General features: G+C 61.2%; 54 protein-coding genes and 5 pseudogenes (1 of these 59 cut by a window edge). 25 read left to right on the top strand and 34 right to left on the bottom strand.

What is annotated here, in order from left to right:
- The 6 genes from A3AC_RS0117010 to A3AC_RS0116985 form a co-directional block, all read right to left on the bottom strand.
- Nucleotides 1-164, bottom strand: partial view of a porin gene (locus A3AC_RS0117010; RefSeq protein WP_025600299.1) — the beginning only. The gene continues 916 nt to the left of window position 1, outside the view; 164 of the gene's 1080 nt are visible here — the first part of the coding sequence; the start codon lies at nt 162-164; its stop codon lies beyond the left edge, outside the window.
- Between the two features lie 124 nt (nt 165-288).
- On the bottom strand, nt 289-738 hold the full coding sequence (locus A3AC_RS0117005; protein ID WP_025600298.1) for a nuclear transport factor 2 family protein: 450 nt from the start codon (nt 736-738) through the stop codon (nt 289-291).
- An 81-nt stretch (nt 739-819) separates the two neighbouring features.
- Nucleotides 820-1767, bottom strand: a complete 948-nt coding sequence (locus A3AC_RS0117000) for a VOC family protein (protein ID WP_025600297.1) — start codon at nt 1765-1767, stop codon at nt 820-822.
- Nucleotides 1768-1815: 48 nt separating this feature from the next.
- Complete coding sequence (locus tag A3AC_RS0116995; protein ID WP_025600296.1) at nt 1816-3603, bottom strand: FAD-dependent monooxygenase; 1788 nt, start codon at nt 3601-3603, stop codon at nt 1816-1818.
- A gap of 36 nt (nt 3604-3639) precedes the next feature.
- Nucleotides 3640-5154: an AMP-binding protein gene (locus tag A3AC_RS0116990; RefSeq protein WP_025600295.1), complete on the bottom strand. Its 1515-nt coding sequence runs from the start codon at nt 5152-5154 to the stop codon at nt 3640-3642.
- Nucleotides 5151-6317, bottom strand: a complete 1167-nt coding sequence (locus tag A3AC_RS0116985) for an acetyl-CoA acetyltransferase (protein ID WP_025600294.1) — start codon at nt 6315-6317, stop codon at nt 5151-5153. Before A3AC_RS0116985 ends, A3AC_RS0116990 begins: the two co-directional genes overlap by 4 nt.
- A gap of 150 nt (nt 6318-6467) precedes the next feature.
- On the opposite strand from A3AC_RS0116985, the gene A3AC_RS0116980 reads away from it, so the two are divergent.
- A complete protein-coding gene (locus A3AC_RS0116980; RefSeq protein WP_025600292.1) occupies nt 6468-7601 on the top strand; it encodes a LuxR C-terminal-related transcriptional regulator in 1134 nt (377 codons plus the stop codon).
- 471 nt (nt 7602-8072) lie between these two features.
- Here the strand turns inward: A3AC_RS0116980 and pdxR are convergent, their stop codons facing one another.
- A complete protein-coding gene (pdxR, locus tag A3AC_RS0116975) occupies nt 8073-9485 on the bottom strand; it encodes a MocR-like pyridoxine biosynthesis transcription factor PdxR (protein WP_025600291.1) in 1413 nt (470 codons plus the stop codon).
- A 187-nt stretch (nt 9486-9672) separates the two neighbouring features.
- Here pdxR and A3AC_RS0116970 point away from each other — a divergent pair, with 187 nt between their 5' ends.
- From A3AC_RS0116970 to A3AC_RS0116915, 13 genes are all read left to right on the top strand, one after another.
- Nucleotides 9673-10290, top strand: a complete 618-nt coding sequence (locus A3AC_RS0116970) for a nitroreductase family protein (protein WP_025600290.1) — start codon at nt 9673-9675, stop codon at nt 10288-10290.
- 79 nt (nt 10291-10369) lie between these two features.
- Nucleotides 10370-11002, top strand: coding sequence for an FMN-dependent NADH-azoreductase (locus A3AC_RS0116965; protein WP_025600288.1), 633 nt, complete (start codon nt 10370-10372; stop codon nt 11000-11002).
- Between the two features lie 39 nt (nt 11003-11041).
- On the top strand, nt 11042-11305 hold the full coding sequence (locus A3AC_RS30070) for a DUF3331 domain-containing protein (RefSeq protein ID WP_442856510.1): 264 nt from the start codon (nt 11042-11044) through the stop codon (nt 11303-11305).
- 13 nt (nt 11306-11318) lie between these two features.
- A complete protein-coding gene (locus A3AC_RS0116960) occupies nt 11319-12029 on the top strand; it encodes an SDR family NAD(P)-dependent oxidoreductase (protein ID WP_025600286.1) in 711 nt (236 codons plus the stop codon).
- Between the two features lie 37 nt (nt 12030-12066).
- The gene (locus A3AC_RS0116955) at nt 12067-13023 is read left to right on the top strand and encodes an AraC family transcriptional regulator (RefSeq protein WP_025600285.1); all 957 of its coding nucleotides are present in this window, start codon (nt 12067-12069) and stop codon (nt 13021-13023) included.
- Nucleotides 13024-13205: 182 nt separating this feature from the next.
- On the top strand, nt 13206-13970 hold the full coding sequence (locus A3AC_RS0116950; protein ID WP_025600284.1) for an alpha/beta hydrolase family protein: 765 nt from the start codon (nt 13206-13208) through the stop codon (nt 13968-13970).
- 83 nt (nt 13971-14053) lie between these two features.
- Nucleotides 14054-14689, top strand: a complete 636-nt coding sequence (locus A3AC_RS0116945; RefSeq protein ID WP_025600282.1) for a nitroreductase family protein — start codon at nt 14054-14056, stop codon at nt 14687-14689.
- Between the two features lie 139 nt (nt 14690-14828).
- On the top strand, nt 14829-15374 hold the full coding sequence (locus A3AC_RS0116940; protein ID WP_025600281.1) for a carboxymuconolactone decarboxylase family protein: 546 nt from the start codon (nt 14829-14831) through the stop codon (nt 15372-15374).
- Between the two features lie 94 nt (nt 15375-15468).
- Nucleotides 15469-16164, top strand: coding sequence for a glutathione S-transferase N-terminal domain-containing protein (locus A3AC_RS0116935; protein WP_025600280.1), 696 nt, complete (start codon nt 15469-15471; stop codon nt 16162-16164).
- Between the two features lie 73 nt (nt 16165-16237).
- Entirely contained in the window at nt 16238-16708 is a 471-nt protein-coding gene (locus tag A3AC_RS0116930; protein ID WP_025600279.1) for a pyridoxamine 5'-phosphate oxidase family protein, read from the top strand.
- Between the two features lie 33 nt (nt 16709-16741).
- Nucleotides 16742-17191: a GNAT family N-acetyltransferase gene (locus A3AC_RS0116925; RefSeq protein WP_025600278.1), complete on the top strand. Its 450-nt coding sequence runs from the start codon at nt 16742-16744 to the stop codon at nt 17189-17191.
- Nucleotides 17192-17364: 173 nt separating this feature from the next.
- The gene (locus tag A3AC_RS0116920) at nt 17365-17871 is read left to right on the top strand and encodes a YkgB family protein (RefSeq protein ID WP_025600276.1); all 507 of its coding nucleotides are present in this window, start codon (nt 17365-17367) and stop codon (nt 17869-17871) included.
- A gap of 54 nt (nt 17872-17925) precedes the next feature.
- Nucleotides 17926-18405 (top strand): DUF3788 domain-containing protein, encoded by a 480-nt coding sequence (locus A3AC_RS0116915; protein WP_232231955.1) that lies wholly within the window; start codon nt 17926-17928, stop codon nt 18403-18405.
- Between the two features lie 244 nt (nt 18406-18649).
- Here A3AC_RS0116915 and yfcF read toward each other — a convergent pair whose 3' ends face one another.
- From yfcF to A3AC_RS0116870, 9 genes are all read right to left on the bottom strand, one after another.
- The gene (yfcF, locus tag A3AC_RS0116910) at nt 18650-19282 is read right to left on the bottom strand and encodes a glutathione transferase (protein ID WP_025600273.1); all 633 of its coding nucleotides are present in this window, start codon (nt 19280-19282) and stop codon (nt 18650-18652) included.
- Nucleotides 19283-19716: 434 nt separating this feature from the next.
- On the bottom strand, nt 19717-20280 hold the full coding sequence (locus tag A3AC_RS0116905) for a hypothetical protein (protein ID WP_156924631.1): 564 nt from the start codon (nt 20278-20280) through the stop codon (nt 19717-19719).
- 491 nt (nt 20281-20771) lie between these two features.
- Nucleotides 20772-21215 carry an arsenic resistance N-acetyltransferase ArsN2 gene (gene arsN2 / locus A3AC_RS0116900; protein ID WP_025600271.1) on the bottom strand — a complete coding sequence of 148 codons (444 nt, stop codon included), beginning with the start codon at nt 21213-21215 and terminating at the stop codon, nt 20772-20774.
- 154 nt (nt 21216-21369) lie between these two features.
- The gene (locus A3AC_RS0116895; protein ID WP_232231957.1) at nt 21370-22164 is read right to left on the bottom strand and encodes a transporter substrate-binding domain-containing protein; all 795 of its coding nucleotides are present in this window, start codon (nt 22162-22164) and stop codon (nt 21370-21372) included.
- Between the two features lie 137 nt (nt 22165-22301).
- Nucleotides 22302-22625, bottom strand: a complete 324-nt coding sequence (locus tag A3AC_RS0116890; RefSeq protein WP_025600269.1) for a hypothetical protein — start codon at nt 22623-22625, stop codon at nt 22302-22304.
- Nucleotides 22626-23015: 390 nt separating this feature from the next.
- Nucleotides 23016-23510: a MarR family transcriptional regulator gene (locus tag A3AC_RS0116885; protein ID WP_025600268.1), complete on the bottom strand. Its 495-nt coding sequence runs from the start codon at nt 23508-23510 to the stop codon at nt 23016-23018.
- A 74-nt stretch (nt 23511-23584) separates the two neighbouring features.
- Nucleotides 23585-25483, bottom strand: a complete 1899-nt coding sequence (locus A3AC_RS0116880; protein ID WP_025600266.1) for a feruloyl-CoA synthase — start codon at nt 25481-25483, stop codon at nt 23585-23587.
- Nucleotides 25484-25595: 112 nt separating this feature from the next.
- Entirely contained in the window at nt 25596-27047 is a 1452-nt protein-coding gene (locus A3AC_RS0116875; protein ID WP_025600264.1) for an aldehyde dehydrogenase, read from the bottom strand.
- Nucleotides 27048-27069: 22 nt separating this feature from the next.
- Nucleotides 27070-27909: a p-hydroxycinnamoyl CoA hydratase/lyase gene (locus tag A3AC_RS0116870; RefSeq protein WP_025600263.1), complete on the bottom strand. Its 840-nt coding sequence runs from the start codon at nt 27907-27909 to the stop codon at nt 27070-27072.
- A gap of 387 nt (nt 27910-28296) precedes the next feature.
- On the opposite strand from A3AC_RS0116870, the gene mhpT reads away from it, so the two are divergent.
- The 4 genes and pseudogenes from mhpT to A3AC_RS31055 all read left to right on the top strand — a co-directional run.
- Nucleotides 28297-29505, top strand: a complete 1209-nt coding sequence (mhpT, locus tag A3AC_RS0116865) for a 3-(3-hydroxy-phenyl)propionate transporter MhpT (RefSeq protein WP_051361642.1) — start codon at nt 28297-28299, stop codon at nt 29503-29505.
- Between the two features lie 46 nt (nt 29506-29551).
- Nucleotides 29552-30694, top strand: a complete 1143-nt coding sequence (locus tag A3AC_RS0116860; RefSeq protein ID WP_025600261.1) for a porin — start codon at nt 29552-29554, stop codon at nt 30692-30694.
- A gap of 11 nt (nt 30695-30705) precedes the next feature.
- On the top strand, nt 30706-32415 hold the full coding sequence (locus A3AC_RS0116855; protein WP_025600259.1) for a tannase/feruloyl esterase family alpha/beta hydrolase: 1710 nt from the start codon (nt 30706-30708) through the stop codon (nt 32413-32415).
- A 427-nt stretch (nt 32416-32842) separates the two neighbouring features.
- Nucleotides 32843-33154 (top strand): annotated as a pseudogene (locus A3AC_RS31055) (MFS transporter); the annotation flags it as partial.
- Between the two features lie 11 nt (nt 33155-33165).
- Here A3AC_RS31055 and A3AC_RS0116845 read toward each other — a convergent pair.
- Nucleotides 33166-35520 carry a two-partner secretion domain-containing protein gene (locus A3AC_RS0116845; protein ID WP_025600256.1) on the bottom strand — a complete coding sequence of 785 codons (2355 nt, stop codon included), beginning with the start codon at nt 35518-35520 and terminating at the stop codon, nt 33166-33168.
- Between the two features lie 603 nt (nt 35521-36123).
- A complete protein-coding gene (locus A3AC_RS0116840) occupies nt 36124-36720 on the bottom strand; it encodes a hypothetical protein (protein ID WP_025600255.1) in 597 nt (198 codons plus the stop codon).
- A gap of 109 nt (nt 36721-36829) precedes the next feature.
- Between A3AC_RS0116840 and A3AC_RS31310 the strand changes: the two are divergent.
- The 3 genes and pseudogenes from A3AC_RS31310 to A3AC_RS0116830 form a co-directional block, all read left to right on the top strand.
- Nucleotides 36830-37015 (top strand): annotated as a pseudogene (locus tag A3AC_RS31310) (Arm DNA-binding domain-containing protein); the annotation flags it as partial.
- A gap of 171 nt (nt 37016-37186) precedes the next feature.
- The gene (locus A3AC_RS0116835; RefSeq protein WP_025600254.1) at nt 37187-38023 is read left to right on the top strand and encodes a helix-turn-helix domain-containing protein; all 837 of its coding nucleotides are present in this window, start codon (nt 37187-37189) and stop codon (nt 38021-38023) included.
- A 119-nt stretch (nt 38024-38142) separates the two neighbouring features.
- Complete coding sequence (locus A3AC_RS0116830) at nt 38143-38691, top strand: carboxymuconolactone decarboxylase family protein (RefSeq protein ID WP_025600253.1); 549 nt, start codon at nt 38143-38145, stop codon at nt 38689-38691.
- 205 nt (nt 38692-38896) lie between these two features.
- On the opposite strand, the gene A3AC_RS0116825 is transcribed toward A3AC_RS0116830, so the two are convergent.
- The 5 genes from A3AC_RS0116825 to A3AC_RS0116805 all read right to left on the bottom strand — a co-directional run bounded on the left by A3AC_RS0116825 (nt 38897) and on the right by A3AC_RS0116805 (nt 43812).
- A complete protein-coding gene (locus tag A3AC_RS0116825; RefSeq protein WP_269664816.1) occupies nt 38897-39646 on the bottom strand; it encodes a YkgJ family cysteine cluster protein in 750 nt (249 codons plus the stop codon).
- A 426-nt stretch (nt 39647-40072) separates the two neighbouring features.
- Nucleotides 40073-41095 carry an aldo/keto reductase gene (locus A3AC_RS0116820; RefSeq protein ID WP_025600250.1) on the bottom strand — a complete coding sequence of 341 codons (1023 nt, stop codon included), beginning with the start codon at nt 41093-41095 and terminating at the stop codon, nt 40073-40075.
- 90 nt (nt 41096-41185) lie between these two features.
- A complete protein-coding gene (locus A3AC_RS0116815) occupies nt 41186-42052 on the bottom strand; it encodes an NmrA family NAD(P)-binding protein (RefSeq protein ID WP_025600249.1) in 867 nt (288 codons plus the stop codon).
- Between the two features lie 68 nt (nt 42053-42120).
- The gene (locus A3AC_RS0116810) at nt 42121-43434 is read right to left on the bottom strand and encodes a serine hydrolase domain-containing protein (protein WP_025600248.1); all 1314 of its coding nucleotides are present in this window, start codon (nt 43432-43434) and stop codon (nt 42121-42123) included.
- A gap of 51 nt (nt 43435-43485) precedes the next feature.
- A complete protein-coding gene (locus A3AC_RS0116805; RefSeq protein ID WP_025600246.1) occupies nt 43486-43812 on the bottom strand; it encodes a DUF4148 domain-containing protein in 327 nt (108 codons plus the stop codon).
- A 202-nt stretch (nt 43813-44014) separates the two neighbouring features.
- Here A3AC_RS0116805 and A3AC_RS0116800 point away from each other — a divergent pair, with 202 nt between their 5' ends.
- The gene (locus A3AC_RS0116800) at nt 44015-44932 is read left to right on the top strand and encodes a LysR family transcriptional regulator (RefSeq protein ID WP_025600244.1); all 918 of its coding nucleotides are present in this window, start codon (nt 44015-44017) and stop codon (nt 44930-44932) included.
- Nucleotides 44933-45156: 224 nt separating this feature from the next.
- Here the strand turns inward: A3AC_RS0116800 and A3AC_RS0116795 are convergent, their stop codons facing one another.
- Nucleotides 45157-45444: a DUF1330 domain-containing protein gene (locus A3AC_RS0116795; protein ID WP_025600243.1), complete on the bottom strand. Its 288-nt coding sequence runs from the start codon at nt 45442-45444 to the stop codon at nt 45157-45159.
- Nucleotides 45445-45506: 62 nt separating this feature from the next.
- On the bottom strand, nt 45507-46904 hold the full coding sequence (locus tag A3AC_RS0116790) for an MFS transporter (RefSeq protein ID WP_025600241.1): 1398 nt from the start codon (nt 46902-46904) through the stop codon (nt 45507-45509).
- 126 nt (nt 46905-47030) lie between these two features.
- Between A3AC_RS0116790 and A3AC_RS0116785 the strand changes: the two genes are divergently transcribed.
- A complete protein-coding gene (locus A3AC_RS0116785; protein WP_025600240.1) occupies nt 47031-47966 on the top strand; it encodes a LysR family transcriptional regulator in 936 nt (311 codons plus the stop codon).
- A gap of 16 nt (nt 47967-47982) precedes the next feature.
- Here A3AC_RS0116785 and A3AC_RS31050 read toward each other — a convergent pair.
- Nucleotides 47983-48182: pseudogene (locus A3AC_RS31050) on the bottom strand (LysR family transcriptional regulator); the annotation flags it as partial.
- Nucleotides 48181-48282, bottom strand: a pseudogene (locus tag A3AC_RS31230) (oxidoreductase); the annotation flags it as partial. The pseudogenes A3AC_RS31230 and A3AC_RS31050, both read right to left, overlap by 2 nt.
- A gap of 328 nt (nt 48283-48610) precedes the next feature.
- On the opposite strand from A3AC_RS31230, the gene madL reads away from it, so the two are divergent.
- Nucleotides 48611-49006: a malonate transporter subunit MadL gene (gene madL, locus A3AC_RS0116775; protein ID WP_025600239.1), complete on the top strand. Its 396-nt coding sequence runs from the start codon at nt 48611-48613 to the stop codon at nt 49004-49006.
- 14 nt (nt 49007-49020) lie between these two features.
- On the top strand, nt 49021-49788 hold the full coding sequence (gene madM, locus A3AC_RS0116770) for a malonate transporter subunit MadM (protein WP_025600238.1): 768 nt from the start codon (nt 49021-49023) through the stop codon (nt 49786-49788).
- A 164-nt stretch (nt 49789-49952) separates the two neighbouring features.
- Here the strand turns inward: madM and A3AC_RS0116765 are convergent, their stop codons facing one another.
- From A3AC_RS0116765 to A3AC_RS29280, 7 genes and pseudogenes are all read right to left on the bottom strand, one after another.
- Complete coding sequence (locus A3AC_RS0116765; protein WP_025600236.1) at nt 49953-50867, bottom strand: LysR family transcriptional regulator; 915 nt, start codon at nt 50865-50867, stop codon at nt 49953-49955.
- Between the two features lie 111 nt (nt 50868-50978).
- Nucleotides 50979-51152, bottom strand: coding sequence for a hypothetical protein (locus A3AC_RS30705; RefSeq protein WP_198018001.1), 174 nt, complete (start codon nt 51150-51152; stop codon nt 50979-50981).
- A 59-nt stretch (nt 51153-51211) separates the two neighbouring features.
- The gene (locus A3AC_RS0116755) at nt 51212-51409 is read right to left on the bottom strand and encodes a hypothetical protein (RefSeq protein ID WP_025600235.1); all 198 of its coding nucleotides are present in this window, start codon (nt 51407-51409) and stop codon (nt 51212-51214) included.
- Nucleotides 51410-52222: 813 nt separating this feature from the next.
- Nucleotides 52223-55078 carry a nitrate reductase gene (locus tag A3AC_RS0116745; RefSeq protein WP_025600232.1) on the bottom strand — a complete coding sequence of 952 codons (2856 nt, stop codon included), beginning with the start codon at nt 55076-55078 and terminating at the stop codon, nt 52223-52225.
- 13 nt (nt 55079-55091) lie between these two features.
- A complete protein-coding gene (locus tag A3AC_RS0116740; protein WP_051361641.1) occupies nt 55092-56363 on the bottom strand; it encodes an NAD(P)/FAD-dependent oxidoreductase in 1272 nt (423 codons plus the stop codon).
- Nucleotides 56360-56707 carry a nitrite reductase small subunit NirD gene (gene nirD, locus A3AC_RS0116735; protein WP_025600229.1) on the bottom strand — a complete coding sequence of 116 codons (348 nt, stop codon included), beginning with the start codon at nt 56705-56707 and terminating at the stop codon, nt 56360-56362. Before nirD ends, A3AC_RS0116740 begins: the two co-directional genes overlap by 4 nt.
- 33 nt (nt 56708-56740) lie before the next feature.
- Nucleotides 56741-57268, bottom strand: a pseudogene (locus A3AC_RS29280) (nitrite reductase (NAD(P)H)); the annotation flags it as partial.

Below are 57268 nucleotides of genomic sequence, written 5' to 3'. Positions count from 1 at the left end.
GCGTTCCGTCCGGTTGTCGGATCGAGCGTCTTGTTCGTGTATAGCAACGCGCCATCCATGACGCCGAACAGCGTGACGCTGCTTTGCGCCTGCGCGGCACAGTTAATTAGTATGCCTAATCCAAATACCGAGACTCCTTTTGCAGCTCTCCATTTCCCGCTCACTTTCGTCTCCTTGACCCGCTGTCTCTACAGCGGTAATGCTTTTGTATTTTTCACTTGATCCGCTCCGGTCCGATCGACGCCACTATCGGACAGCGAACAAGGTCTTGCATCTGCTGGATCGGCTTTAGTAGTTGATTTGTCGCGCAGTATCGAGCCACGGATAACGAGCGGTATCTGCTCCCGCGTAATCGGGATCCAGATACACGTGGCAACGGTGAATCTTGAAGTCGCGAATTTCGAAAACGTCGCACCAGCGACCCGCAAACGTGGTGCCGGCACGCCATTGCGCGCCATTTTTCAGCTTTCCGCTCGACAGTCCTTCGACGCACACTCGGTCGCCCTGCTGGATGACGTTCATATACGACTTGTCATGCATGACGCCGGCCAGGATCGTCATCAGATCGCCAAACAGCTGCTCGATCTCCTGCTTGCCGCGCGCGACTCCCCACTTCGGGAAATACATCTCGGCGTGTTCGTCGAACAGCTCGATCAGATTTCCACCGCGGTCCAGGCGCTTGAAATACTCGAGTGCCACGGCCTTTCGCTGCTCGTCCGTCATCACTTTGATTTCCATCAGGTCACCCTTTTTTGATGCATTCGAGATTTACCGCTGCCGAGACTACCGGGCAGCCCGATATTCGCAGTGAGGCGAATTCTATTTACTGACGCGTCTGAGGAATTTCTCCGGGGGATGCTCGCCCCATTGCGATACAAATCCCTCCTCGGCGGAACAATGGCGGCTCTCATACTCCGCATTGACGCGATCGCTATCCGCCCAGTGTTCGTGGATTCGCCCCCACGGGTCGGCCCAGTAGTCGAACACCTGGCTGCCGAGGTAATGACGCCCCGGTCCCCACATATGTTCGTATTCGCCCTTATCCTTCAGCCAGTGATGGTCGGCGAAGACCGAATCGATGTCGTTCATTTCGAACGACACGTGATTCAACCCGCTTTCGTCGCCCTTGAAACACATGAACACGTGGTGATCGACATACTCGGGGCCTTGATCGAGACGGCTGAACGTCGCAATCACGTTCGATGGCTCTGCGGCGTAGATGGCATCGGTCGTCACGAGCCCCAGGTTTTCGTGGAACCAGCGAGTGGTTTCCGTCCACTTCGTCGAGGCCAGAACGCAGTGCCCGATACGCTTGATCCGGGTCGGACTGGCGGGCACCCTTTGCAGGACGCCGGCCCGTCGTTTCGGCTCCCCGCCGGTGTTATAGACCGTGCGGTCGACGGGAACCGACGGCAGGCGCAGGATCCCATGCACGAGCTCGATTTGATAACCGTTCGGCTCAGTGACAATTACCCGGCGGCCGCCCCCCGGTTCATCGATTTCGTGAACGCCGGACGCCCCTTCAATCAGCGTTGCGCGCTCGAGATCGGCTTCGCTTGCGACCTCGAACGCAAACCCCACCACCTTCGCCTCGCCCTTCTCGGTCACGTGGACATGATGAGCCGGGTCGGTGCCACGCATATACAGCGCATTCGCGGTTCGTGCGGACCGCGACAATCCAAAGTCAGTCAGAAACTGCTCCGCCATATCCAGGTCAGGCGACCTCAGCCTCACATAGGCCAACTCTCGCACCACGATTTTGCTCATTTCATCCTCGACTCTTCATATGACCTTGGGCGGTTGCCCGGCCCGGTGTCACTCAATTGCTAACAGCGGCCGCAAACTCGTCAGCTGCTGCCCGACGATGTGCTCCATAGCGGACGACAGATCCTCAAAGGGCCGGTCGGACATCGCCATCGCACGGAATGCAATGTGCATGTCGGGGCGGACCAGCAAGCACCCGTTCTCCTCGATTTCCCGCAAGGAACACCACTGTCCGTAGACGTCTTCGGCATCGAGGTCCGCACCGATGGCCACATGACGCAGCGGCAAGCCGAACTCGGCAGCAAGACGCTCAGCTGCTTCGCACCAGCGCTGCCCGCCGATCCCAGTCACTACGGTGAAGCTGTTCTTGCCGGCGAGATCCAAGGTGGAGACCAATTTCTCGCCCTTCTGCACCCAAGCGTGCGGCAAATGAGCGCCTGGACGGGTGGTCGGCGTCACATAAAGCTCGGGATCGCGCTCGGGTTTGAACTCGGGACTACCGTCGTCCACGATCGCGCCGGAGGTGTAATACTGGCCAAGCTCGACGCCGTGGGCGTTGAAATGGTGCTGCAGCCCATTTAGCGCCCGCGCGAGTTCCTTGCGGCGCTCACGGCCTCGCGGGCTATCCCCGCGGAGCTCTGCGATCGACTCCCAGCCGGCCTCGGTGCTCTGGCCATGACTGAATCCGAATGCGGCGGACATTGGCTGCATCAGCTCGACCGATTTATTCGCGCGTTCGACCACTCGCTTGGCCACCGGCTGCCGTTCAGCGGAATAGCTGTCCAGAAGCGACTCATTGGCGTGGCCCTTCAACACCATGGCGAGCTTCCAGGCGAGATTGAAACTGTCCTGAATCGACGTGTTGGAACCCAGCCCGTTCGCCGGCGGATGGCGATGCGCGGCATCGCCGGCAATAAACGCGCGCCCTTTGCGCATCTCCTTGGCAAACATGTGGTTGATTGCCCAGGTGGAGACCGATTTGACCTTGACGTCGATATGGGGGTCCCCGATCGTCGACCTTGCATAATCGACGACCGACGGTTCGCTGAGATCCGGCGTGCCATCGGCCGACCGGAAGGCAAAGAGCAACACCCATTCCGACCAGGGCTTCACGCAAATCCATACGCCGCTTCCGATCCAGAAAGCGTTTCCTGGCTGCGAGATGACGTAGAGAGAACTGGGGCGATGGGCCACGAACTTCGACAAGTCGACCTCAACCCAGCAGTTGACCTGCTCCGCGATGCCCCGGTGCCCTTCCATCTCGAAACCGAGCTCGCTCGCCACCAGGCTGTTGGCGCCGTCCGCCCCAATCACATACTCCGACTCGACCTCGAATTTCTCGCCGGTCACTCGATCGACCAGGGTGGAATAGACCGCGTCTTTCGTCTGCCGGATGGCGACCAGAGTCGTGTCAAATTGCACGCGTGCCCCCGCAGCCCTGGCGGCATCCAGCAGGGCGGGCTCGAGGATATGTTGCGGCAGATTGCACATGGAACTCGGGCTGGCACGCTCGTAGTCCGTGCGCCGGTCGATCCCGGTTCCCCACGACGGCAGGCGAGCCAGTTCGAGACCGGTAAAGCTCGTCATCCACGTCGTGTTGCCCATCAAGCGATTTGGCGTCGACAAGGCCACCATTTGCTCCTCGATACCGAGGTCCCGGAACACTTCCATCGTGCGCTGATTCGTGATGTGTGCCCGCGGCGAGTTTGCTGTTCCGGAGTACCGACACACGGTCAAAGCGTCGATTCCGTTCTTTGCCAGAATCGCGGACGCCGTAAGACCAGCCGGTCCGGCACCTACGATCAGAACCGACGTTTTCATCTTCTTGATTGTCTCCATTTTGTGCCTCTCTATCTTTTTACGCGTCTGACGCCATCAACCCAGGTCACGCAGCTCCGTCTTCAACACCTTCCCGTAACTGTTTTTTGGAAGCGCCAGCGCAAACTCGTAACGCTTCGGTCGCTTGAAGCGGGCAAGGCTCTGGAGACACCAATCATCCAGCTCCTGTTGCGTGGCATTGCAGCCATTCCGGAGCACGACAAATGCCACGGGAACCTCACCCCATTCGGCATCCCGCTGTCCGATCACCGCGACTTCGGACACGGACGGATGCGACAGCAATACCTCTTCGATCTCCCGGGGGTAGATATTCGAACCGCCGGAGATGATCAAATCTTTTGACCGGTCTTTCAGGGTGAGAAACCCGTCATCGTCCATATAGCCGGTATCGCCCGTGTATAACCAACCGTCGCGAATCGTATTGGCGGTTGCCTCCGGATTACGCCAATATCCAGGCATGACTGCGTCGCCTCGCACGATCACTTCGCCGATCTCGCCGTTTGGAACGCGCTGACCACGGTCGTCAACGACCTGCACTTCCACCAACGATTGAGCAACACCGACCGATGTGGAGCGCTCCGCCCATCGCGGATGCTGCGTATCTGCAAGATGCCGACGATCGAGCGCCGTGATGGTCATCGGGCTCTCGCCCTGGCCGTAGACCTGCACCAGACGCGGCCCGAACACCTCGAGCGCCTGCTGCAGATCATTCGCATACATCGGGCCGCCACCATATATGATGGTTTTGAAGCCGGCCACGTCGGCCCGCGCCGCGTGAACGTGTTCCACCAGGCGCTTGACCATAGTCGGCGCGGCAAACATCGACAGCCGTCCCACTCGCGAAGCCAGCTCCACCAGTTCCGCGCAATCGAGCCCGCCGGAGCGAGGCACCACATGCCGGGCGCCCCGCACGACATAGGGGAAGTTGTACAGCCCTGCGCCATGCGACATCGGCGCCGCATACACCATGGCATCGTCGGGACTGACGTCGTCGACGTCCATGAAGTAGCACGCCGTCATCGTCAGCAGGTTGCGATGCGTCTGCATAACGCCCTTGGGACGCCCTGTCGTACCGGACGTATAGAACAACGACGCCACCTCGTCCGGACCCCGGTGCTGGACCGCGATCGGCGCATGCTTGAGCGCGTGCGCATACCCGTAAGAGCCGAATTCCAGGCACGACGAGGGCAGATCGATCGCGGCCTCCCGCAGCGTGGCCGCCAATGCTTCCGAAACGAACAGCACGTCGGCTTCGGCATCGGCCAGAATGAAAGAAAGCTCTTTCGGGTGGAGCTTGAAGTTCACCGGGACCGAAACCGCGCCCGCCCAGTAAATCGAATGGAGCGCCTCCAGATATTCCGGACAGTTTTCCGAATAGATCGCGACTCTCGCACCCGGCTTGACGCCACATTGGTCTTGCAGAAACCCCGCCAGTGCCGCCGCGCGCTTGGCGAGCGAACCGTAGTCGAGCCAAGGTTGATCGCCGTGCAGCACCGCGGGGCGGTCCGCATAGACGGATGCCGTGCGACGAAGCAATTGCGCGATATTCATCGACGGCGCTCCAGAATGCTGACGTAACTCGCCACTGCGGCGCCACCCATGTTGAACACGCCGCCCAGCGTGGCCCCGGGGATCTGCATCTCGCCGGCCTCGCCGGCCAGTTGCATCGCGGCGATCGCGTGCATCGAAACACCCGTCGCTCCGATCGGATGGCCCTTGGCCTTGAGTCCGCCCGAGGCGTTGACCGGGAAACGTCCGTCTCGCGCGACAGTCCCGTCTTCGATCAAACGATGCCCCTGCCCCTCCGGTGCGAGACCCATCGCCTCATAGGCGAGCAGCTCCGCGATCGTGAAGCAGTCGTGCACTTCGGCAAACGAAAGGTCGCCGATCGTACAGCCGGCGTCGTGCAGCGCCCCTTTCCACGCGCGCTTCGGGCCAGTGAACTCGATCGCCCGGCGTTGCGCCAGCGGGAGATAGTCATTGACCTGCACGCGGGCCCTGATCGACACAGCTCTCTTGAAATCCGCCGCCAGATCTTCCGCGACCAGAATCAGCGCGGCCGCGCCGTCCGAGACGAGCGAGCAGTCCGTTTTGCGGAGCGGAGGCGCAATCAGCGGGTTCTTCTCCGAGACGGTGTTGCAGAATTCAAAGCCGAGATCCCGACGCATATGCGCCCAAGGATTGGCGACGCCGTTTGCGTGGTTCTTCGCGGCTATTTTGGCGAGCGTCGCGGAATGATCGCCGTACTGATCGAAATAGTCGCGGGCGACTTCGGCGAAGATGCCGGGAAAGCCGCCCGGGGGCGTTCCCGCCTCGCCCGAGTACCCGCAATTTCCGAGAATCGTCGTCACCTCGGCGCCGGATACCGACGTCATCTTTTCGGCGCCGATCACCAGGGCGATGCGTGCTCGCCCGGCCTCGATGGCATCACATGCGGCATAAATCGCGGCCGAGCCCGAGGCGCATGCGTTTTCGACGCGGACCGCCGGCTTCCAACGCAGGCCGGGGTCACAGTTCAGCGCAAGCGGCGCGGCAAAGATGTCCGGGACGAATCCGCCATTCAGATTGCCCAGCCAGATGCCATCCACGGAATCTGCGGGGATACCCGCATCGCCAAGCGCTTTGCGGCCCGCGCCAACAATAAGATCTTCCAGGCTCAGGGAGTCAAAGCGACCAAATGGCAAGTGCCCCCAACCCACGATTGCGACAGTCATCTGCTTCTCCGTTCAGTGTGTTGAGCGGAATTTACGCGGGTAACGAAGCGAATATCAGTCGTCGAAATACGCCAGGGTCCACACTGATATCGTGTACCGAAAGTTCGTTACATTATTCGGATCATTAATGCAGCATGTGATGAAATATCTATGAGTAAAGGACGCCCCAAGACTCCCCTGGTGCTAAGCGACGAAGAGCGAGAGGCGCTTCGAGCGATGGAAATGCGGCACGACGCGCAGGAGGCGTTGGCAATCCGCGCGCGCGTCGTGCTCGAATGCGCGGACGGGCTGGAAAACAGGATCGTGGCGCAACGAAACCATGTCACCTCCCATACGGTCGCCAAGTGGCGCGCGCGGTTTATTCAGTATGGTGTCAAAGGCCTGTCCGATGCACACAGAACAGGGGCGCCGCGATCAATTTCCGATGCCATTGCTGCCGCGATCATCGCGGAAAAGCAGGCCGCACCGCAAAGCGGGATGAGCATCCGACGCATCGCCCGCGGGGCAAACGTTTCTGCATCGAGCGTCGTACGGATCTGGAAGAGTACGAATCCACAGGCATCAAAGGACGGCGATGCCCAGCCGACCTACTCCCGAGACGGCGCTAGTAGTGCGCCTTCCGCCGTAGGTGCTTGCCAACGAACAGGCAGACCTGAGATCGGCGTAACAGAGTCTAAGAGGAAACAGCGTCAAATACGCGACCTGCAAAGTCCATCTGCCGTACTCGCGATAAGCGATCCTCTCGCCGATCAGACCTTTGCATTTCAAATGGCGCCGGTCGGCTTGCTGGTAACCAGGCAGCGTGTCATCGTGTGCTGCAATCAAGCTTTCAGCGAAATGTTCGGTTATACGTCGCATGACCTGGCGGGAAAATCGGTGGAGTACCTATACCCGACCCGAGACGAATTCCAACATGTGGGCAAGCGTGCGATGATCGTAATGCAGCAGCAGGGGTTCTACTGCGACGATCGCATCATGCGGAAAATCGACGGCAGCTTCTTCTGGTGTCATGTGTCGGGGCGGTCGTTCAGTCGCGATGATCCGTTCGCTGCCGCTACATGGTGTTTCGAGGATCTTTCGAAGATCCGCCCTGTAACGACGAAGCTCACGCCTCGCGAGCGGGAGGTCGCGCAGTTTCTGGTGACCGGTAAAAGCAGCAAACAGATCGCGCGCGACCTCAACATCAGTCACCGGACCGTCGAAGCTCATCGAGTGCGCTTGATGCGGAAATATGAAGTTACAACCGTCGGCGAGCTGATCGCCCGGCTAATCGGACGTGGATGACGATGACGGGGTACGACGCTCGACGCGGCAACGCGGCGTCAGCCAGCCGCAGACCATTGCAACAGCTTCGTCCGCTCTCTTGGGGGCCACTGCAAGCGGCGTTGATCGAACCTCAGCAATGGCCGTGCTCCCGTTGGCAGACGCACTCGCGCAGAGTGACCGTTGTAGCCAAGCAGCTGCCATCAAAGCGTCACTGGGTCGATTGACTGTTGAGGGTCGGGATGCGGCAGTCGGCTCTCCGAACTCATCGCCGGAAAGGGGCCATTGGTTTTTCGCTGCCCGAAAACAGCCAGTCGTCAACGCGCACTCTCGACCCGTTGCGGCCATTAAACGCCACGAGCGGAACGTCCGGATTCAACCGGAAAGCGGACCCCCGCCTTGGAGATCGACGGCGTTCCGGAAGAGCGACACTATCAGAAGGGTCTGCGTTCGATGCGGGCGAGCGAGCGTACGCCGCCCGGGATACACGTCTCACGAGCGATATCGGTCAATGATCTCGAAGAGTCGCTGACAGGAAGCGGCGAGGTGCTGCTCAGGCGCCGTCGCAACCCCGAGCAAAAGGCCGGGTAAGGTCCAGGACGGAGTCGCGAACCACACGGACAGTGGCGATGGCGCCATGCCAACGGCCATCGCTTCGCGAACGATCCGCACGTCGGGCGCGCCGTCGGGGAGTCGGAGAAGTACTGCCAGGCCGGCATTGACCCACTCTGCGTCGCGCATTCGCAACTGCTCGCAGAGCGCGTCACGCTGGGCAGAATAAAGACGCTTGAGCCGGCGCACGCGCCGCATGTAGTGGCCGTCACGTATAAATTGAGCCGTGGCGAGTTGAATGACTGGCGATGGTGCCGGGGCAAGCGTTGCGGCCACCTCGGCGAATGCGTTGGCCAATTCGTTTGGCGCGACGACAAATCCAAGTCGCAGTCCCGGGCTAATCGTCTTGCTGAACGAACCGATGTGAATGACCCGTTTGCCCTCATCCAGCGACGCGAGCGCAGGTGCCGGCCTGCCTTGCAGTTGCAGTTCGCCGAGGTAGTCGTCTTCGATGATCCAGGCGTGACTCGAGGCTGCCCATTCGAGCAGCTGAAGCCGCCGCCTCAATGACAGGGTCGGCCCCAGGGGAGCTTGTTGACCGGGCGTCAACACCGCTAACGCAGCGTCCGCGGCTTTCTCGATGCCATAGTCTACGTTAAGACCGTCTGCATCCACCGGTATGGGCACGATATTCAAGCGAGCCAGTTCTAACCCTTTTCGGGTGACCATGAAACCGGGTTCTTCCATCCAGACTTTCTTACCGTCCAGACCTAACACCCGCAGTGCCAGGCCTAAGCCGGAGCTGTAACCCGAAGTGATAAACACCTGCTCGGGATGGCAGGGAAAATTTCTTGCGATGGAGAGATTGCCCGCGATCTCCCTGCGCAGCTCGAACTCCCCTCTGGGATCGGGATAGAGCAGGGACGATAAACATCCGGTTTTGAGCAGATTGGAAGAGCGCGCCCGTGAAAAGAGCTTTTCCGGTAGCCCCTCAAACGCCGGAATGCCGAGTTGGAATATCGCCGGCCCGGCGTTCATCTCCGCATAAGCCTTCATAAAGGCGCCGAGCTGCGGCGCTTGCGCTTGAGTCGCCACCACGCGCGGCCGCGGGGCGACGCGGGTGCCGCCTGCCCCGAATGTTTCGATCATCTGGGCATCGCATAACCGTTCATATGCCGCTTGAACCGTACCGCGCGCCACGCCCAGCTGCGCCGCCAGGTCCTGCCATGAGGGCAGCCGCGTGCCGGGTGCGAGCAGCCCGGCCTCAATGGTCCTGCTAATGCTCGCACGAATCTGTTCTGCGAGAGACAGCTTCGCTGTCCGGTCGAGCTGAATCTTCAGGTCTGGATGCATGTTCTTGGTACACACGAAAATTGGGAATCTTGGTTCTTCTATTCATACCATCGATGGTACAGAATGTTCCCACCATAGCAGGTGGAAATGTGAGCCCAATAGGGAGATACCAGGCCATGCCCGATCGACCGATTCGAACGGGTAACCATTCGTAGCTCGAACTATCTCTTCACCCATAGGATTAACCATGACCAGTGCAGTCATCGAATGTATCCTGAGCCGCAGCGCCGCCAAGTACTACGACACTACTGCGACCTTGAGCGACGACCAGATCCGCGAACTCGTGCGAATCGGCACGTCCGCGCCGACATCGTTCCACCTGCAGAACTGGCGCTTCATCGCGGTACGCACGCCTGAAGCCAAGGCCCGGCTGAGCCCCATCGCGTGGAACCAGCCCGCGGTCAAAGATGCGGCGGTTACCTTCATCGTCTGCGGCCAACTGGTCGATACGAGCGTCATTCCCGAGCGCCTGGCTCCGCTGGTGGAAGCGGGTCTCATGCCTGCCGCGATGGTGCCGGAATGGGAAAACCCCGCACGCGACCTGTACATGGCGCACCCGCAGCGCCGGCGCGACGAGGCCGTACGCACGGCCACGTTCGGCGCATCGGCGATGATCTATGCAGCCCGCTCAGTGGGCCTGGGTTCGACGCCGATGATCGGTTTCGATGCCGAAGCCGTGCACCGCGAGTTCGGACTGGCCGAAGACGAAGTGCCGGTGATGTTGTTGTCGATAGGCGCCGAGCGTCCGGGAAACTGGGCGCAGAAGCCGCGCCGTCCCGTGGCCGATGTGCTGGCGCTCGTTTAATGATTAGCAGAACCGGTGATGTACAGGAACAAGTTCTCGATTCCGCTATTGCCCTTCCGAAGCTGCCGGAGAAACCCGCATGAATATCCTGCACATCGATTGCAGTCCGCGACGGGAGTCGCACAGTCGACAGCTATCGTCGGCAGTCGTCGACAAACTGCTCACAATCCTCCCCGGCGCGCGTATTAGCCGCCGCGACCTGGGATATGAACCGGTACCTCACGCCAGCGCCGACTATGCCGCCGCGCTCGCGACGCCCGCGTCGCTGGCTGCGGCAGGGCGTTCCGCCGACGCGCTACTTCTCGCCGAGCAGCTCATTGACGAAGTCGAGCGTTCCGATGTCGTTGTCATCGGCACGCCGATGAACAACTTCACGGTGCCGTCCGTTCTGAAGGCGTGGATCGATCAGATCCTCCGTGTCGGCCGCACGATGAAGTCGACACCAGCCGGCAAGGTCGGAATGCTTCAGGACCGTCCCGTATTCGTCGCGATCGCTTCGGGTGGCGTGTTTGCCGGTGAGCGAGCCAATCAGCCGGATTTCCTCACGCCCTATCTCACCGCCGCACTCGGCTGCATCGGTCTCAATACAGTCCATTACCTGCCTTTGCAGGGCACAGCGTTTATCGATGACGCTCGCGCGAACGAACTTCGCCGCTCGCTCGTCGCGACGATCGAACCGGCGATGGTCAGCCTGGTGCAAAGCCTCGCTTGAATAAGCGTCGAGCCGATAACTTGTCAGGAACGTTCGTCCTTGCGCGTCTCAATTGTGGAAAAGCTGTCGTCGACAACGATCAGCGTATGCTGGAGCGATCCTTGTTCGGGTCATTGCGCGGCTCAGGTCTGGGGCATCTGTGTTGCGCGTGTGGATGCCGTTTGCGTGCTGTCCGGTAAGCCGATACGCCGCGGGGACTCAGTATTTCGTCCGCGCGTCTATCGATCGCAAGTGCCGCTCAATCGCCATCGCATGATTCTGGCTTCCGCGGTAGCTGGATTCCCAGACAAATCATTCTTTTAAAAAGTACTAAAGTATGATCACTTCGAGAAAGGTTGTTGTAGTTACCGGCGCCTCGCGCGGAATGGGTGCCGCGATCGTTCGGGCATTTCGCGAACTCGACTGTGCCGTCGTTGCTACCTCGCGCACGATCGAGCCGTCCGACGACGCGAACCTGCTGACGGTGGCCGGCGACATCGGCGACCCGGCAACCGCGCAACGTGTCATCGCCGAGGGCGTCGCACGATTTGGCCGGATTGATACGCTGGTGAACAACGCCGGCATCTACATCGGCAAGCCTTTTACCGAACACACTGAGGAAGACTATGCAGCCGTGATGAACGTGAACATGGCGGGCTTCTATTACATCACGCAGCACGCAATCGCCGAGATGGAAAAGCATTCGAGTGGTCATGTGGTGAGTATCACGGCCAGCATCGATCAGGTCGCAATCAGCGGGGTCTACTCGGTCCTCGCGGCGCTGACGAAGGGCGGCATCAACGCGGCCACGAAGTCGCTGGCGATCGAATACGCGAAGAAGGGAATCCGCGTGAACGCCGTCGCGCCCGGAAACATGGACACGCCGATGCACGCGCCTCAAAATCACGACGCGCTGCGAGCGTTCAATCCCATCGGACGCCTGGGTGAAACGCGCGATATCGCCGACGCCGTCGTCTTCCTCGATTCAGCGCCGTTCATCACTGGAGAAATCCTGCACGTCGATGGCGGGCAAAGCGCGGGCCACTGAAACGCCCCTTTTCCATGCCGAGGCCTAAGCGAGCCCTATGTCCCAAGTCGATTGGCTGAGCCACCTGCTGCAAATGATCACGATCACCGGCCGCCTGGAAGTCCGCTGCGCGTATGGTGCCCCTTGGCGCGTGGCCTGGCCGCAGGCCAGCGCGCAAGAGGTTCCCTATCACGTCGTGCTCAAGGGCCGGGCAATTATCGAGGACCCCGAGACAAACACGGCGCGCGAACTGGTAGCCGGCGATGTCGTGCTGCGGCCTCACGGCTCGGCGCATGTGCTGCACGACGGCAGCGGGCATGCGCCCGGACCTACGTGCGAACGCCGTGATTCCGCCGGATTGATGTTCAGCGAGAACGACGGCCAGGGCGAGCGTCTGGACATGCTGTGCGGGCGATTTCTCATCGGGCCGCCTCATGACCGGCTGATCCGCAATTATCTGCCGACGAATGTAGTAGTCCGGACCATGAAACGTCACGATGAAAAGGATGTGGGATCTGCTCCAGATCACCTGGCCAGTTTCGTGGGGATGATGCGCGAGGAGTCCACCGGCGACAAAGTCGGTGGATATGCGATCGTCAACGCCCTTTCGTCGGCGCTCTTCACGCTGGTCTTGCGCGAGGCGAGCGAATCCGAAGAGGCTCCGGCAGGCTTGTTGGCACTCGCCGGCAATCCACGACTCGCGCCGGCCATTTCAGCCATGTTCGCCGATCCCGCGCGGCCCTGGAATCTGCCTGAGCTAGCCGATTTATGCAGCATGTCGCGCGCCACCTTCATGCGGCACTTTCAGGACACGCTCGGGTGCTCGGCCGTCGATCTGTTGACCGATATCCGGATGAGCCTCGCTGCCAACGGGTTGAAAAAACCGATGATGACCACGGAAGCCGTGGCGGAGTCGGTTGGGTATCAATCGGTGCCGTCATTCCGGCGTGTGTTCACCGAGAGGATGGGCATGACGCCGGGGCAATGGCGACGTCTCGCGCGCAACGGCCAATAACGGTCCCAGTACCGGCCCCAGTACCGGCCGCGATTCATCGCTCAACGTCGACTTGATCCTTTTTGATACTTTATTGAGCAAATCCAGTCTCGAAAGCCGCATCGACGAGGCCTAAAGTGGAGGCTCCTAACCGCCTGACGCCTCATCGACGCAACGCACGCTGATACGAGAGAAACCGACTTATGAGCGCACAAGCCTTCGAATTCGACGGACCGCACGGCTACCGGCTCGCCGGCAGACTGGAATTGCCGGACGGTCAGCCGCGTGGCTGGGCCATCCTCGCCCACTGCTTTACCTGCGGCAAGGACAGCCTCGCCGCCAGTCGCGTCGCACGTGCACTCGCCGCTCACGGCATCGGCGTGTTGCGCTTCGACTTTGCCGGATTGGGTAATAGCGGCGGAAGCTTCGCCGACACAACATTCGCCGCCGACGTGGACGATCTGGTCGCGGCCGGCAACGCGATGACCAGCGACGGCAAGCCGCCATCGATCCTGGTCGGCCATAGCCTGGGCGGCGCAGCCGTCCTGATGGCCGCGGGCCAGATGTCGGGCATTCGTGCGGTGGCCACGCTGGCGGCTCCGTTCGATACCCGTCATGTCCTGCATCAGTTCGCCCCGCAAAGCCTTGAAACCATCGAGACGCACGGCGAAGCAGAAGTATTGCTGGCTGGCAGGCCGTTCGTCGTGCGCAAGAGTTTCGTCGACGACCTGACGTGTCACAACCTCGAGTCGCGGATCACCGGGTTGCGCATTCCATTGCTGGTGCTGCATTCGCCGCTGGATTCAACAGTGGGCATCGAGAACGCCGCGCGTATTTTCGCGGCTGCGAAACACCCGAAGAGCTTCATTTCGCTGGACGACGCCGACCACCTGCTGACACGCCGCGCCGACGCCGACTATGCGGCCGCAATGATCTCGACCTGGGCGAGCCGGTATCTGATTTCCTGATTTGAATGACATGTGCTTTGCGCTCCGCATGGAGCGCAAGCACTCGTACGCCTAAACCCTCCTTCTTAAACACAGGAATCCTTATGAAAACCGAAATCAACATGACCAACCCCGTCATTGAATGCATTCTGAGCCGCAGCGCGGCCAAGTACTACGACCCAGCCGCGACCTTGAGCGACGAACAGATCCGTGAGCTCGTGCGGATCGGCACGAGCGCGCCGACATCGTTCCACTTACAGAACTGGCGCTTTATCGCCGTACGCACGCCCGAAGCCAAGGCGCGACTTAGCCCGATTGCGTGGAACCAGCCCGCGGTCAAAGATGCAGCCGTCACTTTCATCGTCTGCGGCCAACTGGTCGAAACCAGTGTGATACCGGAGCGTCTCGCACCGCTAGTGGAAGCGGGCGTCATGCCCGCAACCATGGTGCCCGAGTGGGAAATCCCTGCACGCAATCTGTATATGGCGTACCCGCAGCGCCGTCGTGACGAGGCCGTGCGCACCGCCACTTTCGGGGCGGCGGCGATGATCTATGCGGCCCGCTCAATGGGCCTGGGTTCAACGCCGATGATCGGTTTCGATGACGAAGCCGTGCACCGCGAGTTCGGACTGGCCGGGGACGAAATCCCGGTCCTCCTGTTGGCCGTAGGAGCAGAGCGAGCCGGAAACTGGGCGCAGAAGCCGCGCCGTCCCGTGGCCGAGGTACTGGACCTGGTGTGAAGTGAACGACAAGCACAAGATGTCGCCTGCTTAAAGGGCAACCCGCTTCGACCCATAGCCTGGGAGCGAAGCAAACCAACGGATGGTCTCCCAATGACCATTCTCAATCTGTGAAACCAGAAACTTAAGGATGACTACGATGGCAAGGACTACTACTTTAACGCCGGAGCAGGTGCCGGCCGAATCAAAGCCGACGCTCGATGCCTTCACAAAAAATATCGGCTTCACGCCGAACATGATGGCAAGCTTCGCGCAAAGCCCGATCGCGTTCAACGCATGGGCCACGCTGCTCGGTTCGCTGAGCAAAGCACTCGACGTGAAGACGCGTGACAGCATCGGTCTCGTTGTCTCGGAAGTGAACGGCTGCAACTACTGCCTGACGGTGCACAGCTTTACCGCCGAGCATATGGCGAAGCTGCCGGCCGATGAAATCATTCTCGCCCGCAAAGGTCATGCTGCCGACCCGAAGCGCGACGCCGCGGTTCAATTTGCGCGCAAGGTCATCGAGACCCGTGGGCAAGTCAGCGACGCAGATCTGAAAGCCGTCCGCGATGCCGGCTACACGGATGCAAACGTGATGGAGATCGTCGCGCTGGTGGCCATGTACTCGCTGACGAACTTTTTCAATAACGTGTTCGATCCCGAGAAGGACTTTCCCCCGGTTACGCCGGCTGGCTCGATCTGAGCTTTATTCCCTCGTCTGCGAGGAAATTGGGAAACGAGGCGGAAGAGCCGGTCATGCCCCGGCTCCGCCCCGCTGGCATACCAGGAGAACAAGCATGACACTCGATCATCCAGTCTTCACGCGCTGGCCGGCGCGGCACCCCGATCGGCTCCAGCTCTTTTCGTTACCGACGCCTAATGGCGTCAAGGTCGGCATCATGCTGGAGGAAACGGGTCTTGTGTATGAGGCGCACCGCATCGATATCCTGGCAAACGAGCACCATGACCCGGCTTTTCTCGCCCTCAATCCGAATGGCAAGATTCCGGCGATCTTCGATCCGGACGGTCCGGGTGGACGGCCGCTCGCGTTGTTCGAATCTGGAGCGATCCTGATCTATCTCGCCGAGAAGACGGGACAACTCCTTTCCACCGATCCCGTTACTCGTTACGAAACCATCCAGTGGCTGATGTGGCAGATGGGCGGTGTCGGGCCGATGTTTGGCCAGGTTGGCTTCTTCAACAAATTCGCCGGCAAAGCCTATGAGGACAAGCGCCCGCGCGATCGCTACGTCGCCGAATCAGCGCGGCTGCTGAGTGTCCTCGACCAACGGCTCGCGGGCAGCGACTGGGTAATGGGCACTGACTACAGTATCGCCGATATTTCATTGCTCGGATGGGTGCGCAATCTGATCGGCTTTTATGAAGCGCGTGAGCTTGTCGGTTTCGACCGTTTCTCGAATGTCCAGTCCTGGTTTGAGCGCGGTCTTGCGCGTCCGGCGGTACAGCGCGGGTTGGCAGTGACTGCGGCCTGAAGCAAGGCCGTCGAAACGTTTTGCATAACAAAGCACAAAGCCGCGCAAATTCTTTTCAAGCGAGGATATATCCGTGATCGAAATCAACGCCGACGCAGAGGCGGTTATCAAGCGGGCGATATTGTCATTCGTCGCGACAGTCAACGAGGACGGAACGCCGAATCTTTCGCCGAAGGCATCGTTGACGGTCAGGAACGGTGTTCTCTACTTCGCCGATATCGCCTCGCCATCGACGATACGAAACCTGAAGCGCAATCCCGCCGTCGAGATCAACGTAATCGACATCTTCGAGAGGCGCGGCTATCGATTCAAGGGCCATGCGTCGATCCTGCCGCCAGGCGATGACGAGTACTCGATGATCGCGGACTGGGTCCGCGCGACGAACGGGCTCGAGTATCGCGTCGATCACGTCGTCAGGATCGAAACCATTTCGATCTTTCCGCTGCTGTCGCCGGCGCATGTATTCGCCGAGCCTGCTCGAAGTCAGGATGAAATCAGGAACACCTACTATCAAAAGTACGGCGTGAAACGCATCGGCGAATAGGCGAGAAGTACTCGCGCAAGCCAGGAGAAATCTATGCTATCGGTTGAGATAAAAGCCATTGAAAAGAACGACTTTGATATTTGGCTTCCTCTGTGGAAAGGCTATCAGCGATTCTACGAAGTGGATATTCCAGAGTCGGTGACGCTCGAGACATGGGCGCGCTTGCTGGACCCAAATGAGCCGATGCATGCCGCGCTTGCCATGATGGGCGAACACGCCTTCGGGCTGGTGCATTGGATCTACCATCGATCCACCTGGACAACAGCCAACTACTGCTATATGCAGGACCTGTTTGTGGCGGCCGATGCGCGCGGCGGCGGCATCGGCCGCGCGCTGATCGAGCATGTTTTTGCGGACGCGAAACGTCGCGGGGCAGCACGTGTGCACTGGCTGACACACCAGACCAACTCTACCGGCATGCGGCTTTACGATCGCGTCGGCGATCGCTCGGGTTTTGTCCAGTACCGGAAACTATTCACCTGAAAATTTTCATTCGCAGGTGTTCTCAGGACTCCTGCAACACATAGCGCAGCCCCGCGTTTTTCTGATCCTTTTGAGCATTTTTATTGAGTGATTGCAGTCTCGAAACCGGCATCGGGCAAGTCTGAAGTGAAGGCTCCTGATGACCGACCCACAACCTGAACTGGAAACCCAAAATGTCCCTTCGCACAGACCAGCTCCGTCTTCAAATCGCCGAGAAAAGCGCAGGATCGCTCTCCAGTCTGGCTCTGCTCAGATGGGCGCTTGTCATCGTCTTTCTTTGGTTTGGTGCAATGAAATTCACCGCCTACGAAGCCAACGGCATCGCGCCGTTCATCACGCACAGCCCGATCATGAGCTGGTTGCACTCCCTATTCGGAGTTCAGGGCGCAAGCGACGTTATCGGCGTACTCGAGCTATCGACTGCAGCAGCCCTGATTATCGGAGCCTTCCTGCCCATTTTGTCCGCATTGGGCGCTGCGATGTCGGCCGCGACCTATTTCATCACGCTGACCTTCTTCCTGAGCACGCCAGGAGTGGCAGAAGCTACAGCGGGTGGGTTTCCGGCGATTTCAGCCTTGCCTGGCCAGTTCCTTCTTAAAGACGTCGTTCTACTGGCTGCATCGCTCTGTCTTCTTGTGGCGTCCGTCCAGGCCTCGTGGGCTAACGCTCGGAAGTCGTGACCTGGATGAACTTTCGATACAGCGATTGCCGGCGCCACGACAAGCATTCCACCCATGAAGATGAAGAGGGAAGCAAACGTGAAAGAGTCCACTGAGATTGGCGACAGAATCGCCGACAAATCTTCACAGCCCGACGAGCGCACTATCCGCGACTGGATGGGGCCGGAGGCATTCGAGCATTGGGTCGAACTGCGGAACTGGATCGAGACCTCGTATCCCGGTGTTTTCGCGCCGGACTGGCTATATGGCGGCAAGAAGCGCGGTTGGTCACTGCGCTACAGGAAGACCAAGGCGCTCTGCACGCTGTTGCCCGCATACAGGCTGTTGTCGGTTCTGGTGGTCCTGGGGCGAGCTGAACGAGAGAAGTTTGAGGCGCGGCGTTATTCCTGGAGCCCGCGGTTGATCAAGCTGTACGATGAGGCCCGTGCCTACCCCGACGGAAAATGGCTGACTGTTCCGGTTTCGTCTGCGGATGATCGTCATGAGGTGACAGAGCTTATGCTTATGAAGCGCCCTGCGTCTCCACGCGATTGATGCCGCGGAAATCCTTTTAGCCCGCGACACGCGCCTCGGACACAATCACGCGAATGGTACCGTGAACAGACGTATCGGTTTGATTGCGACCGAACCGCGTTAGCCTCGCGCCCGGTGTGACGTCTGCGCGACGATGATCAAACGTCCGCTAAGACTCTGACAACCGCCGTTGACGCTGTTCTTGCGAACGTCTGCGCATGGGCGACTGCCGTCCCGCGAAAAGGTCTCGCTCCCGCGTCGGCGTTCAGAGCGGAGGCCTGACCAGCTGGGCCCACTGCTGCACGGACTCGCGGTCCCATTGACGTGCTGCGTATGATGCCAACTTCGCGGGAACGTCGTCGCCATTCATGACGAGGCGATTTAGCATCAATGCCAAGTCCGTGTCGGCGATACACCAATCGCCGAAGAGGTTGGATGCATCCTGGGAGAGAAGCCTGTCGGCTGCGAAGTACAGCTTTTGCACTGCCAACTCCGCTGCGGCTGTAAGGGCCGGAGCCTCCTTCTTGTAGAAAACAACTTCTGTCGAGCGCTCCTGACGAATCGGCAACAGATCGCTTCTTAGCCACGCCTGGAGTTGGCGCGCCCGAGCCCGGAGACGTCGGTCATGGGGATAAACGAGGGTTTCAGGGAAAGTATCGTCAAGATACTCGGTAATTGCCGATGACTCGGACAGCGCGAAATCGCCATGTACTAACGTGGGTACGCGCTGAGTCAACGATTCGACGGCATAGCTCTCTTTACGATTAGCGCCGCGTCCAAGGTCAACCGCAAGCAGCTCGAATGTTAGTTGTTTCTCCCGAAGCCCTACGAACACCGACATCGCGTAAGGGCTTGCGAACTGTGCATCGGCATATAGACGAAGCGAGGGCTCAAGCATGACACATCCCTGGTGATTGGTTGCTCAGCGGCTCGATGGAACGAGCCTGACGAGGACTGGGCATTGTCAGCGATCTGAGGCGTGATGTCGAACGGCCGGTTGTGGCCGATTGGGTAAGGTCGCCAACGGCCGCTTACTGGCATTCCAGTTCGCAAAACCTGAAATCGGCTGACTGCCCGGTTTGGAGCAAGTTGTCTGACCGTAACGGGTCGGGATGCGGCAGTCGGCCCTCCGCAGTCATCGCCGGAAAGCGGCCATTGGTTTTTCGCTGCTCGAAAACAGCCAGTCGTCAACGCGCACTCTCGCCCCGTAACGGCCGGTCAACACGTCCTACGTTCTTGTCCGTTTGTCTGCGGCGAAGGGACATTCAAACTTCGCGCCCGCTCGTCGCCGACAAGCGTTACGCTAAGAAGGCCGGAAGCTTAGGCGATGCGCTAATGTGGATTTATCTGCTTGACGACATCAGCCACGATGGCGCGGGTTTGCCTGTCGGTAGTTGGTGCGAAGATGCCCTGCCATGCAGAAGACTTAGTGTTATAGGAGCGTTCCCCGAATACCTGGCCGCTCTGCACATCGCGAAAGGTTACCTTGGCTTGCATGAAGGCATTGCCTGTCATGATTCCAAATGCGATCCGTGCACCTTGCGAGACGAAGTGATAGTCGTCGACGTAGACATCAACGATCGTGCCGGCGCCGCTCCGTATTTCCGATCCCGCGGTTTCATCGATGAAGCTCAGTCCTGCTGGGTTCGAGGCGCCCGCCATCGCTTCCCGCCATTCGGTCTGCACCCGCGGCCAGTCGGACGAGCCCGTGGCTACCTTCGATCCGGTCATGCGCAGGACAACGGTATGGGCCGAAGCAGGCGGCACGGCGATGCGGGTTTCCGACGTTATTTCACCCGACGACGCATGGTCCTGAGTCTGCAGCGTGGCCGCGCATCCACCGAAAAGAACTGTGCTTGCGCTCACGATTAAAATCTGGAGCAGTCGTCTCTGCATTTGGGTGTTCCGAGTGATGAAATGCATCTGTTGAGTGAAATTACAGTTCTTTATCGGCACGAAGTCCTGGAACTTGAGCGGTATCCGCGGAGATCGTCGTTCGCTGGCTGCAGTGACGGGAAAATTCGAAACGGCCGTACCAGCAGGTGGTTGACTACCCGGAGATTGAGCGTGATCGCTGATCGGCCATAGATTGGTGTCAACGTTGCCTGCCGGATCTGCTCGAAAGAAAGCGACAGCAGACGTGCGCGGTTCAATTGATGTGTGCGTCGTTGGCGGCGAGACTCTGGATGGGTCTAGCAAGGCTCGACTGCTCGCAATGCGGCGTCGATCGTTTTGGAAGGGTCGAAAGCACCGATCTGTGCCTCAGATGATCCGCGTACCACGCCGGCTGCGCCGCAAAAAAGTCGGCCGACTGTGGGCGACCCTGAAGCGACACTCCGTTCAGCGTAAAGCCGGCCATTCGAGACGCTCCATGCACTGTTGCACTGTTACAGCCTTTTTGCCATGCATATGGCCGACGCGGGACAGAGAGACGCAAATTGCGAGGTAGACTGGATTTGGCTCGGCGCCGCCTGCCTGTCGAAATCCCGATACCCCAAGCGTGCGAAATAACTGACTGCCGTTGTCGTCAGCAAGTACAGGCGACGCACGCCGCTGTCAGTCGCATCGCGCTCCACTGTTGCCACGAGTGCCCGACCAAGCCCGTCCCGTCGTGCAGCGTCTGCGACGGCGACGGATCGCAGCAGCGCGTCTGTCCCGTATTGCTCGATCGCGGCACATGCCACGATGCTCCCGTCCGCGAAACACGCGACGTAGAAACGAGGGACTTGCTCAATCGTTACATCTGCGTTTGGCAAACCTTCGTTTTCAAGCAGCATGCGTATTGCGCAATAGTCGGCAGAAGACGCTGGACGAATGAGATAAGCATTCACGGAATGACCCTCGATATTGGCGACGGGTGGGGAACGTAGAGCCTTGAGCATCAAGACGGCGGTTTCCTGACATTGGTGGCAATCTTGCACCTTGTTGCAGTTGTGGACGACCTGCCTTGCGGTGTCGAACGGCCGAAGCTGGCCGAGCGCCCACCTAACTAGCGTTCGAGACAGCCGGATCGATCTCACTGTCAGTCAGCCCGAATCTTGCCATGCGAGCGCGATGGTCTGGCGAGCCACGATATGAACGGAGCCGCTGATTCATAGCTTCTAGAAGATCGCGGTTGTCCGGACTGAACGAAAACACTCCCAGCGGAGGCGTCCGCCGCCCTCTGCTCGTTCCCGGCTCTTGTGCTACGGCCTCGATCACTGAACTGCCGATCCGACTCGCCACAATCCGATTGCCCAAGGCCGTACTCGCGTACGCGTCGATCGCCCCTGAAAGAACGGCCGCGATCGCATCCGCCTGTCGCTCAAAGGTAACGATTTGCTCCCTGGTCACGCCTGAGGCTACCGCCGAGTCATGCTGGACCTGCCCTGCAATGATGCCGAGGCGCACCTCAGGACATTTGGCGATCGAGGAATAACTTTTGAGCGCTTTAGGGTTTCCTGGTCGAACCGGAAAGCCGTCGCCAATTCCCCACACAGGGACGCTGAACGCAACCGTATTGGCACGATGCGGCGTCACGAAAAGAGGAACGTTCATGTCCCAGCGGCCTGCTCGAACGCCGGGTAGCAATTCGCTAAACGTCGTCAGGCGATGCGCGATTGTGGTTACGCCGATCTCTCGCAGTATCGTATCCGCCAGCTCGATATCCGCGCCCGCGGCGGCGCCATCCGCTTCGGTCCAGCCGAACGGAGGTTCTTCAATGTACGCAATCGTCACCTTCGTCGCGTTGTCTCGCAAACCGAAAACGTCCCTTGGGCATTGAGGCCGATTGCTGACGATTTTACTCACATGCACGAATGTCGCTTCATGGCCGACTATCGCCTTACGCAATCCACGGCCCGGGAAACTGAGGGTTGGTAGGAGGCGATCGATCCTACTTCCGGGTCCTCATCGACTGCCCGACCGCAAAGCACTGTTCATTGCGCCGCAGACCTGTCAACAACGACGAACACAATGAACATCGAAGGATCTCTCAATGAATCTAAGAATTTGCGCGCCTGAGCAATCCCCTCTTCGAAGTTGCGCCCCTCGTAAGACCAGTTTTCATATGCGGGCTCAAGGCCTTGGGCATCTTGAGATGGGCGATAAACGTCCCCGCCAAGAATCAGCCACTTTTGGCCCGCAAACAAATCCAACGCGTGTCTTGCTTCCGGCAAACCCAACGCGGCCTCGTGCAAACCGTTATCGTGGAGCGATCGTCCGCTCCTAGCATAGAGTTCGAGAATCTTCGATATAGTCATCGGTGCCTTTGTGGAGCGTCCGTCGATAGACTGCCGAATATGACGTCTCAACAATTCGGGCCAGTCACGCTATTGTCAGCAATCCCCGGCTGTCGTCAAATGACAGCTAGTGGCCGGGAGTTGTCCGATGCGTCAGGCTTGTGTCGACCCACAGCCGACGTCCGCGCCGTCGGGCATCCAAGGGCCGCTAACGGAGCGGTCCGGCCAATCCAGGCCCATCTAGGTGGCAGTTGATCAGCCGGAGCGCGTGAAGTTCGCCGGCCGAAGGGCGATGGTCTCCGTCCGCCCGTCATCTTCTGCCGAACGGTAGTCGAACTCGGAATCCAGTCAAATTGCTAAACCAGACCGGTTCATTTTCTGCCCCGGTGAGACGACTTCTACCCCGTCGCGTCAGCCGCGCAGATTGCGCGCGAAAAGCTCAAGGCAGTTCTGAACGAGCGTCGCGTCGGCCGCCCGGATGCCCTTAAGCATCTGATCTTCGAGCGAACCCACGACGTTCATGCCCTGTCGCAACACGCCGCGCCCTTCGTCGGTCAGTCGCAGTACGACGATGCGCCCGTGATTCGGATCCGGCTCGCGGGTGATCCAGTTTCTCGCGGCCATCACGCTCATTACCTCATTAGCCGATTGCGGCGTAATGAAGGACCTTTCCGCGAGCTGCGCGTTCGATGCCTCGCCGCGAGCGTCGAGCACGGACAGGGCTGTGAATTGCGCGAGCGAAAGTCCGAGAGGGGCCAGCGCCTCGGTCATCTTGCGGCGCAGGATGCGGTCGAGGCTTCCGACCAGATAAGTGAGGCGCGGTCGCGCCTGAGTCTTGCGCACGCCTGCGGCATGGGCGGATTTCATCGTCGAGAGGGCTTTTTTTGCTGGCGCTTTGGTCGGCATCGCAATGCTTGACGGGGCTTGAGAAGTTGCCAATGTTACCGCGTCCGCGCGTCCGGCCGGGCCAATGTAAAATTTCAATCGCGCATGCCCCTCGTGAGCATCACTTTTGAGCCAGGTCGACTGGGATCGTATAAGGCATCGACGATCGCCGCGCGATGGGTCAACACCGCCGACTGATTGATCGAGCCTTTATCGGTAATCTCGCCACGATCAAGTGAGGGCGGAGTTGAAAGCAAGAGCATGCGAATGATGGTGTTTGCACTGCCCGTTGCCCCCCGGTTCAAGCGGGCCAGCAGTGTCTCGAAAAACTCGCGCACCGCAGGCGCTTCGGTGACTTCTTCTGCACTGGCGTGAGGCGGCAGATCCGCGAGCTTTCGGATTTCGTCGATTCTCGGAAAGACCAGCGCGCCTACGTCGTCACGATTTATCCCGGTGATGACGACGTCCTGGACGTACGGCGCGCCTTCCGAAATGATACGGGCACGCATTGGCCCGACGCTTACAAACGTCCCGGAACTGAGCTTGAAGTCCTCCGCGATGCGACCATCGAACATGAGACCCAGCTCTGGCCGCTCCGCATCGACGAACTTGAGCGCATCGCCGCTGCAGTAGTAGCCTTCTTCGTCGAAAGTCTGTGCTCCCTGGCTGCCGGCCATCCGCCAGTAACCGGCCATGACATGCGGGCCACGGAAGCGCGCTTCCAGCTTACCGGCCACTGGGACCAGCTTGACGTCACAGCCGGGAGCTGGCACACCCACGTATCCGGCTCGCGTGATCGGGCCCGTCGTGAACAGGCACGACGGCGATGTCTCCGTCATACCGAGGCCCGCCATGATCCGTATGCGCTCGCCGCAGTAGCGCGCCGTCACCTGTTCGAGGCGGTCCCATGCTGCCTGCGAGAGCCCGGCGCCCGCGAAGAAATACACCTTGACGCGCGAGAAAAATGTCTCGCGCAGCTGCGCGTCGGTTTCGAGCGCAGTCGTCAGCTCCTCCCATCCCTTCGGCACGTTGAAGAAAATCGTCGGCGCGATCTCACGCAGATTGCGTAGCGTTTCGTCGAACTTTCCTGGAACGGGCTTCCCATCATCGATATAAATCGTTCCGCCGTTATACAGCGCGATACCGACGTTATGGCTGCCGCCAAACGTGTGATTCCACGGCAGCCAGTCAACCAGAACCGGCGGTTCGTCCGCGAATGCGGGGAAAGTCTCGAGCAGCATCTGCTGGTTGCTGCACAGCATGCGGTGCGTCGTCGGCACCGCCTTCGGCAGCTTCGTCGATCCCGACGTGAGCAGAAACTTCGCGATGGTGTCCGATCCCACCGCGCGCTGCGCGTCGTCGACGCTGGTTGGCGCCGTCGCAATCAGATCGGCAAACGATGACGATGCCCGCGCGCATGATCCGGCTGCTAACACGACTTCGACGTCTTCCGGCACTACCGCATCGATGGCGGCCGCGAATGCATCCCCGTCTGCGGCGAAGACAAGCCCAGGCTTCAGCAAGTCCAGAGTATGACGTAGCTTGCCGTAGTCGCTGGACACCAGCGAGTACGCCGGCGAGATCGGCGCATACGGCACGCCGGCCCACATTGCGCCGAGCGCGAGTTGCAGATGTTCCAGATCGTTGCCAGAGAGAATTGCCACGGGCCGCTCGATCGAAAGCTTGCGGTCGATCAGCGCCTGGCCGATGGCTCGCGCGCGCTCCAGCATCTGCGCATAGCTGATGCCGGTCCACGCACCGCTCGCATCGCGGCGCGCTACGAGCCAGCGCTCAGGATGCGCTTTCGCACCACTCACGAGCCTGTCCGTGAATCGCTCCGGATAGCTCCCGAGTGACGCCTGCGTGCTCATGTAGCAAATATCGCCGTCATGGCGCACGCTTATACTTGAGCTTCCGATGCGCACCCTCCGGTGCGGCAACTTCGCCCAGTCCTGCGCTTCATCGCCTCGTTCCTGAGTTGGCTCGAAGTTCACTGTTGTCTCCGCTGAATGTCCCGGCATCGTTGCGCGCGTTGCGTGACGCGCAGATACGGTCTATCGCCTTCGCGGCGCTTTCCTTCGGATTGATTTATCGTTGCACGCTGGATCAGATGGGGTAGTGCCGCTCGCCCGTCTGAACCGTGATCCAACGCAGATCGGTAAATTCCGCGATCGACGCCTTGCTGCCGAAGCGGCCATAGCCGCTCCCTTTCATGCCGCCAAAAGGCATTTGCGCTTCGTCGTGCACGGTCGGACCGTTGATATGGCAGATGCCCGATTCGACGCGCTTCGCGACGTTCAACGCCCGCGCGACGTCGCGGCTGAACACCGCCGCAGACAGGCCAAACTCGCTGTCATTCGCCACGGCCACCGCTTCGTCGTCGCTTTCGACGCGCTGTACCGTTACCACCGGTCCAAACGATTCCTCCGCATAAAGCTTCATGTCGCGCGTGATTTCATCGACGATGGTCGGCTGCATGATCGCGCCGTCAATCGCGCCACCTGCCCGGATCTTTGCGCCATGGCTGCGGGCATCCTCGACCAATGCTGCAATGCGCTGCGCAGCTTTCCTATCGACGAGCGCGCCGAGCTTTGCCTCAGTTGCCGTCGGCGCCATCGCCACGAGCGTGCGCGCCTTGGCCGTCAGCTTCTTGACCAACTCATCCGCGATACTCCGATGCGCGATGATGCGCTCGGTGGACATGCAGATCTGTCCTTGATTGAAGAAGGCGCCGAAGGCGATCGCCTCGACCGCGGCATCGACATCCGCATCGTCGAGCACGAGCGCGGGCGCCTTCCCACCGAGTTCCAGCAGCGCGGGCTTCAGGTGTTTCGCCGCATGCACGGCAATGATCCGCCCGACGTGCGTGGATCCCGTGAAGTTCACCCGGCGCACCGCGGGATGCGCGATCAACCGCTCGACGATGGCCGCTGCGTCCTCGGGCGCGTTTGTCACGACGTTGACGACGCCGTCGCCGAGGCCGGCTTCCTGGAGCACTGTGCCGATCATGCGATGCACCGCCGGACACGCTTCCGAAGCCTTCAGCACGACCGTATTGCCGCACGCGAGCGGCATCGCGATGGCGCGCGTGCCGAGAATCACCGGCGCGTTCCAGGGCGCGATGCCGAGCACGACGCCGCATGGCTGGCGCACCGCCAGCGCGAGATTGCCAGGCATGTCGGCAGGAATCACGCTGCCGTCGATCTGCGTGGTCATCGCGGCCGCTTCGCGCAGCATGTTCGCAGCGAGATGGACGTTGAAGCCGTACCAGTTCGCCATCGCGCCCGTTTCCGGGATGCCCGCCCCGATGAAGTCGCCCGTTCGTGCATCCATGATATCCGCGGCCTTTAGCAAGCGCGCGCGACGCTCCGAGGGCGTCAGCGCCGACCAGGCCGGAAATGCGCGATCGGCGGCTTCGACGGCGGCGTCGGCGTCTTCAAACGTTGCAGCCGGCGCGCGCGAGGCCACGACGCCCGCGACAGGATCGAGGCGGTCGAACGTCGCCCCATTCGATGCGGCGCGGTCCTGCCCGCCGATCAACATGCTCACTTCGTTCACCGTGCTATCTCCTGAAAGGCGCTTACTGTTCCGTGCGCTTGTATGCCTGCAGACCCGGCTTGATCGATTTCTCGTCGAGGAACTGCTTCAGGCCTTGTGCACGCCCCTGCTCCGGATCGCGGTGCAGCGCCTGATCGAGCTTCGCGTAGAGGTAGTCCTCGTTCTGCTCCCACGTCAGTTCCCTGGAACGCTTGAAGCCGTGCTTAGCTGCGCGCAGTACCACCGGATTTTTCTCCAGCAGCTTCGCCGCGAGCTTCACCACCTCATCGCGCAACTGCGCGCGCGGTACGCTCTTGTTGACGAGGCCCATCGCTGCGGCTTCCGGGCCCGTGAAAGTGTCACCCGTCATGATGTAATGCAGCGCCTGACGATGACCCACCGTGTCGGCCATTGCCTTGCTCACAAGGTTCCCCGGCGGAATGCCCCAGTTAATTTCAGAAAGCCCGAAGACTGCTTCGTCGGCTGCGATCGCCAGATCACACGCAACAAGTGGCGAGAAGCCGCCACCGAAGCACCATCCGTTCACCATCGCAATGGTCGGTTTTGCGTACATGCGCAGGAGTTTCCATTGCCACTGGCAGGCGTCGCGACGGATCTTCTCCTGGAGAATTTCCGGGCCCGCGTCCACTTCTCGGAAATACTCCTTCAGGTCCATGCCTGCGGTCCAAGCGTCGCCAGCTCCGGTCAACACGAGCACGCGCGCGTCGGCATCCAGTTCGAGCGTCTCGAGAACTTGAATCATCTCGCTGTTGAGCGTGGGACTCATTGCATTGCGCTTTTCCGGGCGGTTGAACGTCACCCAGGCGATGCCCGATTCCACTTTCACGTCAACGGTTTTCCAGCGACCTTCATAGCTTGCCATGCTTTTTCTCCGGCGCCTTGCGGCGCAAAGTGTGAGTTGTTCCCCGATCGCGACCATCGGCGAGTCCGACAGTTTGCATATCAGGTAACCTGAGACAAATTCTAATATCAAGCAACCTGATAAAACAAGCGCCGCGCACTCGGTGAAAACCCTTGACCGCGCATGTCATGCGATGCGCGCCAGCGATTGCGTCGTGCATAGGGTATTCACCGAAATCAATTTGCTTGCACGCATCAGGCGCCCTGATATGAAATACGCACATTCAACCAAACGGACCTCAAAGGTCGTTTTTTTACATTGGATATCAGGGAACCTGATTAACAGTCGAATGTCACTGATCGAGCAACCGACATGAAAAACACCAGAGCAGTATTGCCAGGAGACGGCATGAATATTCGATCCATCGCGAGCACCGGCGCGCTCGCCACCCTGGGTCTTTGTTTCGCCATCGCGTTGCTGGAAGGACTCGACCTGCAGTCGGTCGGCGTAGCCGCGCCGCGCATGGCGCGCGAGTTTGGCCTGTCCGTTGCGCAGATGGGTCTCGCTTTCAGCGCCGGGACCTTCGGCCTTCTCCCAGGCGCGATGTTCGGCGGGCGCCTGGCGGATCGCATCGGCCGTAAGCGTGTTTTGATTCTTTCCGCAGCCATCTTCGGGCTGTTGTCGATCGCGACCGCGCTCGTCACGAGCTTCAACGCGCTGGTCGTCGTTCGCGTACTCACTGGAATCGGACTCGGCGGCGCCTTGCCGAATCTGATCGCGCTATCTTCTGAAGCCGTGCCGCCCCGAGCGCGCAACACGGCGGTGAGCGTAATGTATTGCGGCATTCCGTTCGGGGGCGTGATCGCATCGGTCATCGGCATTGTGAGTGCGGGCGACATAGAGTGGCGCCATATTTTCTACGTTGGCGGTGCCGGACCGCTCGTGCTCGTGCCGCTGCTCCTGGCGTTCCTGCCCGAGTCGAAAGCGTTCAGTCACGCTACCCATGGCGCAATGGGAAAGCCCGAGCCAGTCATGCAGGTCCTGTTCGGCGAAAGGCGCGCCCTTTCGACGGCGCAAATCTGGGTCAGCTATTTCTGCACGCTGATCGTCCTTTACTTCCTGCTCAACTGGCTTCCTTCCCTGATGGCCGCACGGGGTCTCGGACGCTCCGAAGTGGGCTTCGTCCAAATCTTCTTCAACATCGGCGGCGGTCTCGGCGCACTCTTTATCGGCATGCTCATGGACCGCCTGCGCGGCCGCATCGTCGTGTCGGGCATGTACATCGGCATCATCGCGTCGCTCGCTGCGCTTTCCATCGCGCCCGGATTTGCGGCGCTCACCGTCTCCGCGTTTTTCGCCGGCATGTTTGTGATCGGCGGGCAGTCGGTGCTGTATGCGCTTTCCGCCGCCTTCTATCCGACTTCGATGCGAGGCACCGGCGTCGGCGCAGCCGTAGCGGTAGGACGCGTGGGCTCCGTTGTCGGCCCGCTTGCCGCAGGGCAATTACTTGCGATGGGACGCAGCGCCTCGGTCGTCATCGGCGCCAGCATTCCTGTCACCTTGATCGCGGCAGTCGCGGCTCTAATGCTGATCCGCCGCCCGCGCGCGACCGACTAGATCCACACAACTACACACCACAACTACACATTGGTTTGGAGAGACTATGCAAGCGAGTCAACATAAGAACGTGATCCTCGGCAGCGCGTTGCTGGCCTTTGCCGCAACCGCGGCAGCGCAGTCGAGCGTTACGCTCTACGGGATCGTCGATACGGGCATCGAATACGTGTCGCACGCCAACGCGGCGGGCAACGCGGTTTTCCGCATGCCGGCTGTCACTGGGGAATTTCCCTCGCGGTGGGGGCTGCGCGGCGCGGAAGATCTCGGCGGCGGGTATAGCGCCGTGTTCACGTTGGAAAGTGGCTTCAACATCCGCGATGGAAGCCTCGGCCAGGGCGGACGACTGTTTGGCCGACAAGCGTATGTCGGCGTAAAGAGCCCTTACGGCACGGTCGCCTTCGGACGGCAGTACACCATGACGTATCTCGCGCTCATTAACGCGGACGTTATCGGTCCGGACATTTACGGCATGGGCTCGCTCGACGCCTACGTGCCGAACGCCCGCACTGACAACAGCGTGACATACGTGGGCACCTATCGCGGTGTCACACTGGGCGCCGGCTATTCGTTCGGCCGCGATGCCGCTGGCAGTAACTCGCCGGGACAGGGGGCCTGCGTGGGCTCGGCGCCGGGACGCGCAATCGAGTGCCGCGACTGGTCCGTGATGCTCAAATACGACTCGCAGCATTTCGGCGCGGCGGCGTCGTACGAGGAACAACGTGGCGGGTCAACGGCCGCCGCCAACTTCTTTGATGGCGTCGCGCCGACTCCGCTCATCAATGCTGCCGACAAGGATGCGCGCACCCATGTGAGTGCCTATGCGCAGTATGCGGGCGCCAGGATCGGATTGGGCTGGCTCGGACGCCGGGTCGTTACGGATTCGCCGGCTCAGCCCGATGCACGCTCCAACCTGTTTTTCGTGGGTGCGTCCTATTTCGTGACGCCTGCATTCATCGTCGATGGCGAGGTCTATCGCATCGTGAATAGCGACCACGACACGCGCGCAACGATGGGAACGCTGCGTACGACCTACCAGTTATCGAAGCGCACGGCCGTCTACGCACAGGGTTCGTATCTCGCCAACAGCGCCAAGGCGCGCTATTCGGTGAGCGGCGGCGGTGGCGGTACAACCCCTGCGGCCGGCGTCGGACAGACCGGCGCGATGATCGGCGTACGGCATTCGTTCTAAGGAGGCATTCCGTGAAAAAGACAGTGATTGCAGCACTCGTTTGCACGACCGTAGCGGCATGCGGCGGCAGTTCGGACAATCTAAGCTCATCACCGCCGCAATTGAGCGCCGCGAGCCCAGCCAGTCTCGCGGGCACGTGCGACGCACTTGCAGCAAAGCTCGCCTTCGCGAATACCACCTTTACGTCAGTCAAGGACGTGTCCGCGGGCACGCTGACCATCGCGGGCAAGGCCGTGCCAGAACATTGTGTTATCGAAGGCACGATGAATCAGCGCGTAAGCTCCGTCGACGGAAAGACGTACGCGATCGGCTTTGAAATGCGTTTGCCGCTAGCGTGGAACGGGCGCTTCTTCTATCAAGCAAACGGCGGCCTCGACGGCAACGTCGTGCCAGCCACAGGCGTCATCAGTGGCGGTGGTCCGCTCAACAATGCGCTCAATATGGGCTTCGCGGTCATCAGTTCGGACGCTGGGCATTCATCGTCGCAGAACCCGCTTTTCGGGCTGGATCCACAGGCACGGCTCGACTATGGCTACCAGGCCGTAGCCAAGCTAACGCCGATGGCCAAGCAGGTCATCAAGACGGCTTACGGCAAGGGCCCGGACCGCAGCTACTTTGAGGGATGCTCGAACGGCGGCCGCCACGCGATGGTCGCAGCGGCGCGCTACGCGGCAGACTACGACGGCATCATTGCAGGCGATCCAGGTGTTCATCTGCCAAAGGCCGCGATCGGTGAAATGTGGAGCGCGCAACAGTTCGCCAAGGTCGCGACCGCGACAACGGCAAGCGGTCTCCCCGATATCACAACCGGATTGACGGCGGCAGAGCGGCAAATGGTTGCGTCGCACATCATTGCCAAGTGCGATGCGCTCGATGGGGCGACCGATGGCATGGTGCATGATATCAAGGCCTGTCAGGCGAACTTCGATCTCGCGCGTGATGTCCCGACCTGCTCCGCCAACAATCGCGATGGCACTTGTCTGACCAGCGCACAAAAAGATGCGCTCGGCAATGTGTTCTCCGGGGCACGCAACAGCGCTGGCACCACCCTCTATGCAAGCTTCCCCTACGACGCTGGCATTAGCGGCTCGGGCTGGGCGCAGTGGAAGCAGAGCAATTCCATCACGCTGGATCCCGGCGCCGCGGCTTTCACATTTACCACACCGCCGCAAAACGCATCCGTGCTCAGTCAGTTGTCGGCTTACGCGCTAAACTTCAGCATGGACACCGACGCGCCAAAGATCTTTGCGACGAGCGGCGCCTATAGCGAGTCGTCGTGGTCGTTCATGACGCCGCCTGACGAAACAAATCTTTCGGCACTGAAAAGCCGGGGCGCGAAGCTGATTGTCTATCACGGCACGAGCGACCCGGTTTTCTCATCCAGCGACACGACGGACTGGTATCAGCGTCTCATGACGGCTAACGCCGGCGACGCGAGCAACTTCGCGCGCCTGTACACCGTTGCGGGGATGAACCACTGCTCGGGTGGTCCTACTGCAGACCAGTTCGACATGCTGACGCCGATGATTGCGTGGGTAGAACAAGGCAAGGCACCCGATAGCGTCGTGGCGACCGCGCGTGATGCAAGCAACGCCATACCTAACCCGGAAGTGCCGGCTGATTGGGGCGCAAATCGCACCCGGCCGCTCTGCGCCTATCCCAAGGTTGCGCGCTACAAGGGCGGCGATATCAACTCCGCGTCGAGCTTCGCCTGCAGTTGATGAGCTGGTGAGCAGGGGACCGCTGTCCAGGAGTTTACGCCACTCTGAAACGGCGAGTGGAGTCTGACTGAACGTCACTCGCCGTTTCTGAATGAGCTTGCCGATAGCCGCGCTGCGGCGCGGCTGACGCATTGCATTAGGCTCGCCGCTGACACTTTTAACGCAGCAATGGTATTCGTGAGCCCCGCGCCTTCGCCTTGCGACGCAAGGAAATCAAGCACTCTCAGTCCGTTCTTGAGCGACATCTTTTGTCGATCTTCGTGATATGAAACGCAGTTCCGGTGCGGAACGTGCCGCTTTCGCAGCGCAAACAATAGCATCTGTTCGCCGCGAGAAGCGAACGTCACGAAATACCGAGGAGACACGTATGTCAGTCATCGCAGACCCAAATCTTGCGGCGGGCGAACGATCCTCACAAGATCACATGATGGCACGTCGCGCGGTGGCAGGTGCCACCGTCGGCACGGCGCTGAAATGGTTTGACTTCGCGTTGTAGGTCGTCGTCGCGGCCACGATTTTTTCGAAGCTGTTCTTTCCGTCGCTCGATCCGACCGCCTCGCTGCTTGCGTCGCTGGCGAGCTTCTGGGCGGGGCTGGCCGCTCGTCCGCTGGGCGCAGTGATTTGCGGAATGCTCGGCGACCCCTGGGCCCGCAATCTGATGCTCATCACGGTTTCGGTAATGGGCGCATCGTCGTTCCTCATGGGACTGCTGCCCACTTACCAGCAAGTCGGCATTCTGGTGGCTAAGGTTCAGTGCCCGATGACTTGCCACGTCAGAACAGGGTGCGTCGCTCCGGGCGGCATCGTCCATGCGCCGTTCGGCCCGAAGTCCCAGCCAACAAAACTGGCCGGGTCGCTCATCTGGGCCGTAGTGAGCCCGTTCGACGCTGGCAGGTTGCCGCCGCTCGACGACTGTCCGGTTGTCTGTACGTTCCAGTAAACGTCGCTCCCAATGATGCCACCGCAAGCGGGTACGCAGATGCCGCCGGCCGCGGTCGAACCGCCGGTCGTGCCCGAACTCACGGGACCCGCCGCGAAAGACTGAGTGATCGTTCCTTGTATGATCGTTCCTCCGTGTCCCACGTACATGACACTTTCGTTGCCCAACACGAGTCCTCCCGCGGAGACGAAGGAACGTTCAGATCCGGTGACTGATCCGGTTGTGTATGACTCGGTGATGGTGCCTCCGTTAGTGAGGGCCAGCCCGGCGGCACTGCCCCCCTGGAGGGTTGCGCTGCTGCCCGAGCGCGCGATCAGCCCGTCGTTCTCAGCGACAAGTCCGGCGATCTCGGTGTATGAATTGCTGACCTGTGTGCCAAAGGCCCCGGAGGTGAAGACGTTGGCGATCGTTCCGTAGTTATAGAAGGCCAGTATTCCGGCGCCGAGGGGTAAGGTTTCAGGGGGAGCCGTGAGGCTGACGTTCGAGTTGACGTTCACGTCGCGCACGACACCGGTTGCGCCAATCTCACCAAAAATCGCGAGATCGCTCGGCAAGACGTTGGAAATCGTATGCCACATACCGTCGAACTGGCCCGTGAACTGGCCCGTGAACATAATCGGAACCCCAGGGAAGGGAGTCTGAGCGAGTGTTACGAACGCGAAATTGCTCCCATCGATGTCCTTGCCGAGTGCGTAATTGCCGGCCAGATTGTTCTGGATGTTCTGCAAGTCCGTGACCGAATTGACGAGTTGATAACCAGTTATCTGTGTCACGAGCCCGCTGTAAAGCGGTGCGCTCCATACCGGATTGGCGACAAGCGTGCCGGGGCTGTAACTACCGTTCATATCGTAGAGCGCGCTGACGATGCCCGTACTCTTCGACCAGTCGATCGTGCCGTTGTTGATGACGCTGCCACCGTTGTCAATTCCCGACGCGTCGGCGCGCAACGTCAGGTTGCCCGCACCGGCGTTCGCGATGGTCGTACCCGTCGTCACAGAGACGTCGTGGTACGCGGCGAGCGTGAGCGAGGCCGGACCGGACCAGCGCAGGCTCGACGCGACGCTGAGGTCGCCCGTCGCGCCGTTCGCGCCCGTCGTGGTCACGTCGACCGAAGTGCCCGCGTTCAGACTGCGCTGCAACGCATGCACTGCGACATCATCGATGGTGAAAGCGGGCGTCGAGAGATGCCACCGGCCTGCATCGACCACCGCGTGCCTGCCGAACGTCAGTTGTGCCGCTTGTGTATCGACCGTTCCGCCGCTGCCGTCCGCGTTGCTTGCGGCGATCTTGCCGAACTGCTCGACGCGGCCGCTGTCGGCGACCAGCCATACATGGCCGTTGCGGCTTGCCGTGCCCGTCGCGCGGATGCGCGTGCCGCCGCCTGCAAGCGCATACACGTTGCCATCGGCGGCCTGCAGGCTGACCTGCGCGGCGTCGATGGCCCCCTTGTTGACCACAGTGCCCTGACTGCCCGTCTGCACGAACACCTGCTTGCTGCTGGCCGAGTCCTGCAGCAGCACGGTCTCGCCGACAGCCAGTTCCGCCGTACCGTTGGGTGCGGTGATAGTGCCCGCGTTGATGGCGGCACGCCGGGCGATCAGGAACACATCCCCGCCGCTCGAACTGACCTTGCCCAGGTTGATTACGCTTGCAGCGGAGTCGCCCGAGAATGTTAGCGCGCTGCTCCCGGTCATGAATGCGCAGTTGCAGACATCGAGCGTCGACGCGACGAAGCGGCCGCCCGTGCTGATCACGCCCGATGGGCCGACAACGATGCCTTGCGGATTGATCACATAGAGGCTTCCCGTTGCACTGAGCCTGCCGAGAATGGCCGACGGCGAGCCGCCCGTTACCCGGTTCAGCGTCGCGCCCGAGCCGTTATCGAACATCACGCTGTTGTGCCTGCCGATCGAGAAACTGTCCCAGTCGATCACGCCGCGCGTCGAACCGGGTTGGGTGATGACGAGACCGTTCCCGTTGCTGGCTATCGTGCCCGTGCCCGCTACATAAGTGCCGCCTCGTGGAAGTGTGCCCGCCGCGAGCGTCGCCTGGGTAAAGGACAGTCCGGTGAGCGCGCCACCGATGACGAGCCACCGGCGTCCGCGTGACTGGCCACGACGCGGTGCGCGTAGTAGCGCGGGCCGAGGTGGCTTTGGATTTGACATACAACCCCCTTTCCGCGCGGAGCGCGGAATGGCTGACGACGACCCGCGGGAGCCGACCTGAAACGCGTCAGTCGCAGCGTCTGAAGAATAGCCGCTGGAATCGCGAATGCATGCCGATACCTCTGCTTTTTGCGCCTACTTGACTCGCCGTTTGCGGCCGCTTCTCGTGTGGGGCCTTTTGACGCGCTTGCGAAATCGGCTCGAAACCGCTCGACGGGCAGTGTGTTCCCGGCGAAGGTCGATGACCGTTTGCATTGCGGATGCGACGTCTGACTGTCCGCCCGAGGGAGTAGGTGAATGACGCTTCATGGCCGCTTGCCGCCCGATGCGTTTCGGTTCACGTCGACCGGGATCGGACAATCGACCAGTTCATAGTCGGACAGTGGAAATCGAATCTTTGCCGGGCGGTCGATGACCGATGCATCGGCCCGAACTGCCGATATTCAGCGGGCCGGCGTCGGAAAGTGTCAAACGTCCATGACCTGACGGGTGGTCAACGCGGTACCGAGGAAGTTTGCCACGCCGACCATTACGGATAGCAGCGCAAACCCTACTTCCGCCGTCCAGCGGTCATCCAGATAACAGGAGCTTGCCTCGACGCATTTATCGCTTGCATCGGGTCCCCCGTTCCGGACGCGGCACGCAACCGACCCACACTTCAAATCCTCCCGGCATCTTGGCGGGCACTGAGGTCAAAGAAAACCCCACGAGCGCGCCCCTGCGAAACCGGAAGCTTTCTTCACGCCAGCGGAAGCCGGCCCACTCTCCGTCTCGGGAACGGAAGGCGAACAGGTGGCGCCCGTCATCAACGCCTGGCACCCACCTCTGCAAAGTGTGAAAGCTGGCCAGTTCGGCGGCACTGGTCATTGACGCGTCCGATCCCAAGGCGCCAACCTCCATCGCGCTAATCCTGCCGAAGACTTCTTTCAAACCAGCATATAGCTCACCGTTCATGCGTCCGTATCTCGCGTCCACCTCCTGGCGGTGGCCTTTCCCGGTATGTGGCAACAGCTCTATGTGCTGGAAGACCGCCTGGTCGCCGACTAATCCCCGTAGATGATTGTCGCCAGGCGCCTCGCCAGAGTCCCGCTCACCGATCGGGCAGGGAAGACTTTCGAGCGGCATGCGCAGATCGCTTGGCCGCTTCGACAAGCGCAGCGGTTTGAAGGAATCGGTTGTGGTGATTTTGCGGATATCCATTACTCAGTCTGAGCGATGCGTCTTTCTCCGGTCGGTCAGCCGCGCTCAGGTATGAACGCCGAGTCTCAAATGGAAGTCGGAACTCGTCTTTCGCGCCGCCAAGCCGCGGGCGCAACCGTACCTTCCCGCCGATGTAGATGGCCTCGCACTGAGAGTCCGGTCAAACGGTACCAGGACGTGGCTGCTACGCTACCGCCTACCGAGCGAGAGTACTGGCAAAGAGAACTTCTTTAGCCTCGGCCCCTGCCCTGACGTCTCGCTCGTTGATGCAGGTAAAGCGGCCGCCACCGCACGCAACCTCGTACGCCTTCGTACACTATCTGCGCACCTTTACGTTGGCAAGGCTATGTCGAATTCGGTCCACCGTGGCCATTTAACCGTCCAACGTCCGGGCCTCCGTCCAGAATTGAGCACATACCATGGGTACGCACCCTCTGGCATTCATCCCTGCAACAACGTACACATCATGAGTAAAACCGACCCCAACCTTACGGTATCTAATCAACTGGGGGAACTGCTCCGCTATTGGCGGGAAGTGCGAGGGGTCAGCCAGATGGACCTGTCGCTCGACGCGGGTGTCTCGCAACGTCAGGTCAGCTTCATTGAAAGCGGAAAAAGCGTCCCCGGGCGCCAAACCCTACTGAACATCGCCCAGTCACTGGGCGTTCCGCTGCGCGAGCGCAACGCATTACTGCTGTCCGCGGGCTACGCGCCGATGTATTCCGAGGCAAGCTGGAACGCTGAAGAGATGTCGGTGATTACACGTGCTGCGCGACGTCTGCTGCAGCAACATGAGCCGTTTCCCGCGGTCGTCATGGACCGATACTGGAACGTGTTGATGACAAACCGCGCCGCTCCGCGTTTCTTCAACTGTTTTCTCGATATGGACGCGCGTACCGGGCCTCGCAACCTGCTGCATTTGATGTTCGATCCTCATGGCATGCGTCCGCATCTTGCCGATTGGGAGGCAGTGGCGCGTAGCCTCATCCAGCGCGTGCGAAGAGAGGCGGTGGGGTATGTCGTCGATCGGCAGACGCAGAAGCTGCTCGATGCGCTGCTCGCCTATCCCGACGTCCGACCCGAATGGCAGTCGCAAGAAAGCCTTGCCTCGGCGTCGAGCCTGCCGATGGTGCCGCTCAATTTTGTCAAGGACGGGACGGTGCTCAGCTACTTTTCCATGGTCACCACCGTCGGCGCCCCGGTGACCGTTGCCTCGCAGGAACTGCGTATTGAATGCATGTTTCCTGCTGACGATGCAACCGAATCCAGGCATCTGACGTTGTTGAAAACGGGCAGGCCATAGTGGGCCGAGGACGCGGTACGTTATTACATCCAATGTAATTGTTCAGGGCTGGAGCCGTCGTTATTCTGCGCTTGTCGTCCAATGTTTTTCATCGACGCGTCCAACTCCAACGGAACATCATGGCTAACTTTCCCGTCTACACCCTTGACTCTGCTCCTGATCAATCGAAGCCCGCACTAAACGGATTGGCGCAGGCATTTGGCATGGTGCCGAACATCGCCGGTGCTATTGCGGGCTCCCCCAGGCTTATCAAAGGCCTCGTCGGCGTGTTCCAGCAGGTGCACGGCGGCACCTTTACAGAAGCCGAAGTCCAGACTCTGCTGCTAACTAATGCGGTTACAAACGGTGCGACATGGCCGGTCGCGTTCCACTCGTTTCTAGCCCTCAAGGAAGGTTTGAGCGAGGCGGACGTGCACGCGGTTCGCGAAGGCCGTCTGCCGACGGACGTCAAGCTCGCGGCATTGTCACGCCTCGCGCGTACGCTTATCGAAACAAGAGGCCGCATTGCTGACGAAGACGTCGCCGCATTCACTGCCTCGGGCTTCGATGCATCACTAGTGCTGGACGTTATCCTTGTAGTCGCTGCATCGACTATCACGAACTACACAGCGAGCGTTACCAAGCCGCCACTGGAAGAAATGTTCCGGTCGCATGAGTGGGAGAACTGAGGTCGGCGCTAGCCGCCCTCGGATCATGTCCTGTCCGGTTTTCACGCTTCTTTCGTCAGGACAGGTGGCTTTTTCGCTCAGGACGCCTGGCAGACCTGGCCGAGAGTTTCCCGGAAGGCGAGGCACGCCTGACCCGCAGCCGGCTCGGCCACGCGATGGTGTGGTACGGGCCGTTCGACTCGTACAAATTGCGCGGTGGCGGCCTTCAGTCAGAGACCGTCGAAAGCCCCAGGTATTCGAACGCCGGAATACTGTTCGCATCGACGAGAGAACCAAGCGCTCCCACTGACGCAAGCACCTCGACAGTCGTCCGGCGCTTTGATACGAAACGCCACGTCGGCGACAGCGCGGGCACGGCGGGTTCGCTGCTTGCCTGACGTAGCGCCGCCATCAGATCAACGCGATCGGGCGAATGCGCGACAAAGCCTTCGTTCGACACCGCAGCCTGATTGATACCCAGCAACGCACACACCTGCTGCTTGATGGGGACGTCGTTCGCATCGGCATCGCGCGATTGCTGGATCAGTGCCAGTACGTCCGGATCGACCAGCTTGCCAGCGCGCAGCAGCGGCGGTAGTCCAGGCGTCCAGGCTTCTGGCGGACAGGCCTTGTGCTGCGGCATAAGCGCGATGAATGGATTGATTTCCGCCGGATAGATACGGCACACCAGCGGCCTTTTTTCATAGATACCGCAGCGCATGTCGGGGCGGAGATTCGGGCAGGGGCCCGCATGCGTGCCCGCCAGAATGACCACGACTCTCGCCGGCAACGACCCACTCATCGCGGCAAACGAACGACGACGCTTTTGCGCGGCCTCACGATTGTCCTCAGGTGGCTCTTCTGGCCACGGTAACGCCTCGCAGAGAATCTGCACATCGTTGCCGCCCTCCAGCCAGGCAACGGCCTCGGTTGCCGTCAACGGCAAACGCAGATCGTGGCAACACTTGCCGCACATCGTGCACTCAAAATCGATATCCATGTCTCATAAGCCCTTGCGTCGCGCGACGCGGTACGGTTGTCCCGCTTCATGCCTGCCAGGCGCACACGAGGGCGTCCGCCCTCCCGTTTGGCTAGCGCCAGGCTGAAGCAGTCGGGATTAGTCGCGCGAGAGCGGCCGACCTTACAGGCAACACGGCTTTTTTTGGTTCATCGCGCAATTCCGGGGCTCGCGCCGCGCCCGCCGCTCCATTTATGTGGTCATTCCCGCCGGTCATCTTTGCAGGCGGCGACGTTGGTTGCCACTGCCTGGTCGGCGCTCGCTGAAGAAGGCGGCCCGCGCCGCGCGGCGAAGAAGCTCTCGCCAATCAGTCACTCCATCGGTCCCTTCCCGGATCATGCGTCAGTGAAATGGTTTATGTATGTGATGCGCACGAATCAGCCGTCACGCCGTGGTTCGATCCCTATCATGGAACTGCTGCATCCAGTACGGATACGGCACGTGCGGCTGCGAAACCTGATTCAGCCGCTCGGTCTGCGTCTCGCTCAACACGGTTTGCTGTGCGTCGAGATTCGCTGCCAGTTGTTCGGCCGTGCGCGCGCCGACCATGATGGAACCGACTTCTCTGCGCCCGAGGATCCAGGCCAATGCGACCTGAGCCGGCGCCGCGCTCAATTCCGTCGCGATCTCCCGCAACACGTTCACGACGGGATCCGCCTTTGCGGGGTCGATCGGCGGGAAATTCAGGCTGGTTCGACGCCCCGCTTCCCCACCGCTTCCCTGCGTGTACTTCCCGCTCAGGTACCCGCCCGCAAGCGGACTCCAGACCAGAAGTGCAACATCATTTGCCTTCGCAACGGGCGCGATCTCATGTTCGACGTCGCGGCTCGTCAGCGCATAGTGAACCTGATTACTGACGACGCGAGCCCAGTGTGTCCGATCGGTAATTCCCTGGGCGCGCTCCAGCTCGGCCGCGCTGAAATTGCAAACGCCGATGTGCCGCACTTTTCCCTGCGTCACGAGATCGTCCAGCGCGCGAAGCGTTTCTTCCAGCGGAACGAGCGCATCGCGGTCATGCAACTGGAAGAGGTCGATGTGATCCCGCCCGATGCGCCTCAGACTCGTTTCCACCGACCGCATGATGTGAGAGCGGCCAAGACCCACGTCATTGTGGCCGGTCCCCGTGCGCAGCCGGACCTTGGTCGCCACCAGCATGCGTGATTCGTCCAGTCCCAGGTCAGCCAACACCTGCCCGACGACCGTTTCAGACTGCCCCTGCGAATACACGTCAGCCGTGTCGATCAGATTGATACCGCGTTCGACGGCCATCGCGACAAGCTCCGTGGCCTCGACACGGTCCACGCCTGCAATGTCGCCCCAGATGCCGGCGCCAGCGCCAAAGGTCATGGCGCCCAGAGAAAGACGGGAAATACGCAGCCCCGATCGGCCGAGTGTGCTGTATTCCATAGCGAACTCCTTGATATGAACCACTTGATGAACGACGCGCGGAGCACGTCGACACGCGGCATCGTGTACGCGCCGCGAGATGCGCGCGTGTTAGGCCTGTGCTGAGACGAGAGCGCGCAGAACGGTTTCCAGCTGCACCTCACCCTTGACGATGTCGGCTTCCTTACCTTCGAAGTCGATCCAGCCTTCATTGAATCCATCGACCATGCGCATGCGCGGCAGCGGTTCCTTCATGCCCTGCGAGCGGAACAGCGCCTCCCAGGTCTCGCGCGCGACGATCTCGGCGCGTACCGTATGGCCAAGGATTCCGGCAAACGTGGCCGCGATGTCGTTCGGGGTCACGCGACGCGGCCCCTCGAGCTCGACGACACGCACACCGCTCCATGTTTCGTGAAGCAGTTGTGCGGCGACACGGCCGACGTCTGCGGTTGCGACCATCGGCACAGGCTTGTCGAGCGGTTGCAGGAAGCTGGGAATCACTCCTTTATCGCGCGCCGGTGCGACATCCCATTCGGCGTTTTCCATGAACCACCCGGGACGCAGGAAAGTCATGGGCATCGGCAAGTCGCGAAGCGCCTGCTCCAACAGCGTGCGTTGCGTGAGCAGATTGGTTTCGGTGGCCTGCGCGCCGATCGTCGACAGACAGACGACCCTGCCAGGTCGCGCCGACTGAAGCGCCGCGCGCACCGCGTCGATGACCGCACGCGCTTCCGGGAAGCCGGGCGCCGGATCGAACTCGGACGGCGGCAGAATGAAGACGCCCCGCGCGCCCTCGAAGGCGGCGGTCAGCGAGGTCGCGTCGTCCATGTTGGCCGTCACCACTTCACAGCCGCGTTCCGCCCACGAGCGAGCCCGATCTGCGTCGCGCACGACAGCGCGTACCGGCTGCCCGGCTGCGAGCAGCGTGCGGGCCATCGCGCCGCCGACCTTTCCTGTTATTCCTGTGATCGCATACATTTGTGATTCTCCTTGCTCGAACAACTGTGTTTCGTTTCGTTGGCGCGCCATAAGCGGAGATCCGGCACTCAGGCACGCTGGAACCCGTCGTACAGTCCCTGCTCGAACCGTCCGTAAAGATCCACCACGCGCGGGTCATAGAACGGCAGGATCTGCGTAAACAGCGTGCCCGTCACCTTCCTGACCGGATCGACCCAGAAGTAGCTATTGGGCAGTCCCGCCCAACTGATGCTCCCCGCGCTGCGGCCATGCGGCCCCGGCTGCATGTTGATGTCGAACGACAGTCCCCACTTGTGTGCCATGCCGGGGAACTGGTCGAAGCTGTTCGACCACGCCGGCTGCGCCGATTTCATTTCGGTTACCTGAAGGTCGGCAATGTGGTTCTGGAACATCGCCGCCACGGTATCGGCATGCAAGACCCGCTCACCCCGGTACGTTCCGCCGTTCACGAGCATCTGCAGGAACGCCATGTAATCGCGCGGCGTGCCGAAGGCGCCGCCGCCACCCATGAAGAACTCGGGACGCTGGTTGATCCCGAACGGCGCGGGCTTGAGCGATCCATCGGCTTGCCGGTTGTGCATCGTCGCCATGCGCCGCTTTTGCGCGCTGCTGATCAGGAAGCCCGAATTGCTCATGCCGAGCGGCGCGAAAATGCGCTCGCGGAAATACACTTCAAGCGACTGGTCGGTCACGGCCTCGACGAGCTTGCCCACCCAGTCCATGCTGATGCCGTATTGCCAGCGCTCGCCGGGTTCGAACTCGAGCGGGGCCGTGAACGCGCCGTTCATCGAGTAGCCGATATCCAGCATGCCTGTCACCTTCTCGTACTGGCTGATGTTCTGGCTCCAGATGCTGTAAGTGAAGCCCGATGTGTGAGTCAGCAGATGACGCACCGTGATCGTGTTTCGCGCGGGACGCAGTTTCGGTTGTCCGGACGCATCGAAGCCTTCCAGCACTTGCGGCGACTTCAGTTCGGGGAGGATGTCGCCCGCCGGCTGATCGAGCCGGAGCTTGCCCTGTTCGATGAGTTGCATGCAGGCGGTTGCCGTGAACGCCTTGGTCATCGACAGCAGCCAGACGACGGTGTCGGGCGTCATCGCCGAACCGGTCTGCGGATTGGCGTGGCCGAATGCGCCCTCGTAGATGAGCCCGCGCTGCGTGGCGCCCATTGCCACCACGCCGACGACAGTGCCGTTGTCCACGGCCTGCTGCAGCGAACGGTCGATCGTGGCATACGCGGGGTTGTGGACCACAACGCGATCCCGCTGCTGGTGGGCTCCCGTGGCCCCGGTTTCCAGGCTGGTCGATCCGCCCACTGCGGCAACCGCCATGAGGCCGGATGCTTTCTTCAGCAGGTCGCGGCGAGCAAGTAGGACAGTCATCTCAGGCTTCCTCTAAAAAGGGCATAAATGACGATCGATGCGACGCGCCGATCAACGGTGCGCGTAAAGAAAATTGCGACGCACTTGCGCGGTGAAGCGACCGCCCGACTCCGACGAACCGCTGTCCACACCGCCCATGCCGCTGCTGATTCGCGATCCGGCGTCCGTCCGCGGAGCCGCCTTCGCCTCGGCTGCCTGAATGTCGGCGGGGTAATGCGGATCATTGGCGCGGCCGGGCCGATAACCGACGCTTTCCAGTTGCACGAGCTCAGCGCGCACCTGCGCACGGGTAACGGTGGAACCGGATTCCTGAGCGTGTGCGGCGACAGGGAACGCGATGGCGGCCGCGATGGTGACCAGGAGACGACGGGTATTCATGGCAATGCTCCTTTGGCTGTCTGCGGTTAAAACGTGCTGTTGGGACGCATTGTGGGTAAACCGAATCAGAAACTAAATGACATGAATGGCACTTCTAAGGTGACATATAGTTACTAATGTGTCGTCGCGTGCTATTGAAGCTTTGCGAGGCCGGCCCGCGGCTCACGAATTCCCAGACATTCAACGAGTGAAACCAGTGGCTATGAGAGCGTCGAGCGAGAATATTTCTAGCGGCATCAGCGTGTTTGCTGCTGTCGTGGATGCGGGGACGTTCGCGGCCGCATCCGAAGCGATGGGTATGTCGCCGCCCGGAGTTAGTCGGGCAATCGCCCGGCTCGAAACGCGGCTGAAGATACGGCTTTTCAATCGGACGACCCGCGCCGTTTCCCTGACTGAAGAAGGTCGACGATTCTACGAGCAGGTCATGCCGCACTTGAGAGGAATGGAGGAAGCGGCCGCCGCCGCGGCAGGAGGCGCCGCGACGGTGCGCGGAAAATTGCGCATCAATCTCGACCCGGTTTTCTCGCGAATCATTCTGGGCAAGAGGCTCGACGAATTCATGGACGCGCATCCTGAACTCGAACTCGAGTTCATCGCAAGAGACCATCTCGGCGATCTCGTCATGGATGGCTTCGACCTGGCCTTGCGATTCGGCGAACCGCGTTCATCGAGTCTGATCGCGCGAAAGCTTCTGGACACCGCGGTCGTCACCGTCGCGGCGCCCTCCTACCTCGCGCGCCGGGGGCGGCCGGCGGAACCTCAAGAGCTAAGTCGCGGCGTGCACAGCTGCCTCGAATTCCGGAATCCGGAAACCGGAAAACCGTATCCGTGGGAGTTTCATCGCAAGCGCAAGAAGCTTGTGGTCGAAACGAACGGACGACTTACGGTGAATGATCCGAGCGCACTCCTCAACGCGTGCCTCGCGGGTTCCGGCATCGCGCAGATGCTGCTGCTTGCAGCCGAGGATCTGATTCGGGAGGGACGGCTCGTCAACCTGTTCCCGGATTGGCAGGACGAGCGCTTTCCGCTCTATTCATACCATCCGTCGCGGCATCACACACCGGCTAAAACAAGGGCATTTCTTGACTTTATCGTCGCTTTGACGAGTACAGGCAGCTAAGCCACGAGTAGGACCGGGCCGCGTTCCGGACACTGCTCTGATCTGCTTTTGTGAGTGACCAGATCAAGTCGTTATGTTCGGTTACGCGGTTTGAAGCGGGATCCCGTCCGCACGTTTATGCGTGCTGGGCGGGATAGGTGTTCTGGCGCGATGTGTATCGACCTCTGTTACACATCGCCTCGATGCGCACCGGGCCCCACGCGCGGAAGGCGCGAAGCCCTTCTTCACACGCCTTCGACGAGAACGGCGCGATAACGCGCACCCTTGAAGCGGTGCTGCGCGACTTCCTGATACGCCGGGCTGTCGTACCACGCACGCGCCGCCGCCGTCGACGGAAACTCCGCGATCACCACGCCCTCCGGTGCTTCGCCCTCGAGGACCTCTTGCGGTCCGTATGCAGCGAGAATCTTGACGGGATGACCTTTGAAGGTTTCGCCCACCTTGCTTTGGTAGATGTCGAGTTCACCCTGATCCTGCGTGCTTTCTTTCGTGAAGACAATGTAAGTCGCCATGGCGTACGCTCCTGCAGTGGTGTGAAAGGTGGCACGATCATGCCATGAAACCCGAGCGGGGTTCATACGCGGCGCTCGTTCATATGCCGCGCCCTCGTTCCTTCTAGCTGCGTTCGTCCTATCACCAGGCTCAGGAGCGTGATCACAAGCGCCAGCGTTACCGCGACATGCAGCCCTTGCGCGACATGATGCGACTCGGGTCGTACGAGCGAACCGAACACGCCTACGCCCACCACTCCACCGATCTGGCGCGCGCTATTCAGCACCCCAGAAGCAATGCCGATGCGAGACGGTCCGATATGCGCCAGCACCGCCGTATTGATCGAGGGAACCGCGAGAGCAACGCCGGTGCCGACCGCCAGTAACGGCAACGCGACCGCAAGCGCGCTGCTGTTCTCATGCACGAACGCCAGCAAGAGGTAGCCAAGCGCCGCGATTGCTTGCCCATAGACCATCGGCATGCGATAGCCGAACCGCGCCGTGAGCCTGCCTGATACGAGGTTCGCCACAGTCACTACGGCCGTCATCGGCAGAAACGCAAGGCCGGTTTCGAGCGGCGTGTCGTGACGCACGCTCTGAAAAAACAGACTCATCGCGAACATCAGTCCGTAGTACCCGAAGTTCAACGAAAAGCCGGTCAGCGCGCTCACGTTGACCGCAGCGTTGCGAAACAGCGCGAGCGGCAACAGAGGTTGCACATGCCGCGCCTCGACGATGACGAACAACGCACCCATGACGACCGATATCGCGAGTCCCGACAGCACAGCCGCGCTCGTCCATCCCAGTCGGCCGCTTTCGACGACTGCATACGTCAGCGCGGCGAGCGTGGTAACAGCGAGTGCCTGCCCGGCCAGGTCGATGCGACGCGCTGCGTGACGTACCGTGTCGGGTGCATGCGCGAGCGTCAGCCAGATGCCGGCCACGCCGATCGGCACGTTGATCATGAAAATGGAAGGCCAGCCGAACCGGTCCACCAGCACGCCGCCCACCAACGGCCCAGCGCCTAGTGCGAGCGCCGCCGTGCCCGCCCAGATGCTCACGGCCTTCGCACGGGCATGCGCGTCCGGAAACGCCTCGCCGAGCAATGCCAGCGACGACGGCACGCACAGCGCTGCGCCCACGCCTTGCAGAACGCGCGATGCGACCAGCATTACCGCGCCATCCGACAGCCCGCATCCAATCGACCCACATGTGAACACCGCGAAACCGCCGACGAACACGCGTCGCGCGCCGAAGCGATCCGCGAGCGCTCCCGCCGTGAGGAGCAAGCTCGCGAACGCCAACGTATAGGCATTGACGACCCACTCGAGCGCTGTCGAATCGATTGCAAGGTCATCGCGTAATCGCGCGAGTGCGACGTTCACGACTGTGACATCAAGACAGATGATGAAAAAGCCGAGGCTGGTCGCGAGCAACGCGAGCCGCGACGACGGGTTGGGCGAATGAAGGTGTGTGCGCATGATGTCCGGGCATGGGTTGGCGATGCGCGCCGGGCGGCACGTGCATCGCATGCTGCGGACTGTATTACTGAAACCTGGCTTGATAAACGCACTGCGAATGGCAACAGAACCCACTATGATTGGGCAATGGATCTTCTCAAAGCGATGACCGTGTTCGTGCGCGTGGTCGAAACCGGCAGCCTCACTGCGGCCGCCGTGGCATGCGACCTGTCGCCGACAATGGTCGGTAATTATCTGCAGGCACTGGAAACGCGGCTCGGTGCGCGCCTCATTCATCGCACCACCCGCAAACAGCAGATCAGCGCATTCGGGCAGATGTACTACGAACGGTGCGTCGACATTCTTGGGCTGATCGACGATTCAGAGCGGCTCGCGCTCGACCATCTTGCGACGCCGCGCGGCCGCCTGCGCGTCACAGCGCCCGTCGTGTTCAGCAACGAGTGCCTGATTCCGGCAATCGGGGATTACTGCGAGCGCTATCCCGAGGTAAAGCTCGACATTGTCGCGACCGACGCGCTGTCCGATCTCGTCGACGATGGCTTCGAAGCAGCGATCCGCATCGGCGCGCTGGGCAATCCAGACCTGGTTGCTCGGCCGCTTACGCCGTATCGGCTCGTGCTGTGCGCTTCGCCCGCATATCTCAAAGCGCACGGCAACCCCGCAACGCCTGATGCACTGGCAACTCATCAGTGCCTGACCTATGCGTATCCGCCCCGCTCTGAATGGCACACCGCGCAGCCCGAATGGGTCCTGCACGGGGCGGACGGTCGAGTGAGCGTACTGGTCAATGGCCGCCTGAGAATCGACAACGCCGAAGCGCTGCGCCGTGCTGCGCTACGTGGCCTCGGTATTGCGATGCTGCCGGCAATTCTGGTCAACGACGATCTGCGCGCGAAGCGTTTGCGTAACGTATTGCCCGGCTATGCCGCGCCGGAACGGCAGCTCAGTCTGCTCTATCTGCGCGAGCGGCAGACATCGATGAAGCTGCGCAGCTTCATCGACTTTGTGGTTGAACGCTTTGGTCACGACGGCAATAACGAGGTCGTCGCCGGGACGCAATGACGTTTGCCTCTCCTTGTCACGACTCGAATCCTATGAATCCCGCCAGTTCCTCCGGCTTTCCCAACGGGAATGCTTCCTTGATGTGATCGAGAAATGCGGAAACGCGAGCACTTGGCAAGTGCGGCGAGGGATAAAGCGCCCACAGTGCGATTTCAGGGCCGTCCAGATCGCCCCACAATGCGCAAGCCTGCCGGCTGCGATGTCATGGCTCACCAATTTCCTGCGGCGAAGCGAATCGCTTGATCAGCGAGGCGGGACGGACCTTCTCGACGAATTCCTTTTCGAACGTTTCAAACGGTTTGCCGTCGGCCTGTGCATGCGCTGGACAGGCGCCGGTTATGCGCACCCGCGAGGGAAAACCCCTAAGCCGCGCGCACGCCCCACCACACATGGCTTTGCACCTCGCGCGCTGCGAATCGTTAGCTTGACGATAACAAACGCTTGCCGAAGGTGATTGAAGCCGATTCCCTGTCTGCCCTAGACTCCGCCATGTCGTGAAAATCCGGTGGCCGGCAGTCAAAACGCGGCCCGCCCACGCAAAGCCGCCTCGCAAGAGGCCGATAAAACCCGTCACCAGGCACCTTGCACGAAAGCCGGGCAAAACACTATAGCAAGCGTCGACCGCGGTCGACAGGAGACACAAGATGATCATCTACGGCACAGCGCTGCTCGCTTTCTGCCACCTTGCAGGACTCTTTCTGGGCGATCTGCTCGGAGCCGCGATCGGCGTCAAGACCAACGTCGGCGGGGTCGGCATCGCGATGCTACTGCTCATCTTCCTGCGGCTCTATCTGCATGGCAAAGGACTGCTGCCGAAAGAAACCGAAGCAGGTGTCGGCTTCTGGGGTGCCATGTATATCCCTGTCGTGGTGGCGATGGCGGCCAATCAGAACGTCGTCGCCGCGCTCAAGGGCGGACCGGTCGCGCTGCTTTCGGCTCTGGGCGCGGTAGCCCTGTGTGCCGGCTGCATCGCGGTGCTCTCGCGCACCGGCAGCGACGGCACCTCGTTGGTCAACAGTCCGCAACCCGAAGAAGTCTGAACGAGGAGCCCGCCATGATCCAGATGCTAGACAAAGTACTGATACACAACGGCCTCGTCACGGCGTTCGCCCTAGTCGGGCTCATCATGTGGGTGTCCTCGCTGATCTCGCGCAAGCTCACTTTCGGCCGCGTGCACGGCTCGGCGATCGCTATCCTGATCGGCCTCGTGCTCGCCTATCTGGGCGGCGCCTTCACCGCCGGTGAGAAAGGTCTGGCCGATCTGCCGCTGTTCGCCGGCGTCGGCCTGATGGGCGGCGCGATGCTGCGTGACTTCGCGATTGTCGCGACCGCTTTCGAAGTGCAGGCCACCGAGGCGCGCAAGGCGGGGCTCATCGGCGTGGTGTCGCTGCTGCTCGGCACGGTGCTGCCGTTCATTGTCGGTGCGAGCGTCGCGCATGCGTTCGGCTATACCGATGCGGTCAGCATGACGACCATCGGCGCGGGCGCGGTCACATACATTGTCGGACCGGTGACGGGCGCGGCGATCGGCGCGAGCTCGGACGTGATCGCGCTCAGCATTGCGACGGGTCTCATCAAGGCGATCATCGTGATGATCGGCACGCCGCTCGCGGCCGGATTCATGGGTCTGAAAACGCCGCGCTCGGCGATGATTTTCGGCGGCCTCGCGGGCACCGTGAGCGGCGTGAGCGCGGGACTCGCGGCCACCGACCGGCGGCTCGTTCCGTACGGTGCGCTGATCGCCACGTTTCACACGGGTGTGGGTTGCCTGCTCGGACCTTCGCTGTTGTTCTTCACGACGCGGGCGCTGGTGGGCGGTTGAGCGAAGCTGATTGGCTGCGGACGGCTCGCGCCCTGGATTGCTCCTCGCGCGAACTGCTCGCGGCTTAAATCGCTCGCGGTACAAGCTGGTTGGGGGCGTAGCTTGCCCTTGCGCGGACTGCTTGCGGCGTGAATTGTCCGCGGCACAAACTGCTCAGCGAACGCTCACCCTCCGTTTCTCGTCCGAAGACGGCACACGGCCATCAGCGCGAGCAGATTCGGGTCGCGCTCGCGCGCCCGCAGGAAACTCACGCCGATGGTCTGGCGCATCAGATATTGCGCTTTGAGCGGGATGAACTGCACCTTCTCGCCGAACACGCCCCGCACGCGGCCCGGCAGCAGCGTATAGCCGACGCCTCCGCTCACGAGGTTCATCAGCGAGTAGATGTCGCCGACTTGCATGGTCACGTTGGGCGTGAAGTCCGCGACGCGAAACGCCTCCTGGAAGCCGTGATAGGTCGCGAAGCCCTCGCCGAGCGAGACGAAGGTTTCGTCGCGGCAGTCGCGCAGGTCGACTGCTTCCAGGTTCGCGTATGGCGAATTCGCGGGCGCTGCGAAGAAAATGTCGTCTTCGAAAAGTGGAATGGAGGCAATCTCCGGCTCAGGGTCCGGCAAGGCCATGAGCGCCGCGTCGATTGCACCCTGCTTGAGCTTCTCGACTAACTCCGCGTTCGGACCAAGCACGAGTTCGACCTGAAGCGTGGGCCGCCGCACCTTGATGTCGACGACGATGCCGGGCACGGTCCTGATAGTGAGCGAATAGAGCGAGCCGATTTTCAGCCGATCCGACGAATAGCCCGCCGCTTCACGCGTTGCGCGAATGCCATCGGACATCAGCGTGAGGACTTCTTCGGCGACGTCGGCGAGCATTTGCGCGGCGTCGGTCGATCTGAGATTGCGGCCTTCGTGGCGAAACAGCGCGCAGCGCACGCCCTGCTCGAGCGAATGCAGCGCGCGGTGCACGCTGACCGTGCTCACGTTCAGCACCTCGGCCGCCTTGGCGAGGCTGCCGGTCTGCATGAATGCGAGCAGCACTTCCAGTTTGCGAAAGGTGATTTCGTCGTCGATTCGGTCGCGCATGTCGAGCCAGGGAACGGTCGGAACCGTGCATTATCAGCTCGTGCACGCCTGCCGCAAATAGCGTTAATCCCTCACGCGCGGGACGCGGCACTCCTGCGCGTCAGGCTCGCCTCAATTGCGATGGTGATGATGGTGATGCCGCTGCCAATGCCAGACGGGCATGTGATCGAGTTGCCGCAGCAGTTGCGTGCGGCGATGTTCGCGCCGATAGTGGCCGACCGCGAAGATAATGCCGATCACGAGGACCGCCAACCCCATCACGATGCTAACCAGTTGTTCGTCCATGACCATCCTTCTCGCCAATGTTTCGATGTCACAATGACACTTCGCATGAACTTCGCTGCCTAGCGTTTGCGCGCCACCGCGTTGAGCATTGATTGCCCTGCGCCGGTGACATGCAGGCGCTGGTGTCCGGAAGCGAGTTCTTCGAGTGCGACGAGCTGACGTTCGAGCAGTGTGTCGAGCTCCTCACGACACATATCGATCTGATCGGGAGCCGCCTTGACCAGCATGAGGGTGGCGAACTCCTTCGGGCTTAGCATAGTTTTGTCTCTCAAAATGTTCTATTAATGCAGACGGAAGAACAGATTACCGGTCATTTCCTGAAAGAGGTAAAGACTGGCCAATTTTTCCGCGTCATATTTAATTAGGGGCAGCGCCACCTCGGAGCCTGATTGTAATCGCAAAGTGCCCGCCGGCGGCGAATGAATAAATGCATTGATCGACCGCAGCCGATAGAAACGATTTAAGCATATCGTATGGAATAATCGGCATGAGGCACGCTGGACGCGTGCAACCGGTTCGCAAATCATGATGAAAGCATGGCGGTGCAACGGCACGCTCTGTTCACATGTGGAATAGCGGTTTATTCGTGAACTAAATCAGGCTTTAAATCTCTCGCATTAAAATCCGGTAACTCACTGCGATTATTTATGCGCGTCTTGATGATTATTCATTGAAATCCGAGCATTGAAATGGAGCGAATAACGCAAATACTCACATTTACCGCTCGCACGAATAGCCGCACGCAGCGCCTTGCATCTCGAGCGCTTCGCGCTATCTCGGCACCACACCGCGCCGCCGCCGCGCACGTGCGGGACGCCATGGCCCACGCAAGCGCGCCGGGCGTGGATTGGCCGCGTGACGCTGTTGTATGCCGCCGTCAGTCAGAGTCGGTGACATGGCGACACCGGTTTCGTGCTCTTCGTTGAATCCGCGGCTGGGTTCGATCACGCGCAGCAGCGTTTGCAGTTTTTTCATCATCGCAGCAGAGCTCCTCGATCAGCATCGCATGCGCGGCCTGCAGTCGGGATGGTCATAGGAAGGCGGCGCCTGAAACGCCACTCATGTCACACTCAAGCAGCATTCAGCCGCGCCAGTTCCGTGTCGACCAGCAGCTTCTTCAACTCGGGCACGCACGAGCCGCAATTGCCGCCGGCCTTCACACATGCGGTGATTTCAGCGGCGCTCTTCAGACCATGTTCGCGAATCGCCGTGCATATCGTGTTGCGCCCCACGCCGAAGCACGAGCAGACCGTCGGCCCCGTATCGGCGCCCTTGCCGAGCGGCTGCCCGGAGAGCACGCCGATGCGGTCGGCCTCGTCGAGCTTCGCCTTCGCAAACAGGCTCGCGAGCCATTCGCGCGCCGGCAGTTCAGGACGCGCCGAGAGAAACACGCAGTTCTCGATACGGTCGTCGACGACATGCACCGCGCGATAAATGCCCGCCGAGCGGTCCTCGTATTCGAGCCAGTCGGCATGCGCATCGTCGACGCCGAAGAACGCGCGCGCCCACGCGCCGCGATCGCCCTGCTCCCCGAACGGGTTGCGTCCGGCGAGCTCATAGCGCACGAACTGCGTGCCCTGCACGCGCGTCCAGTACGTCACGCCGTCGAGCCGCGGCGCGCGCCGGCTCAGCGAAAAGCCATGCCACGCCACATGAAACTTGTCGACCCGCACCGGCGTGTGCTTGAACTCGGGCTCACCGGAAACAGGATCCACCGACGGATTCACCACGGCTCCCACGCGCGCGTCGGAGGCAACCTGGTCGTTCCAGTGGATCGGCACGAACACACTGCCGCGCGGCATGCCGCCGCCGTACTGAACGCGCGCGACCATCGCGCCCCATCGGCTCGACACGCGCGCGAGGTCGCCTTCGCGCACGCCGCACAACAGCGCGTCCTGCGGATGCATGTCGACGAATGCCTCTGTCACATGGCCGGCGAGCTTCTCCGACTTGCCGGTGCGGGTCATGGTGTGCCACTGGTCGCGCACGCGGCCGGTGTTCAACGTGAGCGGATAGTCGTCGTCCGGCGCATTGGCCGGCGCGCGCGGCGGCGTGGCGATGAAGCGCGCGCGGCCGTCCGCGTGGCTGAAGCGGCGGTCGTCGTAAAGACGCGGGGTGCCAGGCGCGGTTGCGTCGCCGCTCGCGCGCACGGGCCACTGCACCGGCTGCAATGACGCGTAGCCGTCGCGGCCGAGGCCCACCAGTCCTGCAAGGTTGAACGCGCGACGCACGGCGTTGCCGTTTTCGTTGCCGTTGCCGTGTTCGTTGCGGTTTTCGTCGCCGTTTCTGTCGCCGTTTTCGTCGACCGATTGCCCTGCGGCCTCGCTGCCGCCGTTGCGCCATGCGCTGAGCCGCGCATGCTCGTCGAAGATTTCCTGCTGGCTTGCGAACTCGAAGCCCGCATAACCCATGCGCCGCGCCACGTCACAGATGATCTGCCAGTCCGCGCGCGCCTCGCCGGGCGCGGGCAGAAATGCGCGCTGGCGCGAAATACGGCGCTCGGAATTCGTGACGGTACCGTCCTTCTCGCCCCAGCCGAGCGCCGGCAACAGGATATGCGCGAGCGCATTGGTGTCCGTGCTCTCGACAATGTCGGAGCTGACCACCAGTTCGCAGCGCGCGAGTGCGCGCTTCGCCTGATCGCTGTCAGGCAGGCTCACCACCGGATTGGTGCCCATGATCCAGACCGCCTTGACGCGGCCTTGCTCGATGGCTTCGAAGAGCTCAACGGCCTTGAGCCCCGCGCGCGACGCGATAACCGGCGCGCCCCAGAACTGCTGAACGAGTTCGCGATGCTGCGCGTTGTCGAGTTCCAGATGCGCGGCGAGCGTGTTCGCAAGGCCGCCGACTTCGCGGCCGCCCATCGCATTAGGCTGTCCGGTGAAGGAGAACGGCCCCATTCCCGGCTTGCCGATGCGCCCCGTCAGCAAATGGCAGTTGATGATGCTGTTGACCTTGTCGCTACCGGAGCTCGACTGGTTGACGCCCTGCGAATACACCGTGACAACACGCTCGGTGCGGGCGAACAGGCGGTAGAACTCGAGCAGATCGTGCGGATCGACCTTGCACGCCTTTGCGCATTGCGCGAGGTCGAAGCCGCTTGCCGCGTCCACTGAAGCGGCCGCCAGCGCCTGCGCAAGACCGCTCGTATGTGCATCGACGAATTGCGCATCTGTCGCGCCGTGCTCGGCCAGAAAGCTGAGCAGGCCGTTGAAGAGCCGCACGTCGGTGCCCGCGCTAAGCGGCAGATGCAAATCGGCCATCTCGCAGGTCGCGGTGTAGCGCGGGTCGATCACGACCACCTTCAGGTCCGGCCGCGCTTCCTTGATCTTGACGATCCGCTGGAACAGGATCGGATGACACCACGCGGTGTTCGAGCCGACCAGCACCACGAGGTCGGCCAGTTCGAGATCTTCGTAGCACACCGGCACCACGTCTTCGCCGAACGCACGCTTGTGTCCCGCAACCGAAGACGACATGCATAGACGCGAATTCGTATCGATGTTCGCGCTGCCGACATAGCCCTTCATGAGCTTGTTCGCGACGTAGTAGTCCTCGGTCAGCAACTGGCCCGACACGTAGAGCGCAACCGCGTCCGGTCCATGTTCGTCGACTATCCGGCGAAAGCCACCGGCCACTGCATCGAGTGCTTCGTCCCACGACACGTTGCGCAACGCGCCGCTCGCGGCCTCGCGCATCTTCGGATGAAGGAGCCGCCCGTCGAGTCCGATGGTTTCGCCAAGCGCCGAGCCTTTCACGCAAAGGCGGCCGAAGTTCGCGGGGTGCGACTCGTCGCCGGCAATGTCATGCCCTCCGTCCGGGCGTGCGCTCGCGCGTACGCCGCAACCGACGCCGCAGTAGGGACAGGTGGTCCTGACAGCGTCGCCGCTGCCAGACGTGCTCGAGATTGCGATGGGGAAACTCACGGTGTATTCCAGGTCAGGCAGCCTGCGCCTCGCACAGGGCTTTGCCGAACAGCAGGTGGCTGCGCAGCGATGAAATGTCGGTCCGGTTCTGGATCAGTTCGAAGTACCACGCGCCTTCATTCACGTCGCCGTACAGCACCGCGCCGATCACGCGGTTATCCTCGATCACCAGACGCTTGTAGACGCCGCGCCGCGGATCGCGCAACACGAGGTCCTCGCTGTGCGGGCCGCCGATGAAATCGCCGGCCGAATACAGTTCGACGCCGGTGACCTTGAGCCTCGTTGCCGTCGCGCGCTGCACATAGCGGCGATGCCCCGCGCCCGCGAGATGCGCGCCGCACACGCGCGCCTGGTCCCAGATCGGCGCGACGAGACCAAAAGTCGCTGTGCGGTGCTGCACGCATTCGCCCACTGCGTAGACGCGCGGATCGTAGGTCTGCAAAGTGTCGTCGACAACGATCGCGCGTTCGCAATGCAACCCCGCCTGTTTCGCGAGGTCGATGTTCGGGCGCACGCCCGCCGTCATTACGACGAGGTCCGCGGGGATCTCGGTGCCGTCGTCGAAACGCACGGCGGTCACACGTTCGGGCCCGACGACTGCCGCGGTGTTCGCCTTCAGCAGAAAACGCAGACCCTTGCGTTCGAGCGCCTGTTGCAGCAACGCCGATGCGCTGCGGTCGAGCTGGCGCTCCATCAGGCTGTCCATCACATGCACGACCGTTACCGACATGCCCTGGCGCATGAGCCCGTTCGCGGCCTCAAGACCAAGCAGGCCACCGCCGATCACCACCGCATGGCGATGATTGCGCGCCGCCTCGAGCATCGTTTCGACATCCTGAATGTCGCGAAACGCGATCACGCCAGGCAGATCGTGTCCCGGCACCGGGATCAGGAAGGGCTTGGATCCCGTGGCGATGAGAAGCCGGTCATAGCCCACCTCCAAGCCGCTTTGCGAACGCACGAGACGGCGCCGCCGGTCGATTGCGACCACCGGATCGCCTGCATACAGGCGAATGCCGTTCTCGTCATACCAGTCGCGCGTATTGAGGATGATGTCGTCGACTGTCTTCTCGCCCGCGAGCACCGGCGAAAGCAGAATGCGGTTGTAGTTGCCGTACGGCTCGGCCCCGAACACGGTGATGTCGTAGAGGTCCGGCGCGAGCTTGAGCAGTTCCTCGACGGTGCGCATGCCGGCCATGCCGTTGCCGATCACGACGAGGCGCGGGCGCACGGGCGCGGCGAACGATGCGCCGGCCGATGACTGCGCGTCAGTGTCGTGTTTCATGCGGCGACCCACACTTTGCCGCTCTCGACGCGCACTGGATACGCGCTGACCGAGTTCTCGGGTGCTTCGAGACACTCGCCGGTGCGCAGATCGAAATGATGCTTGTAGATCGGCGAAGCGACCACGATGCGCCCTCCCAGGCTGCCGATCAGGCCGCGTGAAAGCACCGCCGCGCGCGAGCCCGGATCGAAGTTTTCGATGGCGAACACGCCGCCGTCCCCATCCGCGACGTGAAATACCGCGACCTGTTCGCCGTTGACTAGCGCGCAAACGCCCGTATTCGGAATGATGTCGTCGAGCGCGCACACGGGCAGCCAGGATGCCGAAGTCTGATCGTTGCTCATGCTGGATTCCTCAGGTCAGGTTGGGGTGAATGGTCACGCGGTTTCGACAACGACAGGAATGGCAGCCAGCTTCGACTGACGTTCCTCCGGCGTCGCCGGACGGATCTGGCCGCGCTCCTTCACGAAGCTCACCGTGCTGTCGGCCTCGTCGCTGTTGACGAAGTGACGGAAGCGCTTGCGCGTCTCGGGGTCGGTCACGGCCTTCTTCCACTCGCATTCGTAGGTATCGATCACACGCTGCATGTCCGCTTCGAGTTCCGCAGCGACTTCCAGCCTGTCATGCACGATCACGTCGATCAGATACTGCAGCCCGCCTTCGAGACTTTCGCGCCACACGCTCGTGCGTTGCAGACGGTCGGCGGTGCGCACATAGAACATCAGGAACCGGTCGATGTAGCGCACCAGCGTGTCGCGGTCGAGGTCCGACGCGATCAGCTCCGCGTGGCGCGGCTTCATGCCGCCGTTGCCGCATACGTAGAGGTTCCAGCCCTTCTCCGTGGCGATCACGCCGACGTCCTTGCCCTGCGCTTCCGCGCATTCGCGCGTGCAGCCCGATACGCC

Origin of the sequence: Burkholderia sp. WSM2230, assembly GCF_000472445.1 — a bacterium.
Classification (GTDB): Bacteria; Pseudomonadota; Gammaproteobacteria; order Burkholderiales; family Burkholderiaceae; genus Paraburkholderia.
Note: the sequence above shows the minus strand (reverse complement) of the source record. Positions and strands in the feature narration are given on the sequence as shown.

Bases quoted from the DNA above. Each gene is read 5' to 3' on its own strand.
- A3AC_RS0116785 (WP_025600240.1), top strand. From the start codon at position 47,031: ATGGATCTTCTCAAAGCGATGACCGTGTTCGTGCGCGTGGTCGAAACC.
- A3AC_RS0116740 (WP_051361641.1), bottom strand. From the start codon at position 56,363: ATGAAACACGACACTGACGCGCAGTCATCGGCCGGCGCATCGTTCGCC.
- A3AC_RS0116980 (WP_025600292.1), top strand. From the start codon at position 6,468: ATGAGTAAAGGACGCCCCAAGACTCCCCTGGTGCTAAGCGACGAAGAG.
- A3AC_RS0116890 (WP_025600269.1), bottom strand. From the start codon at position 22,625: ATGACTATATCGAAGATTCTCGAACTCTATGCTAGGAGCGGACGATCG.
- A3AC_RS0117000 (WP_025600297.1), bottom strand. From the start codon at position 1,767: ATGAGCAAAATCGTGGTGCGAGAGTTGGCCTATGTGAGGCTGAGGTCG.
- pdxR (WP_025600291.1), bottom strand. From the start codon at position 9,485: ATGCATCCAGACCTGAAGATTCAGCTCGACCGGACAGCGAAGCTGTCT.
- yfcF (WP_025600273.1), bottom strand. From the start codon at position 19,282: ATGCTTGAGCCCTCGCTTCGTCTATATGCCGATGCACAGTTCGCAAGC.
- A3AC_RS0116945 (WP_025600282.1), top strand. From the start codon at position 14,054: ATGAAAACCGAAATCAACATGACCAACCCCGTCATTGAATGCATTCTG.
- A3AC_RS0117005 (WP_025600298.1), bottom strand. From the start codon at position 738: ATGGAAATCAAAGTGATGACGGACGAGCAGCGAAAGGCCGTGGCACTC.
- A3AC_RS0116830 (WP_025600253.1), top strand. From the start codon at position 38,143: ATGGCTAACTTTCCCGTCTACACCCTTGACTCTGCTCCTGATCAATCG.
- A3AC_RS0116810 (WP_025600248.1), bottom strand. From the start codon at position 43,434: ATGACTGTCCTACTTGCTCGCCGCGACCTGCTGAAGAAAGCATCCGGC.
- A3AC_RS0116885 (WP_025600268.1), bottom strand. From the start codon at position 23,510: ATGCCGACCAAAGCGCCAGCAAAAAAAGCCCTCTCGACGATGAAATCC.
- A3AC_RS0116840 (WP_025600255.1), bottom strand. From the start codon at position 36,720: ATGGATATCCGCAAAATCACCACAACCGATTCCTTCAAACCGCTGCGC.
- A3AC_RS0116905 (WP_156924631.1), bottom strand. From the start codon at position 20,280: ATGCAGAGACGACTGCTCCAGATTTTAATCGTGAGCGCAAGCACAGTT.
- A3AC_RS0116950 (WP_025600284.1), top strand. From the start codon at position 13,206: ATGAGCGCACAAGCCTTCGAATTCGACGGACCGCACGGCTACCGGCTC.
- A3AC_RS0116940 (WP_025600281.1), top strand. From the start codon at position 14,829: ATGGCAAGGACTACTACTTTAACGCCGGAGCAGGTGCCGGCCGAATCA.
- A3AC_RS30705 (WP_198018001.1), bottom strand. From the start codon at position 51,152: ATGGACGAACAACTGGTTAGCATCGTGATGGGGTTGGCGGTCCTCGTG.
- A3AC_RS0116990 (WP_025600295.1), bottom strand. From the start codon at position 5,154: ATGAATATCGCGCAATTGCTTCGTCGCACGGCATCCGTCTATGCGGAC.
- A3AC_RS0116935 (WP_025600280.1), top strand. From the start codon at position 15,469: ATGACACTCGATCATCCAGTCTTCACGCGCTGGCCGGCGCGGCACCCC.
- A3AC_RS0116820 (WP_025600250.1), bottom strand. From the start codon at position 41,095: ATGGAATACAGCACACTCGGCCGATCGGGGCTGCGTATTTCCCGTCTT.
- A3AC_RS0116805 (WP_025600246.1), bottom strand. From the start codon at position 43,812: ATGAATACCCGTCGTCTCCTGGTCACCATCGCGGCCGCCATCGCGTTC.
- A3AC_RS0116795 (WP_025600243.1), bottom strand. From the start codon at position 45,444: ATGGCGACTTACATTGTCTTCACGAAAGAAAGCACGCAGGATCAGGGT.
- A3AC_RS0116925 (WP_025600278.1), top strand. From the start codon at position 16,742: ATGCTATCGGTTGAGATAAAAGCCATTGAAAAGAACGACTTTGATATT.
- A3AC_RS0116970 (WP_025600290.1), top strand. From the start codon at position 9,673: ATGACCAGTGCAGTCATCGAATGTATCCTGAGCCGCAGCGCCGCCAAG.
- A3AC_RS0116835 (WP_025600254.1), top strand. From the start codon at position 37,187: ATGAGTAAAACCGACCCCAACCTTACGGTATCTAATCAACTGGGGGAA.
- A3AC_RS0116765 (WP_025600236.1), bottom strand. From the start codon at position 50,867: ATGCGCGACCGAATCGACGACGAAATCACCTTTCGCAAACTGGAAGTG.
- A3AC_RS0116915 (WP_232231955.1), top strand. From the start codon at position 17,926: ATGAAGATGAAGAGGGAAGCAAACGTGAAAGAGTCCACTGAGATTGGC.
- A3AC_RS0116870 (WP_025600263.1), bottom strand. From the start codon at position 27,909: ATGGCAAGCTATGAAGGTCGCTGGAAAACCGTTGACGTGAAAGTGGAA.
- A3AC_RS0116845 (WP_025600256.1), bottom strand. From the start codon at position 35,520: ATGTCAAATCCAAAGCCACCTCGGCCCGCGCTACTACGCGCACCGCGT.
- A3AC_RS0116965 (WP_025600288.1), top strand. From the start codon at position 10,370: ATGAATATCCTGCACATCGATTGCAGTCCGCGACGGGAGTCGCACAGT.
- A3AC_RS0116960 (WP_025600286.1), top strand. From the start codon at position 11,319: ATGATCACTTCGAGAAAGGTTGTTGTAGTTACCGGCGCCTCGCGCGGA.
- madM (WP_025600238.1), top strand. From the start codon at position 49,021: ATGATCCAGATGCTAGACAAAGTACTGATACACAACGGCCTCGTCACG.
- A3AC_RS0116755 (WP_025600235.1), bottom strand. From the start codon at position 51,409: ATGCTAAGCCCGAAGGAGTTCGCCACCCTCATGCTGGTCAAGGCGGCT.
- A3AC_RS0116955 (WP_025600285.1), top strand. From the start codon at position 12,067: ATGTCCCAAGTCGATTGGCTGAGCCACCTGCTGCAAATGATCACGATC.
- A3AC_RS0116985 (WP_025600294.1), bottom strand. From the start codon at position 6,317: ATGACTGTCGCAATCGTGGGTTGGGGGCACTTGCCATTTGGTCGCTTT.
- A3AC_RS0116825 (WP_269664816.1), bottom strand. From the start codon at position 39,646: ATGTGCGGCAAGTGTTGCCACGATCTGCGTTTGCCGTTGACGGCAACC.
- A3AC_RS0116920 (WP_025600276.1), top strand. From the start codon at position 17,365: ATGTCCCTTCGCACAGACCAGCTCCGTCTTCAAATCGCCGAGAAAAGC.
- mhpT (WP_051361642.1), top strand. From the start codon at position 28,297: ATGAATATTCGATCCATCGCGAGCACCGGCGCGCTCGCCACCCTGGGT.
- A3AC_RS0116860 (WP_025600261.1), top strand. From the start codon at position 29,552: ATGCAAGCGAGTCAACATAAGAACGTGATCCTCGGCAGCGCGTTGCTG.
- madL (WP_025600239.1), top strand. From the start codon at position 48,611: ATGATCATCTACGGCACAGCGCTGCTCGCTTTCTGCCACCTTGCAGGA.
- A3AC_RS0116800 (WP_025600244.1), top strand. From the start codon at position 44,015: ATGAGAGCGTCGAGCGAGAATATTTCTAGCGGCATCAGCGTGTTTGCT.
- A3AC_RS0116815 (WP_025600249.1), bottom strand. From the start codon at position 42,052: ATGTATGCGATCACAGGAATAACAGGAAAGGTCGGCGGCGCGATGGCC.
- nirD (WP_025600229.1), bottom strand. From the start codon at position 56,707: ATGAGCAACGATCAGACTTCGGCATCCTGGCTGCCCGTGTGCGCGCTC.
- A3AC_RS0116995 (WP_025600296.1), bottom strand. From the start codon at position 3,603: ATGGAGACAATCAAGAAGATGAAAACGTCGGTTCTGATCGTAGGTGCC.
- A3AC_RS0116790 (WP_025600241.1), bottom strand. From the start codon at position 46,904: ATGCGCACACACCTTCATTCGCCCAACCCGTCGTCGCGGCTCGCGTTG.